At 52.1% G+C, this 57,671-nt stretch carries 38 protein-coding genes and 1 pseudogene (1 of these 39 running past the window's edge); 11 read left to right on the top strand and 28 right to left on the bottom strand.

Features of this window, described 5'->3' with window-relative positions:
* The 11 genes and pseudogenes from A8O25_RS10575 to A8O25_RS10520 form a co-directional block, all read right to left on the bottom strand.
* Nucleotides 1–808, bottom strand: the 5' portion of a protein-coding gene (locus tag A8O25_RS10575) for an efflux RND transporter periplasmic adaptor subunit (protein ID WP_066834531.1). Its footprint begins 299 nt before the window's first position; 808 of the gene's 1,107 nt are visible here — the first part of the coding sequence; the start codon lies at nucleotides 806–808; its stop codon lies beyond the left edge, outside the window.
* A gap of 289 nt (nucleotides 809–1,097) precedes the next feature.
* Complete coding sequence (locus A8O25_RS10570) at nucleotides 1,098–2,348, bottom strand: ABC transporter permease (RefSeq protein ID WP_066834529.1); 1,251 nt, start codon at nucleotides 2,346–2,348, stop codon at nucleotides 1,098–1,100.
* Between the two features lie 197 nt (nucleotides 2,349–2,545).
* On the bottom strand, nucleotides 2,546–3,790 hold the full coding sequence (locus A8O25_RS10565) for an ABC transporter permease (protein ID WP_066834527.1): 1,245 nt from the start codon (nucleotides 3,788–3,790) through the stop codon (nucleotides 2,546–2,548).
* Between the two features lie 11 nt (nucleotides 3,791–3,801).
* Nucleotides 3,802–4,521, bottom strand: a pseudogene (locus tag A8O25_RS10560) (ABC transporter ATP-binding protein).
* Between the two features lie 1,467 nt (nucleotides 4,522–5,988).
* A complete protein-coding gene (locus A8O25_RS10555) occupies nucleotides 5,989–7,308 on the bottom strand; it encodes a sensor histidine kinase (RefSeq protein WP_066834521.1) in 1,320 nt (439 codons plus the stop codon).
* A 177-nt stretch (nucleotides 7,309–7,485) separates the two neighbouring features.
* Nucleotides 7,486–8,160: a response regulator transcription factor gene (locus A8O25_RS10550; RefSeq protein ID WP_066834520.1), complete on the bottom strand. Its 675-nt coding sequence runs from the start codon at nucleotides 8,158–8,160 to the stop codon at nucleotides 7,486–7,488.
* A 24-nt stretch (nucleotides 8,161–8,184) separates the two neighbouring features.
* Nucleotides 8,185–9,057: a hypothetical protein gene (locus A8O25_RS10545; RefSeq protein WP_153042701.1), complete on the bottom strand. Its 873-nt coding sequence runs from the start codon at nucleotides 9,055–9,057 to the stop codon at nucleotides 8,185–8,187.
* Between the two features lie 130 nt (nucleotides 9,058–9,187).
* Nucleotides 9,188–9,943 (bottom strand): hypothetical protein, encoded by a 756-nt coding sequence (locus tag A8O25_RS10540; RefSeq protein ID WP_066834518.1) that lies wholly within the window; start codon nucleotides 9,941–9,943, stop codon nucleotides 9,188–9,190.
* Between the two features lie 303 nt (nucleotides 9,944–10,246).
* Nucleotides 10,247–10,552, bottom strand: coding sequence for a hypothetical protein (locus A8O25_RS10530; RefSeq protein WP_066834515.1), 306 nt, complete (start codon nucleotides 10,550–10,552; stop codon nucleotides 10,247–10,249).
* Entirely contained in the window at nucleotides 10,537–10,857 is a 321-nt protein-coding gene (locus A8O25_RS10525; RefSeq protein WP_153042700.1) for a hypothetical protein, read from the bottom strand. The genes A8O25_RS10530 and A8O25_RS10525 overlap by 16 nt, the downstream gene beginning before the upstream one ends.
* Before the next feature lie 281 nt (nucleotides 10,858–11,138).
* Complete coding sequence (locus A8O25_RS10520) at nucleotides 11,139–13,016, bottom strand: CocE/NonD family hydrolase (protein ID WP_066834511.1); 1,878 nt, start codon at nucleotides 13,014–13,016, stop codon at nucleotides 11,139–11,141.
* Between the two features lie 326 nt (nucleotides 13,017–13,342).
* Between A8O25_RS10520 and A8O25_RS10515 the strand changes: the two genes are divergently transcribed.
* The 3 genes from A8O25_RS10515 (at nucleotide 13,343) to A8O25_RS10505 (ending at nucleotide 18,099) form a co-directional block, all read left to right on the top strand.
* Nucleotides 13,343–15,886 (top strand): M14 family metallopeptidase, encoded by a 2,544-nt coding sequence (locus A8O25_RS10515; protein ID WP_241498995.1) that lies wholly within the window; start codon nucleotides 13,343–13,345, stop codon nucleotides 15,884–15,886.
* A gap of 120 nt (nucleotides 15,887–16,006) precedes the next feature.
* Nucleotides 16,007–16,546, top strand: coding sequence for a hypothetical protein (locus A8O25_RS10510; RefSeq protein WP_153042699.1), 540 nt, complete (start codon nucleotides 16,007–16,009; stop codon nucleotides 16,544–16,546).
* Between the two features lie 134 nt (nucleotides 16,547–16,680).
* The gene (locus tag A8O25_RS10505) at nucleotides 16,681–18,099 is read left to right on the top strand and encodes a PQQ-dependent sugar dehydrogenase (RefSeq protein ID WP_241498994.1); all 1,419 of its coding nucleotides are present in this window, start codon (nucleotides 16,681–16,683) and stop codon (nucleotides 18,097–18,099) included.
* Nucleotides 18,100–18,257: 158 nt separating this feature from the next.
* Here A8O25_RS10505 and A8O25_RS10500 read toward each other — a convergent pair whose 3' ends face one another.
* The 6 genes from A8O25_RS10500 to A8O25_RS10475 form a co-directional block, all read right to left on the bottom strand.
* Nucleotides 18,258–18,503 carry a Rieske (2Fe-2S) protein gene (locus tag A8O25_RS10500; RefSeq protein ID WP_241498993.1) on the bottom strand — a complete coding sequence of 82 codons (246 nt, stop codon included), beginning with the start codon at nucleotides 18,501–18,503 and terminating at the stop codon, nucleotides 18,258–18,260.
* 144 nt (nucleotides 18,504–18,647) lie between these two features.
* Nucleotides 18,648–18,938, bottom strand: a complete 291-nt coding sequence (locus A8O25_RS10495; protein WP_066834505.1) for a hypothetical protein — start codon at nucleotides 18,936–18,938, stop codon at nucleotides 18,648–18,650.
* 492 nt (nucleotides 18,939–19,430) lie between these two features.
* Nucleotides 19,431–19,853, bottom strand: a complete 423-nt coding sequence (locus A8O25_RS10490) for a hypothetical protein (RefSeq protein ID WP_066834503.1) — start codon at nucleotides 19,851–19,853, stop codon at nucleotides 19,431–19,433.
* Nucleotides 19,854–21,549: 1,696 nt separating this feature from the next.
* Nucleotides 21,550–22,188: a magnesium transporter CorA family protein gene (locus A8O25_RS10485; RefSeq protein ID WP_153042698.1), complete on the bottom strand. Its 639-nt coding sequence runs from the start codon at nucleotides 22,186–22,188 to the stop codon at nucleotides 21,550–21,552.
* On the bottom strand, nucleotides 22,172–22,690 hold the full coding sequence (locus tag A8O25_RS10480; RefSeq protein ID WP_066834499.1) for an RNA polymerase sigma factor: 519 nt from the start codon (nucleotides 22,688–22,690) through the stop codon (nucleotides 22,172–22,174). Before A8O25_RS10480 ends, A8O25_RS10485 begins: the two co-directional genes overlap by 17 nt.
* A 1,893-nt stretch (nucleotides 22,691–24,583) precedes the next feature.
* Nucleotides 24,584–26,008, bottom strand: coding sequence for a Glu/Leu/Phe/Val family dehydrogenase (locus tag A8O25_RS10475; protein ID WP_066834498.1), 1,425 nt, complete (start codon nucleotides 26,006–26,008; stop codon nucleotides 24,584–24,586).
* Nucleotides 26,009–26,229: 221 nt separating this feature from the next.
* Between A8O25_RS10475 and A8O25_RS10470 the strand changes: the two genes are divergently transcribed.
* The 4 genes from A8O25_RS10470 to A8O25_RS10450 all read left to right on the top strand — a co-directional run bounded on the left by A8O25_RS10470 (nucleotide 26,230) and on the right by A8O25_RS10450 (nucleotide 34,974).
* Nucleotides 26,230–27,603, top strand: coding sequence for a M20/M25/M40 family metallo-hydrolase (locus A8O25_RS10470; protein WP_082893571.1), 1,374 nt, complete (start codon nucleotides 26,230–26,232; stop codon nucleotides 27,601–27,603).
* Between the two features lie 209 nt (nucleotides 27,604–27,812).
* The gene (locus A8O25_RS10465; protein WP_066834496.1) at nucleotides 27,813–30,971 is read left to right on the top strand and encodes an Eco57I restriction-modification methylase domain-containing protein; all 3,159 of its coding nucleotides are present in this window, start codon (nucleotides 27,813–27,815) and stop codon (nucleotides 30,969–30,971) included.
* Between the two features lie 60 nt (nucleotides 30,972–31,031).
* Nucleotides 31,032–32,384 (top strand): HTTM domain-containing protein, encoded by a 1,353-nt coding sequence (locus A8O25_RS10460; RefSeq protein WP_241498992.1) that lies wholly within the window; start codon nucleotides 31,032–31,034, stop codon nucleotides 32,382–32,384.
* A 271-nt stretch (nucleotides 32,385–32,655) separates the two neighbouring features.
* Nucleotides 32,656–34,974, top strand: a complete 2,319-nt coding sequence (locus A8O25_RS10450; RefSeq protein WP_066834491.1) for a patatin-like phospholipase family protein — start codon at nucleotides 32,656–32,658, stop codon at nucleotides 34,972–34,974.
* A gap of 519 nt (nucleotides 34,975–35,493) precedes the next feature.
* On the opposite strand, the gene A8O25_RS10445 is transcribed toward A8O25_RS10450, so the two are convergent.
* From A8O25_RS10445 to A8O25_RS10415, 7 genes are all read right to left on the bottom strand, one after another.
* Nucleotides 35,494–36,210: a head GIN domain-containing protein gene (locus tag A8O25_RS10445; protein WP_066834489.1), complete on the bottom strand. Its 717-nt coding sequence runs from the start codon at nucleotides 36,208–36,210 to the stop codon at nucleotides 35,494–35,496.
* 194 nt (nucleotides 36,211–36,404) lie between these two features.
* Nucleotides 36,405–36,890, bottom strand: coding sequence for a fasciclin domain-containing protein (locus A8O25_RS10440; protein ID WP_066834487.1), 486 nt, complete (start codon nucleotides 36,888–36,890; stop codon nucleotides 36,405–36,407).
* Nucleotides 36,891–37,001: 111 nt separating this feature from the next.
* A complete protein-coding gene (locus A8O25_RS10435) occupies nucleotides 37,002–37,637 on the bottom strand; it encodes a rhomboid family intramembrane serine protease (RefSeq protein WP_066834485.1) in 636 nt (211 codons plus the stop codon).
* 168 nt (nucleotides 37,638–37,805) lie between these two features.
* A complete protein-coding gene (locus A8O25_RS10430) occupies nucleotides 37,806–38,774 on the bottom strand; it encodes a polyprenyl synthetase family protein (RefSeq protein WP_066834480.1) in 969 nt (322 codons plus the stop codon).
* Nucleotides 38,775–39,084: 310 nt separating this feature from the next.
* Complete coding sequence (gene rnr / locus A8O25_RS10425; protein WP_082893569.1) at nucleotides 39,085–41,448, bottom strand: ribonuclease R; 2,364 nt, start codon at nucleotides 41,446–41,448, stop codon at nucleotides 39,085–39,087.
* A 538-nt stretch (nucleotides 41,449–41,986) separates the two neighbouring features.
* A complete protein-coding gene (locus A8O25_RS10420; protein WP_066834478.1) occupies nucleotides 41,987–43,807 on the bottom strand; it encodes an ABC transporter ATP-binding protein in 1,821 nt (606 codons plus the stop codon).
* A gap of 58 nt (nucleotides 43,808–43,865) precedes the next feature.
* Entirely contained in the window at nucleotides 43,866–44,276 is a 411-nt protein-coding gene (locus tag A8O25_RS10415; protein WP_241498991.1) for a lysozyme inhibitor LprI family protein, read from the bottom strand.
* Nucleotides 44,277–44,523: 247 nt separating this feature from the next.
* Between A8O25_RS10415 and A8O25_RS10405 the strand changes: the two genes are divergently transcribed.
* The gene (locus A8O25_RS10405; protein WP_153042697.1) at nucleotides 44,524–45,132 is read left to right on the top strand and encodes a hypothetical protein; all 609 of its coding nucleotides are present in this window, start codon (nucleotides 44,524–44,526) and stop codon (nucleotides 45,130–45,132) included.
* Between the two features lie 127 nt (nucleotides 45,133–45,259).
* Here A8O25_RS10405 and A8O25_RS10400 read toward each other — a convergent pair whose 3' ends face one another.
* On the bottom strand, nucleotides 45,260–45,895 hold the full coding sequence (locus tag A8O25_RS10400) for a lipoprotein signal peptidase (protein ID WP_066834472.1): 636 nt from the start codon (nucleotides 45,893–45,895) through the stop codon (nucleotides 45,260–45,262).
* 87 nt (nucleotides 45,896–45,982) lie between these two features.
* A complete protein-coding gene (gene ileS, locus A8O25_RS22485) occupies nucleotides 45,983–49,528 on the bottom strand; it encodes an isoleucine--tRNA ligase (RefSeq protein ID WP_074987969.1) in 3,546 nt (1,181 codons plus the stop codon).
* A gap of 606 nt (nucleotides 49,529–50,134) precedes the next feature.
* On the opposite strand from ileS, the gene A8O25_RS10385 reads away from it, so the two are divergent.
* Nucleotides 50,135–51,226: a dipeptide epimerase gene (locus A8O25_RS10385; protein WP_066834573.1), complete on the top strand. Its 1,092-nt coding sequence runs from the start codon at nucleotides 50,135–50,137 to the stop codon at nucleotides 51,224–51,226.
* 539 nt (nucleotides 51,227–51,765) lie between these two features.
* On the opposite strand, the gene A8O25_RS10380 is transcribed toward A8O25_RS10385, so the two are convergent.
* Complete coding sequence (locus tag A8O25_RS10380; protein ID WP_066834469.1) at nucleotides 51,766–53,262, bottom strand: glycine--tRNA ligase; 1,497 nt, start codon at nucleotides 53,260–53,262, stop codon at nucleotides 51,766–51,768.
* 216 nt (nucleotides 53,263–53,478) lie between these two features.
* On the opposite strand from A8O25_RS10380, the gene A8O25_RS10375 reads away from it, so the two are divergent.
* Nucleotides 53,479–54,885 (top strand): inorganic phosphate transporter, encoded by a 1,407-nt coding sequence (locus A8O25_RS10375; RefSeq protein WP_066834467.1) that lies wholly within the window; start codon nucleotides 53,479–53,481, stop codon nucleotides 54,883–54,885.
* A gap of 401 nt (nucleotides 54,886–55,286) precedes the next feature.
* Nucleotides 55,287–56,423 (top strand): hypothetical protein, encoded by a 1,137-nt coding sequence (locus tag A8O25_RS10370; protein ID WP_066834465.1) that lies wholly within the window; start codon nucleotides 55,287–55,289, stop codon nucleotides 56,421–56,423.
* Nucleotides 56,424–56,535: 112 nt separating this feature from the next.
* Here the strand turns inward: A8O25_RS10370 and A8O25_RS10365 are convergent, their stop codons facing one another.
* Nucleotides 56,536–57,024, bottom strand: a complete 489-nt coding sequence (locus A8O25_RS10365; RefSeq protein WP_066834460.1) for a hypothetical protein — start codon at nucleotides 57,022–57,024, stop codon at nucleotides 56,536–56,538.
* Between the last annotated feature and the right edge of the window lie 647 nt (nucleotides 57,025–57,671).

Here is a 57,671-nt window from a genome sequence, read left to right as displayed (position 1 = left end):
CCTGAAACTTCACGGCACCTTCCTCCAGCACGCCCTTCGGGGCGATGTACTCCAGCTTGGCCTTGAAGACTTTGTTCTCAATGGCGCCAATGGTGAGGTTCAGGTCCATGCCTTCACGCAGTTTGCCCACCTCAGACTCATCAATCTTGCCTTCAAAGATCAGGCTCTTCATGTCGGCCACGGCCGCGATGGTGGTGCCCTCATTGAAGTTGTTGCGTTCAATCACCGAGGCGCCCACTTTCACAGGCACGTCCAGAATCATACCGTCTACGGTAGAGAAAATTACGTTAGAACCGCCGGTGCGCTTAGAGGTGCCTGACTTCACCAGCTGGCGGTTGTTCTCAGCAGAGGTCAGGTCTTCTTTGCGCAGGTTATAGTCCAGCACGAAGCGGTTGTATTCCTGCTCTGCGATCACTTTCTGCTCAAACAGTTGCCGCTGGCGCTCCATTTCACGCTTGGCCTGCTCAAAAGCGATCTTGGCCGTCTGAACGGCGGTCTCAGCCTGGTTCACGCTCACCATGTTGGGTACAATCCTGATTTTGGCAATCTTCTGCCCCGCCTTCACGGTCTGGCCCGCCTCCACATACAGTTCCTCCACAATACCCGACACCTGCGGCTTGATCTGAATCTCCTTGCGCGGCACAATAGAACCCGTGGCCACGGTTTTCTTCACAATATTGGTGACGAATGGTTTTTCAGTCTGGTATACCACCGGGTCAGTGGTAGATTTCTTGTAGAAGTAGTTTCCAATCCAGACGCTGCCGGCCAGGAACAGGACAATGAACAAACCAAGAATTACTTTTTTCATGACAGAATGGGTGTGATATTGACTTTGCTTTTTATGTTTTGCGTTTTTTCGGCCTGTTTTCCTGAAAATAGGCCGAAAACAGCTTTTCTATTTGTTTGAACCTTTTCTGCCGCAAGTTTAGCGCTAGCGTAACTTGTGGCTTAACATGAGGCCAGTTTGTAACTGGCGTGGTACCTCTGCTAACCTTAGCAAGGTGAATACTTGCTTTCTAAATGCTCCAAGTTACCGCTGCACTCAAACTTGAAGCAGAGTCAGTTCCTTACAGGAGGCCAGCGCCTGAGGCTAAATTCTATTCGTCCTTCAGGGCCACCACCGGGTTCACGCGGGCAGCTTTGGTGGCAGGAATTAATCCGGCAATTGCGCCCATCACCACCAGCAGGGCCACGGCCATAAAACCTACTTTGGGGTCTACTTCGGGGTTGGAGAACATGGCACCTTCGGCGTTAAACTTCACCATGAGGTAATCAATCAAGGCAATGAGTCCCGTGCCGGCCAGCAGACCCAGATACCCGGCCAGTGCGGTGATCACCACAGACTCCTGCAGAATCAGGCTGATCACCGACCAAGGCGTGGCGCCCAACGCTTTTCTGATGCCAATCTCTTTGGTGCGCTCTTTCACCACAATGAGCATGATGTTGCCCACGCCAATGACCCCGGCTATGATGGTGCCAATGCTCACGAGCCAGCTGAAACCTGCAATGCCCGCAAAGAGCCCCTGTACCTCTTCAAACTCCTTCTCCACGTTGGCAGACCCGAAGGCTTTCAGATCATTGGGCGCCACCTGGTGCCGCTGCGCCAGCAGCGCTTTCACTTTGTCTTCCACCACCACAGAGGCCACACCCGGCGCCGGAATCAATTTGTAGTGCCCTACGCGGTTCTGCTGGTTGAACGTCTGCTGCAGCGTGGAGTGCGGAATGTAAATGGTCTGCGCGCTCTGCACAATGTCTTCGCCTTTGCCTACCGGCTGAAAAATGCCCACCACCTGAAAATGGCTGCCTTTGATGTTGATGTACTTGCCCAGCGGGTCTTCGTCTTTCTTGAATAGCACCTCCTGCGCCCTAGGGCCGATGATGCAGATCTTGCGTTTTTCCTCAATATCCAGCTTGTTCAGAAACCTGCCTTTGGCAATGGTGAGCGGCTCTACGTAGGGCAGTTCGGGGTATTCGCCGTTCACCGTGAAAGACGAGTTTTTGTCTAGTCGGCTCACCGTGAAGGTGCCCCACAGTTGGCTGCTGGGGGAGATGATGCCCACCTCGGGGATCTGGTTCCGGATGGCCTCTGTGTCTTCATTGGTGAGGTAAATGTAGCGCCCAGGCTGCATGCCCATGTACGGCACGCTGGTACGCTGCGTCCAGACGAAGATGGCGTTCTTGGCCACGTTGAAATCTTTCATCACGCCGTTTTCCAGCCCTTTGCCCGCGCCCAGCAGGAGCACCAGCATGAAGATGCCCCAGAACACACCAAACGCCGTGAGGCCCGTGCGCAGCTTGTGCTTCTTCACGGTAGCGTAAATCTCTGACCATTTGTCAATGTCAATCATGTATTGTTAGTCTTGAGTTCTGAGTCCAGAGTCCTGAGTCACTTATTTCTTTTTTTCGGCTATGGCCGATATTCTGTTTTTGCCTTGTTTTTAGAAAAACAGGCCAAAAACAGAAGCTGTTTTTCCAGGCTTTAGCCAGGGTTGTTCTCCCTTTCTTACCCAATTCATAATTCCTAATTCCCCATTCCTAATTAACATCAGTCTGCCCTGAGGGCTTCAATGGGTTTGATGCGGGCGGCTTTCATGGCGGGGAACAACCCGGCAATGGCCCCCGCCAATACCAATAGAACAGTGGCCGAAACCGCCACCCCCAAATGCACCTCGGGATTGGAAAAAAACGGAAGCTCTGCGCCAGAAGCCTCCAACCCATACCGCATGAGGTCCAGCAGCCCAACCCCGGCCAGCAGACCTAAATAGCCTGAAAGAGCAGTAATTAAAATGGATTCCTGTAAGATGAGGCTGATGATGGAGAAGGGGGTGGCGCCCAGTGCTTTTCTGACCCCGATTTCGCGGGTGCGCTCCTTTACAATGATGAGCATGATGTTGCTGACACCCACAATACCGGCAATCAAGGTGCCAATGCCCACCACCCACACAAACAGGCTGATGCCGTTGAACAGCCCCATTAACTGATCATATTCCTTCTCATTGTTGTTGATATCCAGTGCCTGGGCGTCTTCTGGCGAGAACTTGTGGCGCTGCGCCAGAATAGTCTTTACTTTCTCCTCAATGACTTCGGCTTTAACGCCAGGCTTGGCCACCATGCCCATGAGCTGGACCTGGTTGGGCTGGTTGTAGGCTACCTGCAACGTATTGAAAGGAATGTATGCTCTTTCTTCGCGGCGGCCGCTGTTGTTGCCTTTCACGGTGAACACCCCCACCACTTTGAAGTGAATGCCTCTGATATTGACATATTCGCCAATGCCGGGGGCGTCTTTGAACAGTACCTTGCGCACAGCCTCGCCAATGATGACCACCTTGCGTTTGTCAGTGATGTCTTTCTCGTTCAGGAGCCGACCAGTTTTCACGTTCTCGCCGTTCATCTCCAGAAAGTCTGGCGTAGTCCCGAAGACCTGGTAAGAGCCGTTCTCTGTCTTGTAGTTGATGGTGTATTCGCCCCACAGGCGGTTACGCGGGGAGATGATCTGCACCTGCGGCACCTCGCGGGCAATGGTGGCCAGGTCTTCATTGGTCAACTGAATCTGTCGGCCGGGGCCGAGGCCTTGGTGAGCGACCGCTGTTTTAGCGCCAGAGAAGAAAATGCTGTTCTTGGCGCCGTCTCCAAACCGGTTGAACACCCCGTTTTGCAGCCCTTGCCCGGCCCCCAGCAGCAGCACCAGCATGAATATACCCCAGAACACCCCAAAGGCGGTCAGGAAGGTGCGGAGCTTGTTCTTCCGGATGGTGCCCAGGATCTCCTGCCATTTGTCTACATCAAACATAGCGGCGCGGGTTAAATTTGAGAATAGGCTACAGGTGTGAGAAAATCATCTACTTTGTTGCCTTGGCCGTCATCTACCACCACGCCGTCTTTGAGCCTGATCAGGCGCTGGGTCTGCTCGGCAATGTCGTTTTCATGTGTCACAATCACCACAGTCATGCCTTCGCGGTTCACTTCCTTGAAGATCTCCATGACCTCTGCCGTAGTTTTGGTATCCAGGGCGCCGGTGGGTTCATCGGCTAGGATCAGTTTGGGTTTGCTGATCAAGGCGCGGGCAATGGCCACCCGCTGCCGCTGCCCCCCTGACATTTCATTGGGCGAATGCTCGGCCTATTCCTTCAGCCCCACGCGGTCCAGGTATTCCATGGCCAGTTTGTTGCGTTCTTTGCGGCCCACTTTCTGGTAGTACAAGGGCAAGGCCACGTTTTCCATGGCGTTCTTGAAGGTGAGCAGGTTAAAGCTCTGGAACACGAAGCCCAGAAACTTGTTGCGGTAGTAGGCGGCCTTGGCCTGAGATAAGTTGTGGATGGGCGTTCCGGCCAAGGTATAAAGGCCCTTGTCATAGTCGTCCAGAATACCCAGAATGTTGAGCAGCGTAGACTTGCCGGAGCCCGAGGAACCCATGATGGACACCAGTTCACCCTCCTGAATTTGCAGGTTAATGCCCTTGAGCACGTGGAGCTTGTTGTGCGCCACCGCGTAGTATTTGTGGATGTCCTGGAGCTGTATCATATGTGTATAAACGATCATGGGGCAGCGCCTACTGCTTCGGTTCCCCTTGAAAGATGCGTCTTCCTTGCCTTTGGTTGCTTGGCCATGACGGCAAGTATAAGTTTTTTATAAATGCGAATTCGTTGTATGTCAGGGGAATATATAACCTCTGCCTCACATGGCGTGCTTCTCTGTTAAAATTTGTCGATGCTTTTCTGTTTTTCTTACAACTAAAAGCGGCAGTAAGCGTAAAGGCTGTCCTTTCTGGGTTAGGAGGAAGTTTTGATAGGAGGAGGAAGGGGGCGTTGGGTGCTTTGGGATAATAAGGTTGGTGCTACAGCGTAATTTTTGTTTTGTTCACTGTTGCCTTGGCTGCTGCAGGAAGCGGGGTCTGCTGCTGCAGTGGAAAAGTGTAGTTTGCTGTTCCCTTGGCTGCGGCGGGAAGGTGTAGTCTGTTGCTCCCCTGGCTCTCCCGCTTGCTCCAGTGCGAAATCCCATTGCTGTTGCATTGCCTCCGGTAAGCGCTCACGGCCGCGGGGCCCCGTCCTGGGGGTGAGCACTGCTGTTAAAACTAGGCCCTCCGGCCTTGCCGCTGAAGCGGCACCGTATTAACAGAGGCGCTCACCCCCAGGACTGGTTTAGGTTCCATTGCTGCTATTGCTTTTCTTGATGTAGATTGTTTGCAGGTTAGTGCTGTAGTTCCGCTAGCCTGTGGCGAGCCCGTGCTGCGCACATCAGCCGGTGGAATGGTTGATTGGCTGTTGCTTGCTGATTCGAATGGTTTCCCCTATCCCGCGCTGGCGTGAGTCTCCGGACTCGTGCCTACTGATGACGGGCGGTCTCCGGCTGCCCTCGCGGCGCGGCAGCGAGACCAGGCATAGCTGCTTCATTCGTGCTGAAGTACCTGAGATGAAAGAAAGGATTCAGAACTCAAGACTCAGAACTCAAGACTCACTTCGATACTCCCCCTTTGAAGGGGGCGAAGGGGGATGTTGACACAGGAGGACACGCATTCCTGATGTGCGTTCCCTTGGTGCCACATATAGTTGAGCCCTGCCTAGCATCGCGCTCTTCCAGATTTGCAATCCGGAAGCTGGTACACGGGGATTTGCAATCCCGCGGCGGCACGTATGATCTGCAGGCGCCGCGGATTGCACATCCCGGACAGCTGAGGGACTCGCATGGCAGAGGTACGGTCACCCGCCACTTGCCCCGCGCATGCCAGATACTCCCCTCCCGGGAGGGGGAGGGGTGGGTTCCACAGATGGCAGATCTCCTTGCAGCTCCCGGCGAGTCTGGAGACTCGCCCCATCCCGTGGCACGAGACAGGAGTCTCGCGCCAGTACGTTGTTTCAACCATCAGCAATTAACAATTGGCCATTAACCATCTGCAGTTCTTAAAAGACCTCGTAACGTCCAGAGGACCTGCGAGCGTCTGGTTCAAAAGCTGTTTTCGGGCTGTTTTTCCAAAAACAGGTCCAAAACAGCTTAGATTCGCTGGGGAAAGGTAAAGCAGAAGGTGGTGCCCTTGTCTAATTCTGACTGTACCGTTAAAGCTACCCCATGGAAACGGGCAATGGTCTGCACAATGGGAAGGCCCAAGCCGTGGCTTTCCCCGTCTGGGGCATGGAAACGTTTGAACCGGCTGAAGATGTGGGGGAGTTGGTCCTGGGCAATGCCAACACCGGTATCTGAAATGCAGAGCTGGTAACCTTTGGCAACGGCATTTCCGGCAACAGTAATGGTGCCAGAGGGTTTGTTGTATTTGATGGCGTTGTTGACCACGTTGAACAGCATGGTGAACAGAAGGGAGTGGTTGGCGGGGATGAACACAAAGTCGCCGGTGAGTTGTACCGAAAGGGAAATATCCTTCGCCTCCGCGCGCTCCTGAATTTCCTCTGCCACCTCATTTACCAGCTGCGGCACGTCTACCCGTTCGTTTTTCAGGTACTGCTCGTTCTCAATGCGGGAGATCAAAAGCAAAGCCTGTATGATGCTTTTTAGCCGGTGCAGGGTGCGCAGGTTGTCTACCAGTTTCACCAGCAAGGGCTCAGGCGTGTCCGGGTCAGCCAGCAGGTTTTCTAAACGGGTCTGTAGAATGGAAACCGGGGTAAGCAGCTCATGGCTCACATTGCCAATAAATTCCTTCTCCTTCTGGAACGCCTCCTGAATCTGCCCCATCATGTCATTGATGGTGTTGTTCAGGTACAGGAAGTCGTCTGTAGAAGTCTTCAGTTTCTTAGGTGTGAAGGTGGTGGGGTGTTCAATGCGCTGCAGCCGCTTGATGATGGTGGTGAGGGGCTGCAGCAGGATTTTGGAGAAGGCCAGGTCTACAAACACTGTGAGCAGGACCACGGCGAGCAAAAAATAGAGCGCGTAGTGCTGCAGGGCCTGGCTGTTGTCGCCAATGGTGGCCAGGGACCGGCCAATTTCCAGCAGGTACCGTTTTCCGCCCAGGTCAAAGGTGGAGGAAAGCACGCGGTACTCCACAATGTCATTCTCTACCTTTCGCAGGCTGTTCTCAATGGTGTTGTGCACCCTGCCTGAAGAGATCTCCTCCAAAGAAATAAACTCTTCCTTCAGGAGGTTGTAGGAGCCGTAGGCATCACCGGTTTCTTCAGTGATAAAAGAGTCAATGCCTTGTTCCTCTATAATCTGGTACATGCGGGCCTCTTTGTCCTGCAGGCGTACATCTGCGTTGTGCAGCGCCACCTGGTTGACCAAGGTGGGCAGCACCAGAATGAGCACCAGCAGGATAATGATTTTGGAGACCGCGCTGAAAACAGTCAGTTTGGCTTGTAACCGCATGGATCAATTAGAATAGGCGAGCAGGGAGCCGTGAAAGATATAGAATCTAAATTGAAAATCTGTTTTCGGGCTGTTTTTCAGAAAACAGCCCGAAAACAGAAATGGGGAGAAATGCGCCCTCTCTCTTCCAACGCACCTTTCCGGCAGATCTCCCCACTTCAGGCTTTTGTGACGTGGTTAGGTGGTGAGCCGGTAGCCTACCCCGCGCACGGTTTCCAGAAAATCAGTGGGCTCATAAACAGACAGCTTCTTTCGCAGGTTCTTCATGTGCACATCAATGTAGTTGGAGTCATAGTCATCTTCCAGGATATTGCCCCAGATGTGCTCTGTCAACTGTAGCCGGGTCAGGATGCGGTTCTTGTGCAGGAGGAGGTAGTGCAGCAGGTCAAATTCTTTTTTCGTGAGCAGTAGCTCGCTGCCGTGGTGGTGCACCCGTCTGGTGCTGCTGTCCAGCTCAAACCCGTGAAACTGCACAGTAGACGACTTCATCTTAAATTTACGGCGCACTACCGCCTGCATGCGGGCCTGCAGTTCCAGCAGGGAGAAGGGCTTGGGCAGGTAATCGTCGGCGCCTAAGCCCAGCCCCCTGATCCGGTCTTCCAGAGAACCGCGGGCGGTCAGCACAATCACCGCCGGGTCATGCTCCAGGCCTTTGGTTTCGGCCAGAAGGTCAAGGCCGTCATAGTCTGGTAAACCCAGGTCCAGCAGAATGAAATCATACAGGTTGACGGCAATTTTTTCTGAGGCTTCACGGCCGTTGGAGGCCCAGTCGCACTTGTAATGCTCCTTTGAGAGAAAGTGCACCAGCTCAGTGGCAAGGCCGGTCTCGTCTTCTACAATCAATACATGCATAGGGGGCGTGTTAAGTGAGGTAGGTTAAAAGGTGTAGCTCACATTCAGGGAGTAGAACGACTGCGGTTGAGACTCATCGCCCTCCAGTTTGTTCACGGGGTAGGAGTACCGGTACGTAGGCTCGAAATCAAAATTACCCAGGCTGAACACCACGGGTACGCTCACGGTATAGTTGAGTACCGTGAATCTGCGTTTGTTCTCAGTGGTGGTGGTGGTAGAGCCGTTGCCGGAGCCCGAGCCATTTTTCCCGTTTCCATTCCCTTTCCCGTTTCCGTTGGGCAAATTCCCCAAAATACCGTCTAAGGCGTCTTTCTTGTTTTGGGTGACCACGGTATAGGTTTCTGAGAATTGCTGGGTGCCGGCAATTACGCTGATTTTTGGGTCAAGCCCTACGGCCTTCTTCCCCTTCCAGAGCGGTTCCAGCGGAATGTAGCGGGAATTGTCCAGTACGGTGAAGAGGTCACTGCTGCCCCCAAACGTATAACTCACGGTAAGGCCAGAATACAGGTAGACCCAGTCATACTGGCCGGTGGCCGAAACCGCATTCTCAGTGACAGCCTGGATCAGGGGCGTGTTGGGCCCGAAGAAAAAACGGGTGTAGCTCAGGGTGCCGTCAAACCGCTCGCCTATCTTAAAGCTGTACCCGGCAGAGACATCTGTCTCATCAAACACATCTTCTGTTTTGAACAGCTGGTAAGACATGGCAGAGAGCCACAGCCCTGATGTATGGGTATACGTGAGGGACTGCGCCACATAAGGATAGTGGGTAGCGGTGTTTCGGCCATAAAAAGAAGCGTTGTTGGCCGTTTCCAGGCCTATGGTCCACCAGCCTTTCCTGGCGGGATCATCAGCTTTGGGGGCAGGCAACGTATTGTTTTGGGCTACGCTAACAGACACCCAAAAACAGCTTAGGAAAAAACAGAATCCAAGTACTTTCTTCATCTGCTGCGCGAATTACGTGGTACAATATGATGAATCCAGCCGTTTCACGGGGAGAAACGGCTGGAGGCTATGCTTCCTTTTAAGACTAATTTTTGCCAGCTTTCACGCCTACGCCTACTTTTAGCGGCTTAGCGGCTTTGACCGCTTTCACGGCGCCGCCGGTGGTTTTGGTAACCGTAGTGTTGGCTCCCTGCACGGCCCCGCGGGCAGCACCCCGCCCGGGGCGGGCAGCCGATCTGGGCACTTTTGCGGCGGCCTCAACGGGTACCTCGCCAGAGGCATCTACTTTCTCAGGTTTGCGCTGGCGCCTGGCACTGGCCACTTCTTTTACTTCCTGCCCTTTGTCTGCGCCTGTTTCTGCTACCTCTCTGGATACCGTGTTCACTGCTTTGCCATGGTTGTCCCCTTTCTCTTTAGAGGGTTCTTGTTCCGTGCGTGAAGATTTATCTTTCTTGCTTTTTCTGGGCCTTTCCTGATCCTGCGGCAGAACGTTCTCGGGTGTCTCAGTCAGGGCTGTGGCAGAAGCCTCCATCTCCGTCAGCGCCTCTTTCTGTTCTTTTCTTACCTGTTTCCCGTGCTCTTTCTTCTCTTTGGCCTCTTCTCTGAAGGCTTCACGTTCTGCTTTCCGTTCCTTTTGCCGGGCAAGGGCAATCTCCTGCGCATAAATGTGTTGCTTCTCTGGCTCAGCGGCGGCAGATGATGGGGTATGGGAGCGCCCTTGCGTGCCCGGCTGGTGGGCCAGGGTGGCTGGAGAGGCAAACGTAAGTAGGCCACTTGACGTCTGGGCGAAGGTGGCGGCGGCGGCTAAAAGGGCGGCGGCTAGTAAAGGTACCTTTTTCATAAGGCTAAACAATAAATGGGCGTGCTGGGAGTAAAGGTATGGAGGCAAGATGAAGACAAGATGAAGAAGCACTTCATTTGGCCTTTTTTTCTGACTTTTTTGGATTGTCTTCTTCTACCGGTGACAAGTGGTCATAGGCTGGCAGAAATTCTGTTTTCCCAATCCATACGCAGGATACGATACAGCGCAGAGGGTGTTCAGAAACAGACAGAGTAGCAGGTAGAATTTCATTGTTGGTAGGGGGAAAGTAAGGCATAAGATCAGCCGGTGCCCGCTGGGGGGGCCAGCTGATCTTAAGCCTGCTTAGTTTTTGCCTACTTTGAGGCCGGCTCCGGTACGCACTCCGGCTTTGGCTTTCACGGGTGCTGACCCCACATTGGTTTTTCTGGCAGTGGTTGGGGTCTGGCGTCTGGCCGACGATTTCACTTTCACGGTGGCGCCTGTCGCGGTTTCTGCTCTGGCCCCTCTTGCCGGTTTGTTTTCAGTAGCGACTTGTTTCACTGCCAGGCCTTTTTCCTTTCCGGTTGCAGTAGTGGTTTGGGCAGTGGTGCTCACCTGCTGGCCATGGGTATCTTTCTGTTCCCGTACCTGCTCTAGGCCGTCTTCCACGTTGGTTTTAGTCTCAGCCCGTTGTCTGGCAGCGGCTTCCTTGGCCTCTCTTTTCTCCGCTTTGTTTTTTTCCTGTTGTTCCTTGGCCGCCGCTCTTTTTGCCTGAGCGCGTTTTTAATTTCCTGTCCTTTTACTGAGCCGTCTTCAGAAGCCTGGCCAGCGACATTGGTTTTGGCGGTAGCGCTAACTGTCTGGCCGTGGGTGGCTTTGGCACTGGTTTCCTGTGAAACAGCAGTAGAGGTGGTTTGGGCGAAGGAGGTAGCGGCGGCAAAAAGGGCGGCAGCTAAAAAGGTCATCTTTTTCATATGTGTGAGGTGTTAATGATTGATTACTGAGCCAAAACTATGATGTCAAGATGAAGGGAAGATGAAGAACTGCTTTTGTTTAACTTTTTTTTAATTTTTCTCCGGAAGGCTGGAATACGGGCTTTTTGTTGCTGCCCCAGTTGATAGGTAGCCGGTTGGGAAAGCTAAATTCAGATGCTTGCTTTTCTGTTTTGGGGCTGGTTTCTGAAAAACAGCCCCAAAACAGAAAAGCCGCTCCTCAACTAGAGCGGCTTTTCTGCAGCAAGAAAACCGGAATGCCTTTAAAGCACCTTCACCTTTAAATAACTTGGCTGCTGCGGGGTGAAGTACACGCGGTGCGTGGCCTTCTGAAAATCTTCGGCCTTGGCCTGGTAAATATTGGGAACAAACTTCTGCGGGTTGCGGTCAACCAGCGGGAACCACGTGCTCTGCACCTGCACCATAATGCGGTGGCCTTTCTTAAAAGTGTGCAGCACATCTTGCAGCGGCACGTTCACGGCGGTTACCTGGTTAGGCGTGAACGCTTCTGGTTTTTCATAGCTGTTCCTGAAACGGCCGCGCAATACCTCACTGCGCACCATTTGCTGGAAACCGCCCATTTTCACCGAGGCAGGGTTGTGTGGGTTCTGCGCCGCGGTGTCTGGATACACGTCTATCAGTTTCACCACCCAGTCGGCGTCTGAGCCAGTGGTAGAGACGTTCAGGGCAGATAAGATTTCGCCCGCCAGGGTCACGTCTTCCCTGAGAACGTCTGTCTGGTACACCAGCACATCTGGGCGGCGGCTGGCAAACCGCTGGTCATCGGTCATGTATTCGCGGGTCATGCCCACCGTGGTCTCCTCTGAGAACGGTACCGGTTTGTTGGGGTCACTGATGAACTCGTCATAAGAAGGTCCGCCCGCGGCGGATGGTTTCTCAAAGCTCAGCTTCCCATTCGGCCCAAAATACAGCAGGCGCTCCTGGGTGTTTTTAGGTGGCCAGGCGGCAAATTCTCGCCACTGGTTTGCGCCGGTATTGAACATGTACGCCTCTGGCAGGGCTAATTGCCCTTTACCGTCTCCTTTCAGGAAATGGCGGAAAAATCTTGCCTCAATCTGCGGCTGGTAAAACTCTGAGGTTTTCTGCGAGAAGGAAACTTTGCCCAGGGTCTGGCCATTGGAGCGCGCCCAGCCGCCGTGGTACCACGGACCCATCACCAGAGTGTTGTAGGCCTTGGGGTTGTTCTTCTCTATAGTCTTGTAGGTCTCCAGCGCCCCAAACAGGTTTTCAGCGTCAAACCAGCCGCCTACCACCATTACCGCGGGTTTGATGTTGGTCAGGTGCGGCCGTATGTTCATGGCCTGCCAGAAGGCATCATAGTTGGGGTGCTCCATCATCTGGTTCCAGAACGCCACGTTGTTGTGCAGGTATTGGGCATTGGCGTTGGTCAACGGCCCCATTCTCAGAAAGAAATCATAGCCGTCTGGGGTGCCGTGGTTAAAACGTGGGGCACCGGTAGGCGATGGCTGCGGTCTTGGCTGCCCAAAACTGGTTAAGAAATTGAACGCGTGCGGCAGAAAGAAGGCGCCGTGGTGGTGAAAGTCATCCCAGAACCAGTCGGTTACGGGCGCCTGCGGCGAGGCGGCTTTCAACGCCGGGTGGTTGCTCAATAAGCCCACGGTGGTATAGTAGCCGGGGTAGGAGATGCCCCACTGGCCCACGCGGCCGTTGTTGTTGGGCACGTTCTTCACCAGCCACGCAATGGCGTCATAGCTGTCAGTACTTTCGTCTACGTCTTTCTTGCCTTTCTTCGCTTTGATGGGTTTCATGTTGATGAACTCCCCTTCGCTCATGTACTTGCCGCGCACGTCCTGGTAGGCAAATATGTAGCCTTCGCGCAGCATCTCAGAAGAAGGGCCCAGGCTGGTTTTATACTTGGCTTCGCCGTACGGTGCCACTGAATACGGCGTACGGTTGAGCATGATGGGGTATTTCTGAGTCTTGTCTTTTGGGGCGTAGACAACCGTAAACAGCTTCACCCCGTCGCGCATGGGGATCTGGTGCTCGGTTTTAGTGTAGTGCTGTCTGATATAAGCTGAGTCTGAGAGGGCTTGCCCTGACACCTGTGTGGCGGTAAAAAAAAGCAGCAACAGCAGGCTGGGCCAACGTAAGTTTTTCATACGGTTTTGTTAAGAATGGTGGGTGAGCCGGTTTACAGTTTGTCTTTTGGGCGGCAAAGGGGCGTGGTCAGCACCCGCCTTCACCCCTTGATAGGGCTGGTGAAAGGCTTCAAGGCCGCCCTGGCAAAACGCTACGCTGCCCTGGTCGCTTGCAACTTCAAAAGGTAAACATGCTCTGAGGGGCGGAAATTAAACAATTCAGAGGCAGGGGGCAAATTCTGTTTTTGACCTGTTTTTCAGAAAACAGCCCGAAAACGCAGGTTGGGGTTCTGCGTATTTTTTCCCACTTTGTAGCTTGGTTTAAACATTTGCACCCATACCCTGTCATGATGAACTTCTGTAACAAGCGCTGGTACTGCCTGGCCTTGTTTTTCTGCTGGTCTTTCACGGCCTCCGCCCAAAGCACGCTGCAAACCCCTGCCCAGTTCTTGGGCTACCAGCTGGGGGACCAGTTCACGTATCACAGCCGTCTGGTAGAGTACGTGAAGTACCTTGCGGCCCAGAACCCGCAGAAGATGCAGTTGCAGACTTACGGCCATACGTATGAGAACCGTCCGTTGCTGCTGGCTACGCTTTCAAGCCCGGCCAACCTGCAGCGGCTGGACGAGATCAAAAGCAACAACCTGAAGAACACCGGCCTTTTGGGCGGCCAGACCACGGGCGGCAAGCAGCCGGCCATTGTCTGGCTCAGCTACAACATTCACGGCAATGAGGCGGTAAGCTCAGAGGCGGTGCTGCAGGTGCTGTATGATCTGCTGGACCCCTCTAACGCGCAGGCCCAGAAATGGCTGGAGAACACGGTGGTGCTGGTAGACCCGTGCGTGAACCCAGACGGCCGGGAGCGTTACACCCAGTGGTACAACCGAGTTAGAAACCAGCAGCCTAATGCCTCGCCCTGGGCGTGGGAGCACCAGGAGCCGTGGCCCGGCGGCAGGCCCAACCACTATTACTTTGACCTGAACCGCGACTGGGCGTGGCAGACGCAGGTGGAGTCAAAGCAGCGGGCGGTGGTCTACAACCAATGGATGCCCCAGCTGCATGCAGACTTCCATGAGCAGGCGGTAGACAACCCGTATTACTTTGCGCCTTCGGCGAAGCCGTACCATGATGCCATCACGCCCTGGCAGCGCGAGGCCCAGAACTTTATAGGTGAATACAACCGAAAATACTTTGACAGGAACAACTGGCTGTACTTCACCCGCGAGAATTTTGACCTTTTCTACCCCAGCTACGGCGACACCTGGCCCACTTACCAGGGCGCCATTGCCATGACCTATGAGCAGGGCGGCAGCGGCAGAGCGGGGGTGGTGATCCAGAAATCTGACGGCGATAGCCTTACCCTGGCGCAACGCATTGCCCACCACCACGCCGCCAGTTTGGCTACCGTTGAAGCCATGTCAGACAAGGCAGACCAGGTGGTGAAGGAGTTTAAGAAATTCTATGCAGACGCCCAGAGCAGACCCTTTGGCACCTACCGCAGCTATGTGTTTGCCATGAAAGGGCAGGAAGGCCGCCTCAGGGAGCTCACTGAATACCTGGACCGGCAACAGATCAGGTACGGGTACGCCGGCAGCGCAGGCACCGCGAAGGGGTTTCTCTACCAGACCGGCAAAAATGAAACCGTGAAGTATGCCGCCGGAGATTTGGTGATCAGTGCGTACCAGCCCAAGTCAACGCTGCTGAACGTGTTGTTTGAGCCCAATGCTCGCCTGGAAGACTCTGTGACCTATGACATTACCGCGTGGTCTCTGCCCTATGCGTACGGTCTCAAAGGGGCGGCGCTCACCTCTAAGGTGGCCATGAAAGAGCCCAAACCCGCGGCGGGTGTTGCCAATGCGGCGGTGCCGGAAGCCTATGCCTACCTGGTCAAGTGGACCGGGGTGCAGGACATCAAATTTCTGGCAACCTTACTCAAAGCCAAGGTGCGGGTGCGGTATTCTGAAGTTCCGTTTGAGCAGAACAAGGAAACGTTTGCCGCGGGCTCGCTGGTCATTACCCGGGCCGGAAATGAGAGCTTAGGCACCCGCTTTGACCAGTTGGTGACCCGGGCGGCAGATTCTCTGGGTATTCAGTTGGCCACAGCCACAACAGGGTTTGTCACCTCCGGCTCAGACTTCGGGTCCAGGAATATCAGGCACATCAAGGCGCCGCGGGTGGCGCTGCTGACCGGTGAAGGGGTCTCAGCGTACGGTTTTGGGGAGGTGTGGCATTACTTTGAGCAGCAGATAGGCTACCCCGTGACGGTGCTGGGCGCTGACTATTTTGCCAGTGTTCCGCTGAGCGAGTTTGATGTGCTCATTCTGCCCACCGGCTCTTACAGCAGAATACTGGATGAGAAAACGCTGGGCAAGGTGAAAGACTGGGTACGGGCCGGCGGCCGATTGATTGCGATGGAGAGTGCGGTGAGCTTCTTAGCTGACAAGCCTGATTTTGCGGTGAAAAAAAAGGCGGCTGAACCGGCTTCCTCCGGCAAGAAAGAAGCAACAGAAGAAGACCTGAAGCGCTATGCAGACCGGGAGCGGGAGTCTATCTCAGAAGAAGTGCAGGGAAGCGTTTTCAGGGTGACGTTAGACAACACGCACCCGCTGGCCTTTGGCTACGGCAACTCGTACGCGGCCCTGATCAGAACCGCCAGCCTGCCGCAGTATTTGAAAGACGGCTGGAACGTGGGCGTGGTGAAGCAGGAAGGCCCCGCCACCGGTTTTGTAGGCTCCAAAGTGGGGGCGAAGCTGGAAAACGGACTGGTGCTGGGGGTGCAGGGGCTTGGCCGCGGGCAAGTGGTGTACCTGGTAGACAACCCGCTGTTCAGGGCGTTCTGGCAGGGCGGGAAACTGCTCTTCGGAAATGCGGTTTTCATGGTGGGGCAGTAAATAGCCAGCGGCCACTTACGCCTGATTTGATGTAGGGCGTCTGTTTTTGGCATATTTTTCAGATAGTAGGCCAAAAACAGACGCTAACAGTTTGGGTTACCTTTACCTTCTTTCATAAGAATGATGAAAAGAACCTCTTTCAAGATTACTTTATTTTTAGGCATTTGCTGTAGTCTGATACAATTCAGGTCTATAAAGCCTAATCTTTGGCTGGAAGAGGTACTCTTTACTATTCCGTTTTTAATTCTCTGCATTCTGGCGGTTGCCTATCTTATAAATGACACCCGCAGATATGATGACGGCGATGGCGTTGTTTCTTATCTTCCCTCCTGCACAGCTATCTTGTTTATCAGTGTCATTTTTATCCATATCTATCACCGGTCAAGTAAAGGATTTGGAAAAACGTCTTTTATTGCTACCAATGAACAATTTAGCCATGGTCTTGAGATAGATTTCAAGGCCAACCAAAATTTGAAAATTACCCAGTACCACAAGTTTGGAGAAACTGAGTATTTTGGAGGATATTCCATATCTGGCGATACGGTTTTCTTAGATATAAATACTGATTTTCAGTTGGGAGATAAGGCGATACTAACTGATGATACTTTATACTTTAAAAAACAAAAGCTGGCATTTAGCATAAGGAAGCCTGCAAAATAGTATTGATTTCAGTACAGAGAATGTCTGTAGACGGGCCAAAACCTTTTTCTCCGGTTGCTCATCAACAAAGCTTTTCAATTCACAGATGCACTTTTATGGTTTCCTACGCTAGAATTTTTGCTTTCATACAAGTTGTGTTGTTCACTTTCACCAGTTGCACCCGGTCTACCTCTACAGCGGGCAATGACGCTGCTGCCCCACAGGAACAAGCACTTTCTGAGGCAGATTTAGACAAAGCGCGTACCAACTACGTGAACTACTGCGGCGGCTGCCACGGCAGAGAACTGCAGACGTTTGTGAACCGAAAATGGCTGCACGGGGCTTCTGCTAAAGATCTGTTCAAGTCTATCAAGTTTGGCCACCCCCAGGAGGGAATGCCCGCCTATGATACCACGTTCACCGACCAGGAAATCAACCTGCTGGTGGCCTACCTCAGAAACGGGATCAATTCTCAGAAAAGCCTGGGCAACACGCCAGACCTCAGCAAAGGTGCCGTTTACCAATCTGAGGAATTCAGATTTAGGCTGGACACGGTGGTCACCGGGCTGGAGGTTCCCTGGGCCATGGCTTTTCTGCCCAACGGTGACATGCTGATCACTGAGCGCAGCGGCACTCTGTACCGCTTCACCCAGGCAAAGCAGTTGCAGAAGGTGGCGGGAACGCCTGAAGTGCTGGCGCAGGGGCAGGGCGGCCTGCTGGATATCCAACTCCACCCTGACTTCAGCAAGAACCAGACGCTTTTCCTGTCTTACTCTGCGGTGAAACGGGAGGGCGGGCAAACCCTTTCTACCACGGCGGTGATGCGGGCCCGGCTGCAAGGGAACACACTTCAGGATCAGAAGGTAATCTTTGAAGCCCAGCCCTATGACCGTACCCGCCACCACTACGGCAGCCGGCTTGCTTTTGGCCGCGATGGTTTTCTCTACCTCACCATGGGGGACCGGGGCGGCACCAAGACCAATCCGCAGAATTTGAGCGTGCACGCGGGCAAGACCCACCGCATCAAAGAAGACGGCTCCATACCCGCAGACAACCCGTTTGTGGACCAGAAAGATGCCATGCCCTCTATTTTCACCTATGGCAACCGGAACGCCCAGGGCATGGCCAGAAATCCGGAGACGGGTGAGATCTGGCTGCACGAGCACGGCCCCAAAGGCGGGGATGAGGTCAACATCATCCGGAAAGGCGCCAACTACGGCTGGGCAGAGGTCACGTATGGCATCAACTACAACGGGTTCAAAATCTCAGACCTTCAGCAGAAGGCGGGCGTGACAGACCCCATCAAAGTGTGGGTGCCCTCCATTGCCCCGTCAGGCATGGCCTTTGTTACCGGTAACCGATATAAAGGCTGGAAGGGCGATCTGCTGGTGGGGTCACTGAGCTTCAGGTTTCTGAGCCGGTTAAAAGTGAACGGAAACAACATTGAAGGGGAGGAGCGGCTGCTGCAGGATATTGGCCGGGTGCGGGATGTGCGCATGGCCCCAGACGGCTATGTGTACGTGGCGGTAGAAAGCCCCGGCAGAATCTTCCGGCTGGTGCCCGTACAGGAGTAATCTTTCTGCCCGCGGCGGAGCTGTAGAAGCTGGCTTTCTGTTTTGGGGCTGTTTCCGGAAAACTGCCCCAAAACAGAAAACTAGTCCAGTCCCACATATAGCCCGTCTTCCCGGCTTTCCAGCGGGTAGCGCTTCAGGGGCGTGGTGCGGCCCCGGCATTATTCGCCAGAGGCCAGGTTGAACCGGTAGCTGTGCCACGGGCAGATAATCTCATTGAGGTAATTGGTGGTGCCGCGGCTGAGGCTGTCGCCCAGGTGCGGACACGCGTTGTTCACCGCGAAGAGCCCGGCGCGGGTATGGGCCAGGCAGAGCTCTTGCCCCGCCACCACCACGGTGACGGCCTTGGTCAAAGGGATTTCGGCTTTCGCCGATGCCTCACTCTCATAAAGTTTTATCCACTGCATAAAGGGAAGATACGCAGGAAGTTTCTGTTTTGGGGCTACTTTTTGAAAAACAGCCCCAAAACAGGTTCGGGGCAGCCTACCCGCCTGAAAATGAAAAAGCCCGGATTGATCCGGGCCCCTTACACCAAACTAACAAACAAAACTTTAAACTAAACCTAAATAATGAAGACCAGGCAAAGCGGTGGGGAAGAAGCCAGCTGAGAAAGACCCAGGGGCTTTTGCCTTGCTTGGTGATACAAAGATGCAGGGTTCCTGCCCGCGCGGCAACGCAATTAAGAAGAAGCGGCCCTTTTCCTGTCTGAAACCAGAAAAACCCGGAGCGAAACGGACAACCGTTAGGTGAAACGGGTAAGCAGGCTGCCCAAGCAGAAGCAAACGAGGAATCTTTCTTCCTTTGAAGGCAAAGGCGCTTCTGGCGCGCCCGCTGGTTGTCATGGGGGGCTTATATTGGGGAGGCAGAAGTCTGAACGGTAATCAATACCAGTTTTCCTTGCCCCCTGGAAATGAAAAAGCCCAGAATCTTCCGGGCCCCTTACACCAAACTAACAAACAAAACTTTTAAACTTCTAAATCTATAGGAACCTGAACGCGGTCAGGAGATTCTCTTAGTGAAACAGCTGCTCTGGAGGTCTCCAGGTGCCGTTGTCCTTTATTGTGATACAAAGATGCAGTGTTTTGCAGGCGCTACCAATCTAAAAGGGAGGAAGCAGGTCTTTTTGTGACTGAAGTGCGACTTTCACGGAGTGAAGTGGCCTGGGGGGAGATGAAACCAACCAGACTGGTGACAGGAATAGGCGCTCCCGTAAAAAAGGGAAGGGCATAAAAAAAGCTTAAAAGCAGTCAATCCCCAGAGCGCAAGCGGATAGTTGAGACTACTTTTAAGCTGAAATAGAGTGTGAATGTAATAGCTTTTACGCCACTAAACACTTAAGGTTTAAGAGTATAGAAAAAATTGTTTAAAAAAATCTTCTCATTCTTCTCAGACTGCTCCAGAAGCACAATTTTTAAGGTTTGGGAGCCGGTGTTCCAATTGTGAAACCGGGTCAGGTCCAGGAACAGACGGTCACCGGCTTTTACCTGGATTTCTTTTTCGGTGCCATCTGGGGTCATCATGCGCAGGGTGCCTTCTGAGGCGGCATAGGCGGCCTGGTCTGGCGTGGCGTGGTAATCTAAGAATTCACCGGGGGCCAGCTCTAAAGAAAGAATACGCAGGTTGTCTGTCTTCAGCACCTGCTGGAAGACTTTGGTGGTGCGGGACGCAGGGCCGTTGCTGTTGCCACCCGCAAACGCTGGGGCCAGGCCAAGGGCGAAACAAACGGTAAGGAGGGCGGAGGTGAAACGTGTTTTCATAATTTTTAAGGTGAGGTTACAGTTATCTTATTTTTGGAGGGGGCCAACTTTGGTGGTGCCCCTTTTGATTTTATAGATGCAAATTTGAGAAAAACGTTGCTTATCAAGGTGTTAATGATTTGTTAAAGGCCCGTATTTCTAGATGAAGCCGAACAATCTGTAGATGAGGCGGTTTTTTTTGCTGATGAAACGGAAGCCCGCTTTCAGGCAATTTTCTAGGAATCAGACCAGTAGGGAAATGCCGACTATCCGGCTGGTCCAGACGCTCGCAGTAACTGCGCATACCATCTGGTTGTGGGAGCGTGAGGTGATGCGGTGCCTCTCAGAAGTGTGCGTTTCTGGCCTGTTTTCAGAAAAACAGGTCAGAAACACAAAAAGCAGATTCTTCTAGGTTCATGGAGAAGGTGAAGCTGAGCAAGGGCTGTTCTGTTGGCAGTGCAGAGTTCTCTGCCACAGACGCTCGCAGGTCCTCCGGACGCTACGAGGTCTTTTGAGCAGGCGGTACAGCGGGGGCAGGCGTATGGAACCCACCTCTGCCCCTCCCGGGAGGGGAGTATCAGAAATGCCTGGTGCAAGTGATGGGTGGCCGTACGTCTGGCATGTGTGGACCGGCAGGTGTCAACATCCCCCTTCGCCCCCTTCAAAGGGGGAGTATCGGAGTGAGTTCTGAGACTTGAGTTCTAAGTCCTTTCTTTTCATCTTAGGGAATTCAGCATGGATGAAGCAGCAATGCCTGGTTTCGCTACCGTGCCGCGGGGGCAGCCAGAGACCGCCCGTCATCTGTAGGCACGAGTCTGGGGACCCGTGCCAGCGCGGGAGTATCTGGTGGCGTTAGAAGGCACGGAAGTAACTTCCGCGCCATAGAGGAGCTATAGAGGGCAGAGGTAATGTGAGGCTTTGCCTCCTGGCCGCTGCAGACTGCCGCCACCATAGGTCCAAGTTGGAAACTTGAACCAGAGAAAGCGGCAAAAAAGCAGCAATAAGTAAGCAAACAAACAACAATCAACACTTCTGCTAGTGGTACTCCTTTTTAGCACTTCTGCTCTGACTGATGTGCGCAGCACGGGATCGCCTCAGGCTAGCGGAACAGCTGTGATTACCTACTGGAACAGATATAATCAGTGAGGCTGATCAGGAGAGGAACCTAAACCAGTCCTAGGGGTGAGCGCCTCTGTTAATACGGTGCCGAAGGCAAGGCCGGAGGGCCTAGTTTTAACAGCAGTGCTCACCCCCAGGACGGGGCCCCGCGGCCGTGAGCGCTTACCGGTAAAGATGAAACAATACCGCCAGTAAGCACTGCAGCAAACAGCCCAGCCAAGGGAGCAGCAAACTAGGCATTGCCGTGGCAGTGGCAACTGGCAGTCACCAAACTCAGCATCAAAAAACTCAGCCTATGCAACAGCACACCATGCTCCCCAACAACAAAGGCGGCCTCAATTGGCCCCGTCAAGGGAACCACCACCCCGTATTCCAGCTAGAAGCAGCCGCAGCAACTGAAAAGCCAGCACGTGCGGCACTGCCGTTGCAGCAGTAAGATGAAGACAATGCCGTACTTTCCTGAATTCCATACTACTGCCTACAGCCGCAGCAACAGGAACTACCTAAGGGTCTGTTACTGAAAAAGAAAAACCTGTTTTGGTGTTTTCCAGAAAACAGCCCCAAAACAGGTTCTAAAAGCGCAGAAGAATTCCTCTGGTTACGCTGCTATCTCCAAACTCTCCAATTCACAGTAGGCCCCCTTCAAGGTTTTCAGGTGGTTCCCAAACATCTTCCGGATGTACCACTTCAGGAACAGATACCCTACCACGGCCCCAATCACAAAGCCCACCATCAGGCGAAGGTACATCTGCTCCCACGGCAGATGGGAAATATTGATGCCGTAGGCGAGCTTCAGAATCACCAACTGCCCTGCCACCAGCCCCAGGGGCGCTAAGAGCATGTTGGTCCAGAAATACAGTTTGATGAGCCCGGTGAGCATCTCTGTCAAGTTGCGCAGGGTGGCGCGCAGGTTGGCAGTGGTCACGTTCAACTGCCGAAGATGCTGCAGGCGCGCCCAGAAATACCCTAAAAACGGCAGACAGATCACCATGATCATCACGCACAGGGCTTTCATCACCTCATCTCCCTGCACCACCACCGCCCCAATGCCAAAGAGCACAACCGTGAGCAGTTGCACGCCCAGTTCAAAATAAATGTTCTTCTTGAGTTTGGTCACCGCATTTTCTGTACGGGCTTTCATCAAGCCTGAGATCTGATCCTCAGTAACCTGGTGTACGGCGGCGGCTTGGGCGGCGTACTGCTTCCATGCGTCTTTGAGGTTATCTAATTTCATCATACACCGGGGTTAGGATTTTCTCTAGCTTCGCTTTGATGCGGTTCAACTTCACGCCTACGTTTGATTTGGTAATACCAATGATCTCGGCCATCTCATCATATGATTTGTCCTCCAAGTACAGCATTACAATAGCCTTCTCCACCTGGCTCAGCTGGTCAATGGCAGCGTAGAGGTACTTGATTTTCAACTCGTATTCGGCAGAGGTGTCTGGTGCAGCCGGAATCTGCAGGTCTGTATCTGAGAGGGAACCGTAATGCGGACGGCGGCTTTCCTTTCTAAAACTAGATACGGCGGTATTCAGGGCCACCCGGTACATCCAGGTGCTCACCTTAGACTCGTGCTTAAACGTAGGATAGGACCGCCAGAGTTGCAGTACAATCTCCTGAAACAGGTCCTTCCGCTCCTCCGGGTCCCGGCAGTACATGCTGCACACCTTATGGATCAGCGCCTGGTCCTGGGCAATGAGCTTGACAAATTCTGCACGTAAGGCCGGATTTTCCACCGTATTGGGTAAAGGTTTCAGTATTAGTAGCCACCGCCTCCGGTAAATTACACTTTCTCCCAATGAAATCTCACCTCTCCTTTCTGTTTTCGGGCTGTTTTGGGAAAAGTAGCCCAAAACAGAAGTTGGCGCAGACGCCCGCAGGAGCTGCGCGCATTATCAGGTCTTTGGAGCAGGTGGCACTGTGGGGGCAGACCGCCCTGGAACCCACCCCACCCCTCCCGGGAGGGGAATGATCTGGTATGCGTGAGGGCATATGCGATAGGCCCTGCCTCTGAAATCTCGGCTGTCCGGGATTTGCCATCCCGGGCCTATTTACTTGCGAATTTGCAATCCGCGGCCCCTGCAGATCAAACGTGCCGCCGCGGGGATTGCAAATCCCCGTGTACCAGCTTCCGGATTGCAAATCCGGAAGAGCGTGATACTGGGCAGGAGTCAACTATATGTGGTAACAAGGGAATTGATCAGGAATGCGTGTCTTCCTGTGTAAACATCCCCCTTCGCCCCCTTCAAAGGGGGAGTATCGAGGTGAGTTCTGAGTCCTGAGTCCTGAGTCTTGAGTCCTGAGTCCTTTCTTTTCATCTTAGGGAATTCAGCCGGAATGAAGCCGCAATGCCTGGTCTCGCAGCCGCGCCGCGAGGGCAGCCAGAGACCGGCCGTCATCAGTAGGCACGATTCTGGGGACTCGCGCCAGCGCGGGAGTATCAGCTGGAGTTAGAAGGCACGGAAGTAACTTCCGCGCCATATAGGGCCATAGAGAAGCTATAGAGGCAGAGGTAATGTGAGGCGGCAGCCTCCTGGCCGCTGCAGACTGCCGCCATGGCAGATACAGGTTCCTAAGATTGGATTAGGGGAACGGAGGTGTAAGAAAACCGCCTTTGCGTTTCTGGCCTGTTTCGAATCAAGCCTGAAAACGCCACTCCTCTAACTGAAGGTGCACCTGCCCTGGCTGATGTGCGTAGCACGGGCTCGACTCAGGCTAGCGGAACAGCAGTAGTTACCTACTGAAACAGACAGAGCAAGTAAGAAAGTAGCAGGAGAGGAACCCAAACCAGTCCTGGGGGTGAGCGCCTCTGTTACTACGGTGCCGCACCAGCGGCAAGGCCGGAGGGCCTAGTTTTAACAGCAGTGCGAACCGACAGGACGGGGCCCCGCGGCCGTGAGCGCTTACCGGGAAAGATGAAACAATACAGCTCGTGAGGCACTGTCAACAGCAGACCAGCCAAGGGAACAGCAGACTACACCTTTCTGCAGCAGCAAGTGCCACCGCCAAGGGGAACAACAGACTACCGCACAGCAGCCCAGCCAAGGGAACAGCAGATTACGCATTGCTACAGGCTGCAGCGGCAAAAATGAAACATTCGCCCCAGTGAGGCCCTGCATCCAACAGCACTGACCAGGAAACTACGCATTCCACCAGCAAAGGCAGCCTCAGCCAACCCAGCCTCAAGGGGAAACCAAGACCACGTATGCCAACAGCAGCAAAGAGAAGCTTCAATCAGTGAGGCACTGCATTCAGCCGTCCAGCCAGAAGAACAGCAGATTACGCACTACCACTGCAGCGGCAGCCAAGGCAACCCCTGACCACACATTCCCACCGCAGCTGCCAAAGTAAATTCTGTGACTAGTGGCTATCTCTAACCTGCCCTATTCAAACTTAGCATTCTGCGCGAAAAGGCGTTCCCTCTGTTTTTGGCCTGTCTTCGAAGAAAGCGCAAAAACAGAACAGATCTTTCTAGCCTTTAATGCAGGAGAAAGCCGCTAGTTCCCCTCCTACCCCCAGGACAGCCTGAGTAGGTGCTGTGACCTCAAAAAAGAATACCCGTTTTGGGCCTGTTTTCTGAAAAACAGGCAAAAACGGGTTCTAAGCAAATGCTGAACAAAGTGACCAGATCACGGAAAAATACCCAACGACTGGTAACTCACGCCAATCTTCTCAATGGCACTGTAGAAACCGGCGGTACGCAGGTCCTTGATGTTAGGGACTTGCTTCATCACCTCGCGTATCTGGTGATAGGCGGTGATCATGGTGTCTTCCAGGCCGGAGTACACCAGGTCGCGCTCATCAGCGCCGTGAATGATCAGCAGTTTCTCCTCAGCAGAGAGGGTTTTGCCAGTGGTTTTCTCAATAGTGTTCACCAACCGCTTCAGGCTGGCCTCTTCGGCACGTTTGCCCATACGCCCAAAACGGACGTTAGACAGGTTCTTCAGCCACTCAAAATATGAAACGGTCACCCCGCCTGCGTTCAGGTACAAGTCTGGGATAATGATAATGCCGCGCTCCAGCAGAATACGCTCCGCCTCCTGCGTCACAGGTCCGTTGGCCCCTTCGGCAATGATCTTGGCTTTGATGCGGGCGGCATTTTCGCCGTGAATCTGGTTCTCCAGGGCGGCGGGCAGCAGTACATCACACTCATGCTCCAGCAGTTCAGCAGAGCTTTCCAGGAACACGCAGCCTTCATAGCCTTTCAGGGTGCCGTTCTGCTGCCGGAACTTGAACACCGCCTCCACATCCATACCGTCTGGGTTGAAAAGACCGCCTTCGCGCTCGGCAATACCGGTAATGATGGCCCCGGCGGCCTGGCAGTAGTGGGCGGCGTGGTAGCCCACGTTACCCAGCCCCTGCACAATGAAGCGTTTGCCTTCAATACCAGAGGAAAGGCCCAGCGGCTTGATCAACTCTGTATCTTCCAAGGTCTCCCTGATGCCGTAGAACACCCCCAGACCGGTAGCCTCGGTCCGGCCTCTGATCCCGCCTTGGCCCACCGGTTTACCGGTTACGCAGCCCAGCGCGTTGGTTTCGCCATATTTAAAAGTATGGTAGGTATCTGCAATCCAGGCCATTTCACGGGAGCCGGTTCCGTAGTCGGGCGCGGGCACGTCCATGGCGGGGCCAATCAGGTTCTTCTTGATCAGCTCACTTGCGAAGCGGCGGGTCACTTTCTCCAGCATCTCGTCTGAAGAGGTGCGGGGGTTGATCTTCACCCCGCCTTTGGCACCGCCGAAGGGCACATCTACCACGGCGCATTTAAAGGTCATGAGCGTAGCCAGGGCCACTACCTCGTCTTCGTCTACGTGCATACTGTAGCGTATACCGCCCTTGGTGGGCAGCTTGTGGTGGCTGTGCTGCGCCCTGATCCCTTCAAACACATGGATCTGGCCGTCCACTTCCACCGGGAAATTCACTTTGTACACGCTGTTGCAAATCTTGATCTGCGCCAGAATGCCCGGGTGGAGCTGAGAATGTTGGGCAGCCTGGTCATAGTAGTAGTGCACACTATCTAAGAACTCCCGGCCCCCTGAGATTGGTTGACTCATAGTTTCTGCGGTTGGTGGTTTGTGTAAAACGTACTAACCCCTGAGCGCGTTGCTTCTGCTGAAATTGTTCCACGGAGAACATTTTCCCGTTTTTGGCCTGTTTTCAGAAAAACAGCCCCAAAACGGCCCGCTGCCCAAGTTGCGGCAAAGGTAGTATGGATTTCTGCGGAATAATACGGAAATTACCGAATAGAAGACCACCCTTACCACACAACCCAGACATGACCAGTATCTCCTCTTTCGCCCGGGCCGGCGTGGCCGCTTTGGGCATTTTCTTCTTTACGCCCTCCTTGCACGCCCAGGTACTTGTAAAGGCTGACCCCACCATCCAGAACCTTACCCGGCAGGTGAGCGCGCAGGAACTGGAGCGGCTGGTGCGCGGCCTGGTCAGCTTTGAGACCCGCCACTCGCTCAGCAGCACCAAAGACAAAAAGAAAGGCATTGGGGCCGCCCGCAACTGGGCGCAGGCAGAGCTGGAGAAAGCCGCCGCCACCGCTAACGGCCGCATGACCGTGACCCAGGACAGGTATACCGTGAAAGCAGATGGCCGCCGCATTCCGCAGGACGTGGAGATGGCCAACGTGATGGCCACCCTCAAAGGCACTGACCCCAATGATGACCGCGTGTTTATAGTGAGCGGCCACATAGACAGCCGCAACACAGACGTGATGGATGCCACCGGCAAAGCCCCCGGCGCCAATGATGACGGCTCTGGCACCGCCGCCGTGATTGAGCTGGCGCGCGTTATGGCCAGACAGCCATTTCCCGCCACCATCATCTTTGTCTGCGTGCAGGGCGAGGAACAGGGGCTTTACGGGGCCAAGCATTTGGCCGAACGCGCCAGGAAAGAGAACTGGAACCTGGTGGCCATGCTCAACAATGACATGATTGGCAATTCGTACTCAGATGAGACCAGGCTCCATGACAACACCCGTGTGCGCATCTTCTCTGAAGGCGTACCCGCCCTGGAAACCCCAGAAATGGCGGCATGGCGCAAAAGCACCGGCGGCGAAAACGACAGCCGCAGCCGCCAACTGGCCCGCTACATGAAAGAAATGGGCACCCGGTACGTGCCGCAGCTAGACGTGGTGCTGAACTACCGCACAGACCGTTTCCTGCGCGGCGGCGACCATACCCCGTTCAGCCAGGCCGGTTTTACTGCCGTGCGCGTCTGCGAGATGAATGAAAATTACCAGTACCAGCACCAGAACGTACGCACTGAGAACGGCATCGCCTACGGCGATTTCCCCGAGCACGTAGATTTTGAGTACCTGCGCAAGAACACCACCCTGAACCTGGCCACCTTGGCCAACCTGGCCCTGGCCCCAGCCTCGCCAGAGGAAGTAGGCGTTGTCACCAGCAACCTCACCAACCAGACCGAACTGCGCTGGAAAGCCCCCACCAAAGGCGAAAAACCTGCGGGTTACTACATCCTGATGCGGGAAACGGCTTCACCCATGTGGGAAAAGAAAATCTACGTGGAAGGCACCACCACTACCCTGCCCTACTCCAAAGACAACTACTTCTTTGCCGTGCAGGCCGTTGACGCAGAAGGCCACGAGAGCCTTCCTGTTATGCCAAAGCCCATCAGGTAGATAAAACCTCACCCCAACCCCTCTCCCACTAAGAGGGGCTTTTTCTCTTGCGTTTTAGGACAGTTTTGGAAAAATAAGCCTAAAACAGACCAGTAGTTGCATCTATTGGGCTGCCTTATGTTATAGCATGTTTATTCTGGTCTGAAGTCTATACCTTTAAACTTGTAAACACTTCTACCTTTAACCGCTGCTTCTGCTAATTACCTCACATGGCTGAACTCTACACCCCTATCTTCTCTAAAAAATACTTAGAAACCAAAACCCGCCATTTTCAGCTGAGCCAATACCCAGACCTGACGCACAAACTAGACCTTATTCTTAAATGGCAGGCAGGCATAAAGAGCGGCAAGATTGTAAAGCAGAAAGAAGAAGAACTGCAGAGCGAGTTTCTGAACACCTTCTTTGGCGAGGTGCTGGAGTATGTGTACAGCCCTGAAGCGCCCAAGTGGAACCTAAGTAAAGAGCATAAATCTGGCACAGACAGCACCAAGGCAGATGGCGCGCTAGGTTATTTCTGGCTGTTTGGCAAAGAGCGCAAGGCAGACGTACGGGCGGTCATAGAACTCAAAGACGCAAGGGCAGACCTGGACAAACCACAGAACCGCTTAAATGACAAGCGCAGCCCCATAGAGCAGGCGTTTAGTTACGTGCCCAAAGCCGGGGGCAACTGCAAATGGGTGCTGGTAAGTAATTTTCTGGAGATTAGACTGTACCACCACGCTGACCAGAGCCGCTATGAGCGCTTTGACGTGCTGCGCCTGCACGAAGAGAAAGAACTGCTGCGCTTTCTGTTTCTGCTGCACAAGGACCGCCTGCTGCTGGAGCACGGCGAGGCCGCCACAGAACAGCTTTTCAGAGAGCGGCAGGCCGAGGAGCAGAACATCACCAAGCACTTTTACAAAGACTACAAGACTTCCAGGCTAGACCTGTTCCAGCATTTACGCAGCCAAAACCCAGACGTGCCGGAGCTGGTCATCTTCCAGAAAACGCAGAAACTGCTGGACCGCGTGGTGTTTGTGTGCTTCTGCGAGGATTTGACCATTATTCCGCCGTACACGTTCAGGGGTTTGCTCAAGACCGTGAAAGAAGACCGCTTTAACCGGCAAGACACCAAAATCTATGAACGGGTGAAGGGCTTGTTCATGGCCATTGACGAGGGTTACCCAGACGCGGGCATCAACAAGTTCAACGGGGGGTTGTTTGCGCCAGACACGGTGCTGGACAACCTCCAGATCAAAGACAGCACGCTGGAACACATCATTGCGCTGGAGAAATATGATTTTGCCAGTGATTTGAACGTGAACATTCTGGGGCACATCTTTGAGCAGAGCATCTCAGACATTGAAGAGATAAAAGCCGAAATTGCCGGCGAAGCTTTTGACGTGAAAAAGGGCAAGCGCAAGAAAGACGGCGTTTTCTACACCCCTGAATACATTACCCGCTACATAGTGAAAGAGGCCGTGGGCGGCTGGCTGCAAGACCGGCAGCAGGAACTGGGCTTTGCGCAACTGCCAGAGCTTACGGAGGCAGATTACGCCAGCATACGCTTTGACGCCAGGAAAAAGCTGGTGACCAACAAGGCCGTAGAAAAGCATTTAACCGCCTGGACGGCCTACCGGGACGTGCTGCAAGGCGTAAAGGTGCTGGACCCGGCCTGCGGCTCTGGCGCATTTCTGAACCAGGTCTTCGATTTTCTTTTCCAGGAGGGACAGCGGGTGAACAAAGAAGTGGCCCGATTGCGGGGCGGCCAGTTTGAAGCCTTTGACCTGGACCGGCACATTCTCACCAACAACATTTTTGGCGTAGACCTGAACGAGGAGAGCGTGGAGATTACCAAGCTCAGCCTCTGGCTCAAGACCGCCAACAAAAGCAAGGAACTCACCACGCTAGATGCCAACATTAAATGCGGAAACTCTCTGATTGCAGACCCCGCCGTAGCCGGTGACAAAGCCTTTGACTGGCCTACGGAGTTTCCGGAAGTTTTTGCCAGCGGTGGGTTTGATGTGGTGGTGGGCAACCCGCCGTATGTTGATATAAAAGCTTTGTCTAAGGATATTGTTAATTACCTCTTCAAAGCTTTCGAAACAGCAGAAAACAGAATCAATCTCTACTCCATTTTTATAGAGCAAGGCCTGAAAGTATTAGGAAAAAATGGCCATATATCGTTTGTCATTCCTAATTCCTTACTCATAAATTCATCTTATAAGAAAATCAGAAATCTTTTAGTTGATGGTCTTGCAAGAATAGTTAAGCTTCCCGATGGAGTATTTGAAGAAGCGCAGGTTGAAACAATTATATTCCAAGCTGCCAAAGAGCGTAAAATTAAAAGTGTGAAGATTATCTCTTATTTAAGCAAAGAGAATATTCTCAACATTGACAATACTTTAGAAAGAGATGAATCAAAAGAAGCTTGGATTAAAGACGCAGACAAAAATTTCAGTATCTATTCATCAACCAATGAACAGCAAGTTTTAAGTAAATGCGAATTAGGTTCTGTTCTCTTAGAAGATATAGCTGAATTTGCATTAGGAATTACTCCTTATGACAAATACAAAGGACATTCAGAAGAACTCATCAAAAGCAGAACGTTTCATTCAGAACAAAAGCTGGATGATTCATATAAGCCTTTGATTGGAGGCGAAAACATAACTAGATTTTATATTCAGTCTACGATTAAGGAATACATTAAATATGGTTCTTGGCTCGGCGCACCACGGGAAGAGAAATTCTTTACATCACCTAGAATCATCATTAGACAGATTGTATCTGGAAATCCACCAAGAATTTATGCTGGTTATACTGAAGAACCTTTATATTTCACGCAAATTGGTTTTGCCATCATTCCAAACAGAAATGACGTTTTACCAAAGTATCTTTTATCACTTCTAAACTCAAGCTTAATCACTTACTATCACAAATATAGATTTCTAGATATTCATAAAGACTTATTTCAAAAAATCTTAATTGCTAATTGTAAACGGTTTCCCATTAAATTAATCTCTCCAGAAGCACAGCAGCCTTTTATTGACCGCGCAGACCGCATGCTACAAAAGAATCAGGAGTTGCAGGCGCTCAGCCAGAAGTTCTTGACGCTGCTGCAGTCTGAGTTGGGCGTGGGCAAACTGAGCCAGAAGCTGGAGAAATGGTACACCCTCACTTGGGATGACTTCGCCAAAGAACTGGTAAAAGCCAAGATAAAGCTCACGCTGGCACAAAAGTCCGAGTGGCTGTCTTTTTTTACCCAGCAGCACCAGGCGGCAAATCAGTTAGTTGACCAACTTCGTACAACAGATAAAGAGATAGACCTGCTGGTTTACCAATTGTATGGGCTAACACCAGAAGAAATAAAGCTGGTTGAAGGTGATTAACTTCCCATCTCTACGTAAAAGTGCTGTTCAGATTTCATAGTATTCTAGCATTTAATTCCTTTGGCCGCTACTGCCCTACCTAAAGCATCTTTCCTGAACTGGCTCTGGCAGCCGGTAGAAAATGCGCCGCTGGTGGTGTTCAGGTGGTGCTTCGGGCTGTTGCTGTTTCTGGAGACGGCAGGGGCCATTGCCACGGGCTGGGTGCGCCAGAACCTGGTGGAGCCTAAGTGGCATTTTCCGTTCATTGGTTTTGAGTGGCTCACGCCGCTGCCGGGCAGTGGCATGTACTACTATTATGCGGTGATGGCGGCGCTGGGGCTGCTGGTGATGGTGGGCTTTTACTACCGCGCCAGCCTGACGCTTTTCACCCTGATGTGGTGGGCCAGCTACCTCATGCAGAAAATCAGCTACAACAACCACTACTACCTGCTGTTGCTGCTGTGCTTTCTGATGCTGCTGGTGCCCGCCCATGCCTACGCCTCTTTAGACGCCAGACGGAAACCCGTTTTAAAAGCGTACACCTGCCCCCGCTGGTGCCTGCTTATTTTTGTGGCGCAGATGGGCATGGTGTACACCTATGCGGGGGTGGCCAAGTTAGATGCCGACTGGCTGGCGGGCATTCCCATCAAGATCTGGTTTTCGGGCAAAGCCCATTTCTGGCTGATTGGCCCGCTCTTGCAGGAGCCATGGTTTCAACAACTGGTGGTGTATGGTGGCCTGGCGTTTGACCTGTTGATCACGCCGCTCCTGCTCTGGCGCCGCACCCGTGTGTTTGCCTTTGCGGTGGCCGTCTTCTTTCATGGGTTTAACGAGGCGGTTTTCCACATTGGCATTTTCCCGTTTCTGGCGCTGGCCCTTTGCCTTTTCTTCTTTGAGCCGGAAAGCGTTCGGCGCATGTTCCTCCGGAGGAAACCGGCCGTTACGCCTGAAGAGTTTACCCCTCGGCTACCTGTCTCTTGGCGGGAAAAGGCGCTGCTGGTGCTCTTGGGGGTCTACTTCGTTTTCCAGGTTCTGCTCCCGCTGCGCCATTTCTGGTTTCCGGGCAACCCTAACTGGACCGAAGAAGGGCACCGCATGGCCTGGCACATGATGCTCCGGAGCAAATCTGGTGAGGCCAACTTCAAGGTGGTGGCAGACGGCCACACGTTTTGGGTAGAACCCGCTGCACACCTAACCCCCAAGCAGGCCCGTAAACTTGCCGCCTACCCAGACCTGCTCTGGCAGTTCAGCCAGTACCTGGCCCGTGACTTCAAAGCCAGAGGATATCAACAGGTAGAGGTATACGTGCATGCGCAGGCCAGCCTGAACCTAAGACCCTCCCAGCCTTTGGTAGACTCTACCGTAAACCTGGCGGCCGTGCCGTGGCGGCCCTTCACCCCTGCTTCCTGGATTGTACCGCTCCAGGGAAAATAGCCGCAACGCCAACGTTCTGTTTTAGAGCTGTTTTTTGGAAAACAGCCCTAAAACGTTCCCTTTTATTGGCCGCTATCCTGCTCAGCAGAATATTCTTCCTTCTTTCCCCCAGAAGACCCTGAAAAGCAAAACTTTTCTGGAGCAGATGGGTAATGCAGGTAAAGTATGTTCAATCTTCTATATTCGGCCGCACGTACACCTTCCTTGGGAAGGCGTCATGGGGTGAAGCGGCGCACTGCTTTTCTTACCTGAAGTTCAAATTGCTACCTATATGCGTCTCAACCGTTCTTTCTTCTGGTTCCCTCTGGCCCTGGTGCTCCTGTGTACCGGCATGGCCCCTGCCCAAAAAGTAGGCCTGGTCTTAAGCGGAGGGGGCGCCAAAGGGCTGGCTCACGTGGGGGTGCTCAAGGTGCTGGAGAAAAACCAGATTCCCATTGATTACATTGTGGGGACCAGTATGGGGGCCGTGGTGGGAGCTCTGTACTCAGCGGGCTACTCCCCAGAAGACATTGAAGAACTGGTGCTGTCGCCCAGGTTCCAGTACTGGGTGTCTGGCCGGCAGCTGGAAGACCATGCGTTCAACTACTTCAGCCTGGACCCCTCCCCGGCAGCCCTGAGGTTACCGCTTGTGCTTAAGTCAAAAGTTAAGGTGCAGACCAGCCGGGGCCTGATCAATGACGTGAACCTGAACTATGCCCTGGCCTCTACCCTGTCTGCCGGCAGTGCCATTGCCCGATATAATTTTGACAACCTGTTTGTGCCGTTCAGAGCGCTTACCGCCGAAATCTTTACCCGCCAGCAGATTGTGCAGCGCAGCGGCTCCCTGGCAGACGCCGTCAGAAACTCCATGGCGGTTCCGCTGGCGTTCCGGCCCATCAGGCAGGCAGACGGGCGTTACCTTTTTGACGGCGGCCTTTTCAACAACTTCCCCACAGACGTGATGCGGAAGGAGTTCAAACCAGATGTGATCATTGGCGTGAACGTGGGCGATGTCTCTTTTAAGAAATACCCGCATGAGAAAGATGATGAGATTCTGGGCTCCTCGCTCATATTCCTGAGTTTTGACGTGGCAGACACCACCGCCGTTGGCCCTGGCGGCGTTTTGATCCAACCTGACCTGGAAGGCTATGCCACCACTGACTTTGCCCGGGTAAAAGAGCTGATAGACATTGGCGTGAAGACCACAGAAGAAAAACTCCCCCAGCTGCAACAGCGCATCGCCAGAAAAGCAGACTCAGTGCAGCTGGAGAAACGGCGGCATAATTTTAGGGAGAAGGCCCCTACCCCCAAATTTGTACGCGTGCAGGTGCAGGGGCTCAAAGAAAGTCAGAATGACTATGTAAGCAAATTTTTTCTCAAGCAGGGGAAAAACTACACCATTGATGAGATTGAAGAGGGCTACTACCGGCTGGCCGCCAATGACTTTTTCAGGAGTATTTACCCGCGCATCAACTATGACAGTGCTGCCGGGGGCTACGTGTTGAGCGTTGATGCCCGCCAAAGCAACAATGCCACCGCAGAGGTGGGTGCCGTGTTCAGCACCCGCCCGGTAGACAACCTCTACCTGGGGCTGGAGTACCGTTACCTCAACCGGCTTCTGTACACCGTGGGTGCCAATGCCAACATAGGCCGGTTTTATTCTGCAGGCCAGTTTGGCCTGCGGGTAAACGTGCCGGCACGGCTGCCTTTCTATGTGGAGCCTTCTGTGATGTACCAGAGCCTGAACTACCAGGACACCAATGATTTTCTAGACCGCGGGGTGGCCGCCAGCACGCAGGTGCGCCTCAGGGACTTCAAGGTGGGCTTGCAAGCGGGCATTAGCCATAACTTCAGGAGCCGGTTTGTGCTGGATGGGGCGTGGTTCTCCAATGAAGACCAGTATGCCAACATGGAGAATGTTTCATCAGCTGACCGGCTGGATGAGACAGATTTAAGTGGCCTCACAGCAGCCGTCCGGTTTGAGCGCAACTCCCTCAACCGGAAGATGTATTCCACCAAGGGGCACCGGGCCGTGCTGGGCCTTAGAGGGGTAAAGGGGTCTGAACTGTACCGCCCCGGCTCTACCGCCCTCGCCACAGACACCAGAGAGGCAGACCACCAGTGGCTCCAGTTTTCGGCCACGTATGAAGGCTATTTCCCGTCTGGGAATGACAAGAGAAGCTGGGGCTACTTCTTTGAAGGAATGGTCAGCACCCAGGGCAAGTTTTCCAATTATAGGTCTTCCCTCACCACGGCCCCCACTTTTCTGCCGCTGCCAGACTCCAGAACGCTTTTCTTAGACAATTACCGCGCCCCCCGTTACGCCGCCGCCGGTCTGCGGTACTCTAACACCTTCTGGACAAGGTTTGAATGGCGCACTGAGGTGTTCACCCACGTTCTGCACCAGCCCTGGAAAGAAGGCGAGCTGCAGCAAGCGGTTAGAAGTTCTACGTTCAGCCGGCCCTACCTCACTGCCAGCTCTGGCATCATCATGCAGCTCCCCATTGGCCCCGCCGCCCTTCATGTCATTCATTATGACAACAGAGTACACCGCTGGTCTGTCTTTGGCCACGTAGGCTTTCTGCTGTTCAGAGGCCGTACGCTGCAATAGAAATAGCCCCTGTGGATAAATGCTCCCGTGTTTTTGGCCTGTTTTTCTGAAAACAGGCCAAAAACGTCTTTAGCGGCTCAGAATTCCAGTATTTACGTTTTATAAACAGACGCAGCGGAAAGCATTAATTGCAGGTTATCCACACTATTGCATCTGCTGTTTTTCTTTTTTCCTGAAATGCACGGGCAAGAGGACAGTAGCGTTTTCAGCTTGTTTTTCTGAAAACAGGCCAGAAACAGAAGGTCCCTGTTCGGCTAGGGTTGCACCATACCGGGCAGAGAGTTAGCTTAGGGAAGGCACTTGGGCGAGAAACGGTACTAGAGATGGTGGTGGCTACTTAAAAGAAGCGCCGAAAGAAAAAAAAGAACAGCAGGCATCTGCGGTAAACCGCAGAGTGGGGCTGCCTGCTGTCCGGCTATATCTTTGGCTTAGGGAATAAAACCAAAGGAAGAAAGCTCAAAAGGGGGAAATGTACTTTTTTGCAAAAGTACAGGAAATAACCTGAAACCAGGTAAGAAGTTAGCTCCGGCGCTTTACAGAACCGCTACCGCTCACCCGGCTGTCTACACTGGGGGAACCGTCATAGTACACGTTGCCGCTCCCGCTAATGCTGGATTTAAGGGTAGACTTGGCATTTATTTCGCACTTGCCAGAGCCGCTGATGCTCACCTGGGCCTGGTCAGTCTCAAAGGCATACCCACGCAACGCACCAGACCCGCTGATAGACACTTTGCTCTCTTTGCCTTCGCCTTTCAGCACAATACTACCGGAGCCTGCAATGCGACTGGAAACTTCGTTTACCCTGGCAGACAGCTTAATGCTACCAGAACCACTCACGGCCAGGTCCAGATTATCTGCCTTGAACGTATCTTCGCTGGTGATTTTACCGGAACCGGCCACTGCAATGGCTTCTACCCGGGGCATAGTGATGTAGATGTTCACGCGCTCCTTGTTGTTCCAGCTCATGTTCCAGTGGCGTTCTTTGGTTCTGATGTTCAGCTTCCCGTCTTTTACCTCGGTTACCAGATCTTTTAACTGGTCAGCGTCGCCTTCTACCTTCACGCTGTGGGTATTGCCCTGGCGCAGAACAACGTTGGCCGGATAACTCAACCCTATTTTGGTGAAAGCGCCCACGTTCCGGCTCTGCTCCTCCACCAGACGGGCAAAGGTGAAAGAAGACAGGGTAACCACCAAGGCTACAAAGGCAAGCAACGGGAGAAGGTTCAGCTTTTTCATGACAGATTTGGGTTTTGTTACATGCTAAAGATGAAAGAGAAGGCCTGAGGGTTGCTTCTGCAGGCAAAAATTTCTAAGAAAATTTCTGCGGTTCTGTTTTTAGCCTGTTTTTCTGAAAATGGCCCTAAAACAGAAGACATAAAAAAGGCTGCCCAACTGGGGCAGCCTTTTAACATTCACTATACAATAGTCTTCTAGAAATTTGAAGCCGTGGCGGCAGGCTGAAAAGCTCCTTTCAACTGGTGCATCACCCCGTTGGCAAATACCTGGTCAGTGGCCTGCAGCCTAACCCCGTCTACAATGACAGCTCCTTTCTTTTTGCAGATGCGCAGTTTGCCGCCGTTAATGGTTTGCACATCAGCCCCGTCTCTCAGGTCTGCGGCCGTATAAGCCCCTTTGACAATGTGCTTAGACAGAAATGATCTCAACGTTTCTGGTGCTTCGCTCTGATATTTGGCCAGTGCCTGCGGCGAAGGGGCAAAAAACGTATACGCCTCCCCGTTAGAAAGCAAGGGCATGAGCCCGGCTTTGGTCACCAGTTCCAGTAACTCCTGTTGGTTGTTCGCTGCCAGCCCCTCGCCCACGCTCATGCGGGCTGTTTTAGCAGACGCTGAGGTTCCCGTGGCCAGAAACGCCTGCGCCTGGCCGCTGGTCTGAATGGCTACCCATAAGAATAGCAATAACAATATCTTTATAGAATGTAATTTCCGCTCCATCTGTTCCTCCTCTCCTTTAGCCGTTTCTACTTGATTATACGGCCATTCAGAAAAAAAAGATGGAAAACGCTATTTTTAGAAAAGTCCAATTGAACTCCTAATCATACCCAGGAAGGCAGAAAGGTGGCCAGGCACCAGGATCAGGCTCAGGATAAACCCGAAGGCGGCCCCGTAAAAGTGAGCGCTGTGGTTAATGCCGTCATTGCCTTTCTTGCTAAGGTAGTAGGAGTAAAACAGGTACAGCGCCCCAAAGATGTAGCCCTTGATGGGCAACGGGATAGGGAAAATAATCAGCTCTGTGAGGGGGTTAAAATAGATGCTGGCAAAGATAATGGCCGCCACCCCACCTGAGGCACCCAATGAATAGTACCGGCTGTCATTCTTATGCTTGAAGTAGGAAGGCAAATCTGACACAATAATAGCCACCAGGTACAGCCCCACATAGATGATGGCCCCTGTGGTCACCCCAAAAATGCCCATAAACTGCTGCTCTACCACGTTGCCAAAGATGTACAGGGAGAACATGTTGAAGAACAGGTGCATGAAATCTGCGTGCAGGAACCCAGAGGTCAACAACCGCCACCACTCGTTCTGCTGCGCCACACTCTGCGGGTGGTGCACCCAGTTTTCCATCAGGTTCTGGTTCCTCCAGGCATACAGCGAGGCAACTACCGTAATGGCAATGATGATAAAGGTGATACTAAGGGGCATGGAACAGAGAATAGAGATGATACCAAAAGTAAGCTTCTGCCCTTCAAGAACAAAAACCGTGCTGAAGCCTTCATGCGAGGGGAATGAACTTTGTTGAAAATTCTATACCCCTGTTTTCGGCCTAATTTAATAAAAACAGGCCAAAAACAGGAGGCACCACTCCGTTTGTCAACTCTCCCGCTCAATGAGTTGAATAGCCAGAAGACGCAGCAGTTCCTTTTTACTGTTCAAGGCGTTTACCTCATTCAAATGATGCAACCCCTTTTGGAAATAGTGGTTAATCTGGTTCTGGGTCACTTTCTGGATTTCAAGCCCGTCATAAATCTCCTTTACCGCCTGTACCTTCTCCTGCTCATTGGCCGTTTGCCCCTGCCATTGCAACAGCTCCTGCTTTTGCGTGGCAGATGCCCGCTCCAGGGCAGTCAGCAACAGATATGTTTTCTTGTCAGAGACAATGTCGCCGCCTACGCGCTTGCCAAATTTGGCCTGGTCACCGTACACGTCCAGCAGGTCATCGCGTAGCTGGAACGCCAGGCCCATGTTAATCCCGAACTCTTTCAGATGCCGGGCATCTTCTGGGGCGGCGTTGTTGATAAGTGCGCCCACTTCTAAGGCAAAACCCAGCAGAACGGCTGTTTTCAGCTTGATCATGTGCAGGTACTCGTCAATCTGCACATCTTGGCGGGCTTCAAACTCCATGTCCAGCTGTTGGCCTTCACAGACCTGGGCGGCGCAGGTAGAGAAAAGTTGCAGCGCCGTGGCCAGTTTCTCCGGCTCAATGCCTAAGAAGAACTCATAGGCGCGCACCAGCATCACGTCTCCGCTCAAAATGGCGGTGTTGGTGTTCCATTTCTCGTGCACGGTCTCTTTTCCGCGGCGCAGCGGGGCCTGGTCCATGATGTCATCATGCATGAGCGTGAAGTTGTGGAAAACCTCTACCCCAATGGCGGGCATCAAAGCTTTATCCACATCATCATGGAAAAGATACGCCCCCAGTAACGTCAGCACCGGACGCACCCGTTTCCCACCCAGTTCCATCATATACCGGATGGGCGCATATAGTTCATCTGGCTGCTGCCCGTACGTGAGCGTGGACAGCGTCTGGTTTATTCGTTCAGAGAAATGTGAAATATCCACAGAAGAAATCTTTAATGTTCAAGCCGATTAGCGGCTGAGGTAATCAAATTAGTAATAACGTGGCCATTCCCTAAGTTCTTCCCCTTCTCTCTTGTCATCCTGAAAGGATCTTGGTGGCAAGCTAGAAAGACAACTCCTACTACAGTTCGTCTACAAGATCCTTTCAGAAGACATAAGGGGGAGTGACACACACCCAAAACTACTGTAAAATCAGGAAACAGGCGGTTTTGTTTTCTGGGAAAGAAGAAAAAAGCGTTTTCAGCCTGTTTGTCTCAAAACAGGCCAAAAACGCCTTTACCTTATTAGCCAACTACTTTTTGGCCACGGTATCAATGAGTTCCAGGTCAATGGTGCGCTCCAGCACATTGGCGGCTTTCACCTCCACAATCACCTCATCTCCAAAAGAAATGATGCGCTTGTTGTTCTGGCCAATGATACGGTAGTTGGCGGAGTCCAGTTCATAGAAATCATCCTGCAAATCGGCGAGCCGAACCATGCCTTCGCACTTGTTCTCCTCAATCTCCACGTACATGCCCCAATCCGTCAAGCCAGAGACAATGCCTTTGAACTGCTGACCAATAAACCCGGAGATATATTCTACCTGCTTGAACTTAATGGAAGCCCGTTCAGCGTCTGCGGCGCGTTTCTCCATGTCTGACGAATGCAGGCAGCGCTCTTCGTACTCCTCTTTCTCGGCGGTGTACTGCGCGTGGTTGTACTGGTCAATGAGGCGGTGCGCCATCATGTCTGGGTAACGCCTAATGGGCGAAGTAAAGTGCGAATAATGCGCAAATGCCAACCCAAAGTGACCTTCCTCCTCGGTGCTGTACTTGGCCTTGGCCATGGTTCTGATGGCCAGGTTCTGCAGCACGCTCTGCTCCGGTTTGCCCTCCGTAGCATCGGCCAGCTTGTTCAGCTCTTTAGAGATGTCTTTGCCTTCCTCCAGGTCTACCTTATAGCCAAACTTACGCGCGAACAAGGAGAAGTTCATCAGTTTCTCTGGGTCTGGCGCGCCGTGGGTACGGTACACCATGGTGAGCTTGTTCTTGCCTTTGCGCATCTTGTACACATGTTCGGCCACGTATTTGTTGGCCAACAGCATGAATTCCTCAATGAGTTTGTGGGCGTCTTTGCGCTCTTTCACATAAAGAGAAAGCGGTTTGCCGTTCTCATCCAGCTTGAATTTCACCTCAATGGTTTCAAAGTTCACCGCGCCGTTCTTGAAGCGCTTGTCTTTGAATTTCTTGGCCAGTTCGTTCAGCTTCAGGATTTCCTCTTTGTAATCGCCTTCACCGGTTTCAATCACCTCCTGCGCCTCTTCATAGGCGAAGCGGCGGTCTGAATGAATGATGGTGCGGCCAATCCAGTACTCATGTACTTTGGCATTCTCATCAATTTCAAAGACGACAGAGAAGGTCAGCTTATCTTCATTTGGTCTTAAAGAACAAAGGCCGTTAGACAGGCGCTCAGGCAGCATGGGAATGGTACGGTCTACCAGATACACCGAGGTGGCGCGCCGGTAGGCTTCCTTCTCCAAGCGGGTGCCCGGCTGCACATAATGCGTTACGTCTGCTATGTGCACACCAATCTCCCAGTTGCCGTTCTCTAGCTGACGCACACTCAAGGCATCATCAAAGTCTTTGGCATCGGCGGGGTCAATGGTGAACGTGGTTACGTCCCTAAAGTCGCGGCGCTTGGCAATTTCCTCTTTGGTGATGACGTCTGGAATGGCGTTGGCTTCCTGCTCTACTTTCTCGGGGAACTCAAACGGCAACCCGAACTCGGCCATGATGGCGTGAATCTCGGCGTTGTGTTCCCCGGCAGGGCCGAAGGTCCGGATGATTTCGCCCGTGGGGCTTTTATTGGGGTCTTCGGGCCACTCGGTAATCTTCACCAGCACCTTGTCGCCGTGTTGGGCATCGGCGAGGCCGCGCTCGCCTACGAACACGTCAAAGTACATGCGCTTCATGTCTGCCACCACAAACCCGAAGCCTTTTGACATCTCCAGCCGCCCTACAATCTCTTCGCGCTCGCGGTGCAGTACCTCTACTACTTCGCCTTCTGGGCGCTCATTGGGTCTTCTGCTCTTGCGCAGCTGCACGCGCACGGTGTCACCGGCCATGGCGAACATGAGCCGCTCCACGGGCACGCGTATATCTTGCTCTGAGTCTTCGCTAATCACATAGGCATGGCGGCCGTTGGCCAAATCTACTTTACCCACCATGGTAGGCCCGCCCCGGCGCGAAGCGCCACCAAAACGGTCACTATCTCTACGGCTGCTGCCGCGCTCTCCGCGCCCATCTCTATCAAAACCACGTTCAGAAGAACTGCTGCCTTTAAACTCTGGGTTAAAGATATACGCGTCTTCCTGCAGATGAATGAGCTCGCCGTTTTTGCGCATCTTCTTCAAGAGCCCAAACACTTCTTCGCGTCCTTCTTTGTCATTGACGCCCAGGCGGCGGTGCAGCTGGCGGTAGGTGAATACTTTCTTAGGCTCCTGGCTGAAAATGTTCAGTAATACTTCCCTGGAGACGGTGCCCGCGTTTTGACCACGGCCACCGCGGCCGCGCGAACCGCCTCTCTCGCCTTTGGGGGCGCGGCTGTCTTTTCTTCTACTATCAGACCGTGGGGCGGCATCTTTGCCAGCGCCTGGGCCTCTTCTTTTTCTTTCCATTAATTCTTTTCAAAAGTACTTGGCGCATTCTTATTCGGTTTGCCAAGGGTGGCAGTTCATTTTTCTGCCTTATCAATTTATTTCTTTTTTGCTTTCCGCCGCGGCGGAAAACGTTTTTCTGTTTCTGGCCTGTTTTTGGGAAAATAGGTTAAAAACGTCCCTAGATTCAGAGGCAACCTATTGCGCCTTCACTACTTTATATCCCACCCACATACATCTATATTCCCCATTTTATCATTCTGGAAGAATCTTGTGGGCAAGCTAGAAAAGCGTTTACTCAACAGTAATTACCGTTCTTCACCTGTTCCTTTCAGGAAGACAAAAAGAGAGAAAGCTTTTGAATTCCATCTTATCAAGTTCCTGAATTTCTGCGCAGGCTACTTTTCCGTTTTTAGCCTGTTTTGGCGAAAACAGATCAAAAACGCCGGCACAAGCGGACGCTTGCGCCATGGCTAAGTAAATGCAACTGCTGTTTTGGGCCTGTCTTCAGGAAAATGAGCCGAAAACGTAGGCTTACCTTAGCGTTTCGCAAATATATTCATTCGTCTATACTTGCTTTATATGCTTTTCGTTTCTCTTGCGCCGCTAAAATATCTGCTAATTCTCCGGTGGGCACAGCTTGTAGCAACGTTTTGGTGTACGCGTGCTGCGGATTACTGAAAATTTGCGGCGCGGGGCCCTGCTCCACTACCTGGCCTTTGTCCATGACCAACAGGCGGTCTGCCATAAACTTGGCTACTGCCAAATCATGCGTGATGAACAAGATGGTAAGGTGGAACTCGCGTTTGAGGCGGTTGAGCAAGTTAAGTACCTGTGCTTGCACAGATACGTCTAACGACGAAACTACTTCGTCACAGATGATACACGTGGGTTCCAGCGCCAGGGCGCGCGCAATACAGATGCGCTGCTGCTGTCCGCCGGAGAATTCATGGGGATAACGTTCAAAATGTTCAGGGAGCAGCCCTACGGTTTCCAGTAGTTCCAGGGCGCGTTGCTTTCTCTCTCTGCTACTTTTTAACACCTGATGCACCTGCATGGGTTCCATGATAGCCTCCCCAATTTTCATGTGCGGGTTGAGCGATGCGTACGGGTCCTGGAATATCATCTGGAAGTCTTTCCGGCTGCGGCGCAGCTCTTCTTTGGGCAGATTGCCCCAGTCTTTGCCGTTGAAAAGTATCTTGCCCGAACTTGGTTCTATCAACCGTACTAACGCGCGGCCCAACGTAGTTTTTCCACAGCCAGACTCCCCTACAATGGCCATGGTTTCTCCGGGGAAAACCTCAAAGGAAACGCCATTTACCGCTGAAATTCGCTCTTTCTGCTTCAAAAGAAAGCCGCTACTCACAGAGAAGCCTACGTGTACATCTTCTACCTGCAACAGCGGCTGCTCCGGCTCCTTTCCTGGCTGTAGATTGTGTGATTCTGCCGTGATAGGTGCTGCTTTGTCCACAGCAAAAGATGGTTCTTGAGAAAAGGTTTCCTCCCTTGCTACAACTTGTTTATCGGCCTTGGCCGAAAGGAAATCTGCAATGGTGGGCAGCACCCTTACCTGCGTCTTGAGCGTAGGCCGGCAGGCCAGCAGGGCTTTGGTGTACGGGTGCTGCGGTTGGGTGAAAATGTCAAGGGTGGTGCCTTGTTCCACTATTTGGCCTTGGAACATGACCAGAATCCTGTCGGCCATTTGAGCCACTACGCCTAAGTCATGGGAAATAAAGAGGACCGAGGTGCCGTTTTTCAAGCGCAGCTCGTTCAGCAAGTCCAGAATGGCGGCCTGTACGGTGACATCAAGGGCGGTGGTAGGCTCATCGGCAATCAAGATAGACGGTTCACAGGCCATGGCCATGGCAATCATCACCCGCTGCTTCTGCCCCCCTGACAACTGGTGTGGAAAACTCCTGTAAATCTTCTCCGGCTGCGGCAGCTGTACCATCTCCAGAAGCCGCAGGGTACGCTGGTACGCCTCTTCTTTGGAAATAGGCAAGTGGATTTGCAAGACCTCCATCACCTGTTTTCCACAGGAGATAACGGGGTTCAGAGAAGACATGGGGTCCTGGAAAACAATGGAGATATCATTGCCCCTTATTTTCTGCATCTGCTTCTCGGGCAGAGAAAATAAGTCTATCTCCCCTAACTTGGGAGAATTGAAAAGCGCATTTCCTGCTACTGTGGCTGACTGCGTCTCCAGCAGCTGCATCAATGACAACGCCGTAACCGTTTTGCCGGAGCCGGATTCCCCCACTATGGCCAACGTCTCCCCTTTCTGCAGTTGAAAAGACACATTCTGCACCGCCTGCACCAGCCCCTGCCGCGTTTGGAACTGTATGCTTAACTGGTCAACTTGTAGAAACGGTTTTTTCAAGGAGGAGATGTTGAGGGCACTTTTCTTTAGGAGCTATTCTAAAATAAGGAATTGGGGCTTATTCTTTCTCTTTCACAGAGCCGGTACAGGCATCCGTTTCTTTGACACCTGTGAGCCATACCCGCAACTTTTTAATTCTTTCACTGGTGAGTTCTTCCAGAAAGGCTGCCCTGCAGATGGCATGAATGGAGCCATAGTGCCCTGGCTCCCGCTCTGGGTACTTCATTTTGAGTTCAGCATCTCTAAAGGAAACCCAGATTCTCTGTGAGGCTTTGAGATTAGAAATAAAGGCGGTATCTGATTTGTAGTAAGTGAGAATCTTCTGGTACACCTCATTCAATTCTTTATCAGCTTTCTGGTAGTCAGCGTACGCCTGGCGGTTCATTTCGGCCTGCGTCTGCCCAAAGCAGTAACCTGTAAGAAACAAGAAGAAGATGAGGAACAGATTTTTCACACTATGCTTCGTCAAAAGTTTTATGATTCCTGTTTTGGGGCTGTTTTTATGAAAACAGCTCCAAAACACCTTTTTAAATACCCACTAATAAGCCAGGCGGTGTACACCAAAGATAGCCAAATACCCTTACAACCAGAATCTCGTATAGAGGCAAAAGCGAAGCAAATTTGGCATTGGGCACAACTAAAATAGAGATTCTTAAGTAATGGTCTTTACCGCATGATAGGCTTCTGCTTTCAGATCTTCAATACCACACCTTTTTATGAAACACATTCACTACTACGCATCCTTTTTATTCAAGTCATTCTTAGCCGGTATCTTCTGCCTTTTAGTGGCTCAAAGTGCTTCTGCCCAGCATATCTATAAAAACAACTTTAGAACGGGTGTGGGCTTCGCCTATATTGTGGAAGGCGACAACAGCGGCGCCATCTTTACCCAACAGTATACCCGCGAGTTGAGTGACCGGTTGAACTTTTCTATCTCTGGGGAGTACCTGAGCTCGTCCCGCTATGACCAGAGCAAGGAGATTTTTACCTCCCGCAAGGCCTTTGTGATGTTTGATGCCTCGCTTTTCTTTGATTTAATTGAAAGTGAGAAATATTCCATTAGAATTGGCGCGGGTCCGGCGGTGCGGAGACGTTCTGAGGTAGACCTGGTACAGGGCGCCCTGGGAAATAATACCACGCCGGGAACTACCGCCGGTGAAAACTTTATTCATAGCCGGGAGAAGGACTTTGGCGGAAAGGTAGTGCTGGAAAACGACTTCTTCAGTGACAACCGCCTATTCTTTGGCTGGAGGGCCTCTGGCTACTTCTACAATGCCGGTACGTCTATCTTCTCTGCCGGCCTGACCATGGGCTACTCGTTTTAGTTGTTAGTTCTTGGTTATTTGTTATTCGTAACCTTAAGATTTTGCGTTTTCGGGCTGTTTTTCTGAAAATAGGCGAAAACAGATGTACCATAAAAAGAAAGGCCGCTTCTGGGAGCGGCCTTTCTTTTTATGCTTCTACTATGTTTATCTCCTGCGGATTGCTGTTCTCCAGGTTCTGCTTTTGCGGCTGGTGGTTCAGAAACTTGTTCTGGTTGAGAATGATAATGGCTACTCCCACAAAGATAGCGGCATCTGCAATGTTGAAAATAGGCCAAAGCGACATAGGCGTACCGCCGATGATGGGAATCCAGTGCGGCAGAATGCCTTCCCAGATATCAATGTAGAACATATCTATTACCTGTCCGTGCAGCCAAGGCGTAGGCGCATCATAAGGAGCATTGTCTAAAAACACACCATAGAAAATACTGTCAATCAAATTACCAATGGCACCGCCTAAAATGAGGCCCACACACCAAATCAACCCTTTGGGGTAACGGTGCTGCACCAGGTAGTAAATAAGGTAGCCAATGGCCACGGCCGCCCCCATTCTGAACACGGTCAATATAATTTTCCCGTACTCAGACCCCAACTCCACACCAAAGGCCATACCGGGGTTCAGCGTGTAGTGCAGTTTAAACCAGTCACCAAACACCGGAATCTGGCCGGGCAAGCCCATTTCCATGTTGAAATGCACCAACAGCTTCACGGCGTGGTCAATCAAAATCACCAGCAAGGTGACCAGGTAATATTTTGCGTACTTCATGTGTTGTATTTAGCTTTCTGTTTTTGGCCTGTTTTTCTGAAAACAGGCCGAAAACAGAAAGCGGTTCATGCTCTTTCTCAGATGTGGTTAGTGGGCTACTTCCAAATGTACTGGCAGGTTGAATTCGTCTAATTCCAGCACGGTGGCGTCAGAAATTTCCGGCACCAGCTTCAGTTCTACGGCCTGCACTTCCTCAGAAATATAGGCTCCGTAGGCTCTTAAAGCTGCGGCTACTTCTTCCTGACCTTCCTGCAGGAACACCCTGATTTTGTCCTGCACGTCCAGGCCGCTGTCTTTGCGCAGGTTCTGCAGACGGTTCACCAGTTCGCGGGCCATGCCTTCCAACTTCAGGTCCTCGGTGATGGTGATGTCCAGCGCTACCGTCAACGAACCTTCAGAAGCCACGAGCCAACCCGGGATATCCTCACTCAAAATTTCCACGTCTTCGCGGCTCAGCACGGTGGTGTCATCTTCGCCCAGCGGAATCTCAAAGAAGCCTTCGCGCTCCATCTTGGCGATGTCTTCCTGCCCCATCTGCTGGATTTGCGCGGTCACCAGCTTCAACTTCGGCCCGAATACCTGCCCCAGACGCTTGAAATTTGGTTTGATTTTCTTCACCAGAATGCCGGTAGTGTCTTCCAGGTACTCCAGCGTTTTCACGTTCACCTCAGAGAGAATCAAATCCTCAACCGCTTGCAGCTGGTTCTTCGTTTTCTCGTCTAAGATTGGCACCAAAATACGGCTCAACGGCTGACGCACTTTAATCATCTGCTTCTTGCGCAGCGAGTGCACCAGCGAAGAAACCGTTTGCGCCAAGTGCATACGCTGCTCCAAATCTACGTCAATCAGGTCTTGCTGCACGTCTGGGAAGAACTCCAGGTGAATAGATTCGGCTTGGCTGCGGCCACTCACGCGGTTCAAATCCAGGAACAGACGGTCCATGTAGAATGGCGCAATGGGTGACGCCAGTTTAGCCACGGTCTCCAGACACGTGTAGAGTGTTTGGTAAGCGGCGCGCTTGTCCTGGTTCAGTTCGCCTTTCCAGAAGCGTTTGCGGTTCAGGCGCACGTACCAGTTACTTAGGTCATCGGTCACGAAATCCTGAATGGCGCGGGCGGCTTTGGTAGGGTCATAGTCGTCAAAGAAAGCGGCTACTTCCTGCACCAGCGTGTTCAGGCGGGAGATAATCCAGCGGTCACTTTCGGTACGCTGCGCCACCGGCACTTCGGCCTCCTGGAACGTGAACCCGTCAAGATTGGCGTACAGCGCGAAGAACGAGTACGTGTTCTGCAACGTGCCGAAGAAACGGCGCTGAATCTCAGTGATGCCGTCAATATTAAACTTGAGGTTATCCCAAGGCGGAGCGTTCACAATCATGTACCAGCGGGTGGCATCCGGACCAAACCGACCGATGGTCTCAAACGGGTCAATGGCATTGCCGAGGCGCTTGCTCATTTTGTTGCCGTTCTTGTCCAGCACCAGACCGTTGGCAATCACGTTTTTGAACGCCACGCTGTCTTCCAGCATTACGGCCAGCGCGTGCAGCGTGAAGAACCAGCCGCGGGTTTGGTCTACGCCTTCAGCGATGAAGTCTGCCGGGAAGTTTTGCTCAAAAATCTCTTTGTTTTCAAACGGATAATGCCACTGCGCGTACGGCATGGCGCCCGAGTCAAACCACACGTCAATGAGGTCGGTTTCCCGTTTCATGGGTTTGCCGCTTGGGCTTACCAACACAATGTTATCCACATACGGGCGGTGCAGGTCAAAGCTGTAGTAGTCAAAGTCTCCCATCTGGAACTGGGCATTTTCGTCCTCAGCGCCAATGGCCTTTTTCAACAGTTCCTCGGCCTTGTCCAGCAGAGATTCTTTCTCACTAGCCTCTGCGGTTGCGCCCGTCCCTCCTGCTTTGCGTAGCGGGTTTTCGGTCATCACGCCGGCGGCAACACTGCGTTCAATCTCGCGGTCCAGTTCTACTACTGAGCCAATACAGATTTCCTCGTCGCCGTCTTCGGTGCGCCAGATAGGCAGCGGCGTTCCCCAATAGCGGGACCGCGACAGGTTCCAGTCTACCAGGTTCTCCAGCCAGTTACCAAAGCGGCCACTTCCGGTTGATTCTGGTTTCCAGTTGATGGTTTTGTTCAGCTCAATTAACCGTGATTTAACCGCGGTGGTCTTGATGAACCAGGCATCCAGCGGGTAATAGAGAATCGGTTTATCCGTCCGCCACGAGTGTGGATACGTGTGCTCGTATTTCTCAACCTTGAAGGCCTTGTTCTCTTCTTTCAGGATGATGGAGATGATGACATCGGTGTTTTTGTAATCCGGATGGCTTTCATCTTCATTGGTGTAGTTCTTCACGTAGAAGTCATCAGGCCCCAGCGGTTTGTGGGTTTTGATGTTGTACTTCTGTACGCCTTCCTGCAGCCTCAGCCCAATCTCGTTGATGAATTTTCCCCGTTTATCAACAGTGGGTAACTCATTGCCCAGCTCATCTTTAACGGTAAGCGCCGGAATGCCGTGTTGCTTGGCTACCCTAAAGTCATCGGCCCCGAAGGTGGGCGACGTATGCACTACGCCGGTTCCGTCTTCGGTGGTCACAAAGTCACCGGCAATTACCTGGAAGGCTTTGTCGGCGTCATAGAACGGCTGCAGATACGGCATCAGTTGCTCATACCTTAGACCTACTAATTCCCGGCCAGTGAACTCCTGCACCATCTCGTACGGAATAGCTTTGTCTCCGGGTTTGTAATCTGTGAGAGCTAAGTCTTTGTTCTTCTCTGAGAAATATTTTCCTACCAGCGCCTTCGCCAGAACTACGCTCACGGGTTGGTGCGTGTACGGGTTGAAGGTGTTGATTTGTACGTAGCTAATTTTCTCACCCACGGCCAGTGCGGTGTTAGACGGCAAGGTCCAGGGCGTGGTGGTCCAGGCCAGGATAAAGACATCGCCCGTAGGGCGCGTGAACAGAAAATCTGATTGCGCGTCTCTAGTGACTTTGAACTGCGCCACAATAGAGGTGTCTTTTACTTCTTTGTAGCAGCCCGGCTGGTTCAACTCATGCGAGCTAAGCCCCGTTCCGTCTGAAGGCGAGTACGGCTGAATGGTATAGCCTTTATACAGGTAACCTTTATCATAGAGTTTCTTGAGCAGCGCCCAGTTTGACTCTATGTATTGGTTGTCAAAGGTGATGTACGGGTTGTTCAGGTCCACCCAATAGCCCATGCGCTCGGTAAGGTCGTCCCACTGGTGCTTGAAGCGCATCACGGTTTCGCGGCAGCGGGCATTGTATTCTTCTACCGAGATGGTCTTCCCGATGTCGTCTTTGATGATGCCCAACTCTTTCTCTACCTGCAGCTCAATGGGCAGACCGTGGGTGTCCCAGCCGCCTTTACGCACCACCTGAAATCCCTGCAAAGTTTTGTAGCGGCAGAAAATATCTTTCACGGCGCGGGCCATTACGTGGTGAATGCCCGGGGCACCGTTGGCCGAGGGTGGCCCTTCATAGAATACGAACGTGGGGTTGCCCTCGCGGGTCTCTACCGACTTCTCGAAAACGCGGTTCTGCTTCCAGTAGGCTCTCACCTCTTCGGCCAGACCGGCATAGTCTAATTGTTTATACTCGTTGTACTTCACCTTTTTGAATGTATGGTGGGTTCGCTGAAATTTACGTGGCTGGCGCTTCAGAACGTCTCTTGTCCTGAAGCAACGCTTGCTGAAACCGGCTGCCGCCGACATATTGGCGCACAGCTTCTTTGGCTCAACTTAGCAAAGTTAAGCAATAATTAACTTGTGCACGGGTTCTGCCCGTTTTTTCCGTTTCCGGGCTGTTTTCCAGAAAATAGCCCGGAAACGGAAAAGTCAGCTCAAAGTTCTTAGGTTTCTAAGAGAACATTCTTTCACTGATGCTGGCTAATTAATGCTGGCGCGAGTCTCTGACTCGTGCCTTTTAGTGGGTAGAGTCTCCAGACTCCCGGTTCCGGCTTATGGTTTCCGGCGAGTCTGGAGACTCGCATCACCTTTGTCACGAGTCAGAGACTCGCGCCAGAAATTGGTAGAACCAGTAAACTTCTTTTCCGTTTCTGGCCTGTTTTCTGAAAAATAGGCCAGAAACGCAAAGCCGTTTCATGTAGGCCTGACTGTTGATTCCCGCGAGAAAAGCCGCGGTAACTAAATCCTGAAAATTTTAAAGAATCCTGAAAATCCTGCTTTTCTTTGCTCCTCTACTTATTCACCTATTCTATGGCTCCCACCCAAATTGTCTCGGTACGTTTTCAACCGCTGAACCTCCCTTTGAAAGAACCTTTTGCCATTGCCACGGGCACACAATACAACGTGGAAAACGTGCTGGTGCAGGTGGAGTTATCCAGCGGAATAGTGGGTTTGGGAGAAGCTGCGCCGTTTCCGGCGGTGAGCGGCGAGACGCAGGAAAGCACACTTTCCACGTTGAAAGGCTTGGAGCCGATGCTGCTAGGGAAAGACGTGCGGGAATGGCGTACGCTGGCAAAAGAATTATCCACCCTCGCCTATGACGCACCCGCAGCTCGTTGCGGGGTGGAAATGGCCTTGTTGGATGCCCTTTGTCAACAGTACAACATGCCGCTCTATGTGTTCTTCGGAGGAGTGGGCACCGAGCTGAACACTGACTTGACCATTACCGCCGGAGATGAAGCCCATGCCGCCGCCTCGGCCAAATCTATTGTAGACCGCGGCTTCTCTGTGATTAAAGTCAAAACCGAAGGCGTAGATGTGGACTATGATGTGCGCCGCCTGCAAGCTATTCACACCGCCGCCCCCCAAGCCACGTTGATTGTTGACGGAAACTGCGGCTATGATTTGGCCCGCGCCCAAACGTTTGTCCACAAGGCCGAAGCGGCGCAACTCCCTATTATTCTGCTGGAACAGCCGCTTCCTCGGGAAAACTGGGAAGACCTGAATGTGTTGGCAACCTCCTGCCCTTTCCCCATTGCCGCTGATGAATCGGCGCGCAGCGCCGAAGATGTGGCCCGTCTGGCCCAAGACCGAAGCGGGGCGGTTGTCAACATTAAATTGATGAAGTGCGGCGTGCTGGAAGCGCTGCAGATGGCGGCGCTGGCGCAAGTGCATGGCTTGGGCCTCATGATTGGCGGCATGGTAGAAAGCCTGCTGGCTATGACTTTCTCCGCGCACTTTGCAGCGGGCATTGGCGGGTTTGACTTTGTAGATTTAGATACGCCCCTGTTCATTGCCGAGCACCCGTTCACCGGCGGCTTTGACCAAACCGGTCCTTCTTTAAGATTGCAGGCAGACGTGGCGGGGCATGGGGTGAAGATGGCTGCGCCGATGGTTGGGTAAAATTCCTGATAAAGCTTGTGAAAGCGTTTTTCGCTGTTTTCTGGAAAACAGGCCGAAAACGCTTTTTTTTTTAGCCTCTTATGTAGATACTCCCCCTTTGAAAACAGAACAGATTATATTCTAACTACAAGATGCTAAGGTTGCTCTTCCGGATTTGCAATCCGGAAGCAAGTACTGAGGAGATTTGTAATCCCCGTATCTGCACCTTTGAACGGCAAAAGCCGCGGATTGGAAATCCGTAGGATATTCAAGTTCGGGATTTGAAATCCCGAACAGCGGTGACATACGCGATAGCAATTATTGGGAACGCCATGACCGGCTGGTGTCAACATCCCCTACCCCCTTCAAAGGGGGAATATCTACTGGAGTTAGGGAATATCTCCTAGAGTGGAAGGATTATCATGTGGGAAACTTTATTTCTCTATTTCACCACTGTCTGCATCTTTCCACAACAAAAAAGGCGCTCCTGCGGTGGGAGCGCCTTTTTTGTCTTATCTGTTTCTGGCCTGTTTTGGTGAAAACAGGCCAGAAACGCACAATTACAATTTCTCGAAAATACGCTTGAAGCTCACGGCATCGCCAATGTATTGGCGCAGCTCAGAGATGTGCATGCGCTTCTGCTCACGGGTATCTCTTTCACGTACGGTGACGGTGTTGTTCTCCAGGGTCTCATAATCAACCGCAATACAGAATGGGGTTCCAATCAGGTCTTGGCGGGTGTAGCGCTTGCCAATGGCGTCGCGCTCTTCGTAAATCATGTTGAAGTCAAAGCGCAGGTCGTTGAAGATTTCCATGGCTTTTTCTGGTAGTCCGTCTTTTTTCACCAGCGGGAACACGGCGGCTTTCACCGGGGCAATGGCAGGGTGGAACTTCAGGAAAGTACGGGTCTTGGTGTTCTCGCCTTCGGTGATCTCCTCTTCCTGATAGGCGTTGCAGAGCGTCATCAGGAACAGACGGTCGGCGCCTACGGAGGTTTCCACTACGTATGGCACGTAGTTTCCATAGGGTTTGCCGTCTTCATTGAGGTCGTTGTCAAAGTACTGCTGTTTTTTGCGGCTTAGTTCCTGGTGCTGGGTCAAGTCAAAGTCAGTGCGGGAGTGGATTCCCTCCACTTCTTTGAAACCGAACGGGAATTCAAACTCAATGTCAACGGCGGCGTTGGCGTAGTGGGCCAGTTTCTCGTGGTCATGGTAGCGTAGTTTTTCGGCGGGCACGCCGAGGGCCTCGTGCCAGTTACGGCGCATGGTTTTCCAGTGCTGGTACCATTCCATCTCAGTGCCAGGCCGCACGAAGAACTGCATCTCCATCTGCTCAAACTCGCGCATTCTGAAGATGAACTGACGGGCCACAATTTCGTTCCGGAAGGCTTTTCCAATTTGGGCAATCCCGAAGGGTACTTTCATACGGCCCGATTTCTGCACGTTCAGGAAGTTCACAAAAATTCCCTGGGCAGTCTCGGGGCGTAGGTAAATGGTGCTGGACTCCTCGGCCACCGAACCTACTTGTGTGGAGAACATGAGGTTGAACTGGCGCACCTCGGTCCAGTTGGAAGTGCCTGACAAGGGGCACTTTATGCCTTCTGCGATAATGAGTTCCTGTACACCTTTCAGGTCTTCGGCCTCCAGCAGACGCGCCATTTGGTTGAGCAGGTTCTGCTTTCTTTCCACATCACCGGCTTTCTCATACTCGGCGGCTTTCTCCTCTATCAGGACATCGGCGCGGTAGCGCTTCTTGGAGTCTTTGTTGTCAATCATGGGGTCGTTGAACGAGTCAACGTGGCCCGAGGCTTTCCAGGTGAGCGGGTGCATGAAGATGGCGGCGTCAATGCCCACCACGTTCTGGTGCAGCTGGGTCATGCACTTCCACCAAAGTGTTTTGAGGTTGTTTTTCAACTCCACCCCGTTTTGGCCATAATCATACACGGCCTGCAGGCCGTCATAAATCTCGCTGGACGGGAACACGAAGCCGTATTCCTTGGCGTGCGAAATGATATCTTTTAACTGTGCGTTTTCTGTGGTTTTCTCAGTAGTGCTCATACGCGCAAATATAGGGGTTTTGGTGGCACATACGTTTTTCAATTTGAGAGAACTAGGGTAAAGGCGAAATAGAACCGCATCTTTCTGAGACATTTTACCGCTTTTTAGTAGCGGTTGGGCGTATGTTACCGCAATGTTATCTGATTTAACAATTCGGTAACATTCAAAGGAAATTAAACAGGTACTTTTGGCGTCTTTTTTTTACTCTTTAAATCTATGTTCGGCTTAGAAACTGACTTGTTGATCCTGCTGGTAATCTGTTTACTGGCAGCCTGCGCCTTTGAGTTTGTGAATGGTTTCCATGATACGGCAAACGCAGTGGCCACTGTTATCTACACCAACACACTGCGCCCCTGGGCGGCCGTGATCTGGTCTGGCTTCTGGAATTTCATTGGCGTGTTTGCCGGCGGTATTGGGGTAGCCATGGGGATTGTGTACCTCCTGCCCATTGAGACGCTCATTGACCAGGACGTCTGGCACGGCATTGCCATGATTGGGGCCCTGTTGATCAGCGCCATTCTCTGGAACCTGGGCACGTGGTACTACGGCTTACCTTCCTCCAGCTCCCACACGTTGATTGGCTCCATTCTGGGTCTGGGGATTGCGTACTCCCTGCTTCCGTCTACCAACGGCGCCACTTTTGCCTGGAGCGAGGCTACCAAAACCGGCATGTCTTTGATTGTGTCTCCGTTCCTGGGCTTCACCCTCACGGTATTCCTGATGTTCATCCTGAAGCGCTTTGTGAAGAACAAGACCATTTTCAAGGAGCCGCATAAACGCAAAGCCCCGCCGTTGTGGATCAGAATTATCCTGATCATCACGTGTACGCTGGTTTCTTTCTTCCATGGTTCTAATGACGGACAGAAAGGTGTGGGTCTGGTCATGCTGATTCTGATTGCCATTGTCCCTACCTATTTCGCCCTGGACCATACCAAGAACCCGTTTGAGCTGCAGACCTCGCTGGTAAAAGTAGAGCAGGTGTTGGGCAAAGTAGACAGCACGGTTCTTTCTGCCTCAGATGCAGAGGAACTGCGTAAGTTAAACGCCGAAGTGCTGGAGATGAAAGGGATTTTTGCCGCCAGCGCCGGTTTAAAAGAATTACCCAAAGATGACCGCTTTAAGCTCAGAAGAGACATTCTGCTCATCACCAAAGGCACTGATAAATTGATGGAGAGCAAAGACGTGAGCCTGAGCCCCCGTGACCGTGGTACCTTGAAAGAAGGCGTAACGGGTATGCGGGCTTTCACAGACTACGCGCCTAACTGGGTGATCATGATGATTGCCCTGTCACTGGGCATAGGGACCATGATTGGCTGGAAACGCATTGTAAAAACCATTGGCGAGAAGATTGGGAAAGAGCATCTCACCTACGCCCAGGGTGCCTCTGCTGAGTTTATGGCGGCCAGTGTGATTGGCTTCTCCACGTTTGTCTTCAAACTGCCCGTTAGTACTACCCACATTCTGTCTTCTGGTATTGCCGGTAGTATGGTGGCTAACCGCGGTATCAAAAACCTGAACCCCAGCACCATCAGGAACATTGCCATGGCCTGGGTGTTAACCCTCCCGGTTTCTATGTTTTTATCAGGCACGCTGTTTCTGCTCTTCCGGTGGATGTTCAGTTAACCTGTAATTTCCCATAAATTAAAAGGGGGTGCTGATATTTCAGCGCCCCCTTTTTTGTGCCCCGCACCTGCCGTTTTTCCACCTACGGTGTCTGTTGACAAGTTAGAGAAGGGGGCTCACTCTTTGACCTCTTCTTTCTCAAATTATGCCCTCTGTTGACGCGGAGCCGGTATTTTGTATAAAGGTCTCTGGTGGATAACCTTACTTCTACTTTTTCTGTTTTTGAGCTGTTTTCAGAAAAACAGCTCAAAAACGCACTAGGTGACAGAGGTTTCTCCTGCATTCAGGAACTGGCTTTGCTGGGATTGAATATGTACCTGGTAGTTTTTATCTCGTATGTATTTTGATAATTTCAGCTTCTCCTACTTTCAATATGCCTCAACTAACCCTCCCTAATTTTCATGGCTAAATCAAGAAAGAGTAAAGGTTCGCTGGTTCCTGCCCAACCTTACAAGTTCAGAAAGAGAACCGGTGTGCTGGACCTGCTAATCCGGAAGGAAAAGAACTTTCTTTACTTCATTGCCTTCTCCCTTATTCTGTGCGGGGCAGTTTATCCCTACACGCCGGTGGCCATGTGGGTGGGTTTTGCCTTTGCCGGGTATTCTGCCATTGCCAATGACAGCATCCAGACCATAGGCACGTTCATTGTTTCTAATGAAGACAAGAAATGGTACTGGCAGTGGCTTTTCATGGGCGGCATCTTTCTGGCTACTGTCTTCTACAGCTGGTACATGTTTAACGGTGACGTGACGTACCAGCGGTTGGCTTCTAAAGGCTTTAAAGACACGCCAGAGAATTTTGTGTTCCTGCAGCTGGCCTCCCCGGTGATTCTCCTGCTCCTGACGCGCTTTAGAATTCCGGTGTCTACCACGTTCATGCTGCTGAGCGTGTTCACCATTGACTCCTCCGCTATTTTCAGCATGGTGAACAAAAGCCTGCTAGGGTATGTGGCGGCCTTTCTGGCGGCGCTGCTGCTTTACCTGGGGCTGTCCCCTATCATCAAGCGTTTCATCAAAGGCGAAGCTCATGGCGCCTGGATTTGGGCCCAATGGATCATTAGTGGGTTTTTATGGCATACCTGGCTGGCGCAGGATCTGGCCAATGTGGCGGTTTACCTGCCCCGCCAGCTCAGTTGGGTGGAGTTCTCGGTGTTTGCAGGTTTCATCTTCTTTGGGTTGGCGTACCTTTTTTACAGGCGCGGTGAGAAGATCCAGCATATTATCAATGAGAAGTCTGAAGTACGGGATGTGCGCAGCGCCACCATTATTGACCTGATCTACTCTATTATCTTGTACTTCTTCAAAGAGGTGAACAATATTCCTATGAGTACCACCTGGGTGTTTGTGGGGCTGCTGGCGGGCCGTGAGCTGGGCATGCGCATCAGGGCCAAAGATTCTGGCAGCAAGTTCTCTAAAACCTTTAAACTCATTGGGAAGGACGTTTTCTCTGTAGCCATTGGCCTGGTGATCTCTGTGCTTCTGGCCATTGCCATCAATCCTGCCATCCAGGATGAAATCAAAGCTTTTTTCACACGATAAACCTCCACTCTCACCCAACAAAAAAGGCGATCCAGATTTGGACCGCCCTTTTTTGTTAGGTAGATGTTTCACGTTTTTGGCTGTTTTTCTAAAAACAGCCCAAAAACGGCTTTTAGCCTTCGTTGTTTTCAGCTGGCCATAGTACCTCCAGGTTGTCATCCATGTGCACCCCGAAGTTTACGGCCAATAGTTTGCCTTGCTCAAAGTACAGGTCAATCATCTCCTTGTCATAAGAGAGGCAGGTCACGTTGTCTTCTATTTTCTCTTTCTCAACGCTCTGTATTCCGTGTTGCTTGAAGAGGTCTTCTACCTCTTGCTGGCTTAGTTCAAATATCTTCTTACCCCAGAGGGTCACGTTGGGGTTGGCCGTCTCAATGCAGCTCAAACGGTAGTCGTCTTCCTGGTCAAAGTAGAAGGAGAAGCCGGTGTCCCAGTAGTTCCAGGCCTTGTGCTCAAACTCGTCTTCCTCATCTGACTCTTCTATTTCTTCGGGCTCGCCCATGATCTCTTCCACGTCGTCCATGGTCAAACCAAATCTTAAGTCGCCAATGCCGTAGCCCAGCTTTATCTCATGATCGAATTGCTCTTTGTCCTGTTCCATAGTTTTCTTACGGTTGTATGGTGCCGTTTCTGGCTTACTTTTTATAAAACTACTCAAAAAATACCGGGTATCCACATGTTCAGGCGGCAGAGGCCCTTATTTCTGAACCGGGCCGCGCCCCAGCTCCCCTTTCTCCTTTCCGGTCTGCGCGAGTTTCCCACTTTTCCACGGGTTCCACCTGATATCTATTATAAAATGAATTTTTAAATAAGAATTTTCTTCATCATTAGGGATGTGCAGAAGTGGACAACTGTGGAAAGCCCGGAGTTATCCTGATCAGTGTTAAGAAAGGAGTCTTCTGTTCACATTTTTACTTTCTGCTGTGGATTCTTTTGGGTTCTTCTTCAAGTACTTAAATGGTCTTTCCACTTTTTCACATTCATGGCCGTGGAAAGAGGGTTAAAGTTATTCGCAGGTGAATAACTTTTTGTTTCTGTAGATTTTATTCACCGTCTCCCACATTTTGCTCTTTGCGTGCTATGTTTCACGGTGGGCTACTCTCAATTATCAAGTTTATTGCGAGTTTATCCCGATTTTTGTCCACAGTTTTCCACGTTGTTTCCACCATTTGTGGAGGAAGGGTCTAATTTCAGAGATACGGCAAAAAAAAATTCCTGTTTTCGGGCTGTTTTTAGAAAAAAACAGCC

Source organism: Rufibacter ruber, assembly GCF_001647275.1.
In the GTDB taxonomy this organism is placed as follows: domain Bacteria; phylum Bacteroidota; class Bacteroidia; order Cytophagales; family Hymenobacteraceae; genus Nibribacter; species Nibribacter ruber_C.
Note: the sequence above shows the minus strand (reverse complement) of the source record. Positions and strands in the feature narration are given on the sequence as shown.

Bases quoted from the DNA above. Each gene is read 5' to 3' on its own strand.
- A8O25_RS10570 (WP_066834529.1), bottom strand. From the start codon at position 2,348: ATGATTGACATTGACAAATGGTCAGAGATTTACGCTACCGTGAAGAAG.
- A8O25_RS10565 (WP_066834527.1), bottom strand. From the start codon at position 3,790: ATGTTTGATGTAGACAAATGGCAGGAGATCCTGGGCACCATCCGGAAG.
- A8O25_RS10555 (WP_066834521.1), bottom strand. From the start codon at position 7,308: ATGCGGTTACAAGCCAAACTGACTGTTTTCAGCGCGGTCTCCAAAATC.
- A8O25_RS10550 (WP_066834520.1), bottom strand. From the start codon at position 8,160: ATGCATGTATTGATTGTAGAAGACGAGACCGGCCTTGCCACTGAGCTG.
- A8O25_RS10540 (WP_066834518.1), bottom strand. From the start codon at position 9,943: ATGAAAAAGGTACCTTTACTAGCCGCCGCCCTTTTAGCCGCCGCCGCC.
- A8O25_RS10525 (WP_153042700.1), bottom strand. From the start codon at position 10,857: ATGAAAAAGATGACCTTTTTAGCTGCCGCCCTTTTTGCCGCCGCTACC.
- A8O25_RS10520 (WP_066834511.1), bottom strand. From the start codon at position 13,016: ATGAAAAACTTACGTTGGCCCAGCCTGCTGTTGCTGCTTTTTTTTACC.
- A8O25_RS10515 (WP_241498995.1), top strand. From the start codon at position 13,343: ATGATGAACTTCTGTAACAAGCGCTGGTACTGCCTGGCCTTGTTTTTC.
- A8O25_RS10510 (WP_153042699.1), top strand. From the start codon at position 16,007: ATGATGAAAAGAACCTCTTTCAAGATTACTTTATTTTTAGGCATTTGC.
- A8O25_RS10500 (WP_241498993.1), bottom strand. From the start codon at position 18,503: ATGCAGTGGATAAAACTTTATGAGAGTGAGGCATCGGCGAAAGCCGAA.
- A8O25_RS10495 (WP_066834505.1), bottom strand. From the start codon at position 18,938: ATGACAACCAGCGGGCGCGCCAGAAGCGCCTTTGCCTTCAAAGGAAGA.
- A8O25_RS10490 (WP_066834503.1), bottom strand. From the start codon at position 19,853: ATGAAAACACGTTTCACCTCCGCCCTCCTTACCGTTTGTTTCGCCCTT.
- A8O25_RS10485 (WP_153042698.1), bottom strand. From the start codon at position 22,188: ATGATGAAATTAGATAACCTCAAAGACGCATGGAAGCAGTACGCCGCC.
- A8O25_RS10475 (WP_066834498.1), bottom strand. From the start codon at position 26,008: ATGAGTCAACCAATCTCAGGGGGCCGGGAGTTCTTAGATAGTGTGCAC.
- A8O25_RS10470 (WP_082893571.1), top strand. From the start codon at position 26,230: ATGACCAGTATCTCCTCTTTCGCCCGGGCCGGCGTGGCCGCTTTGGGC.
- A8O25_RS10465 (WP_066834496.1), top strand. From the start codon at position 27,813: ATGGCTGAACTCTACACCCCTATCTTCTCTAAAAAATACTTAGAAACC.
- A8O25_RS10450 (WP_066834491.1), top strand. From the start codon at position 32,656: ATGCGTCTCAACCGTTCTTTCTTCTGGTTCCCTCTGGCCCTGGTGCTC.
- A8O25_RS10445 (WP_066834489.1), bottom strand. From the start codon at position 36,210: ATGAAAAAGCTGAACCTTCTCCCGTTGCTTGCCTTTGTAGCCTTGGTG.
- A8O25_RS10435 (WP_066834485.1), bottom strand. From the start codon at position 37,637: ATGCCCCTTAGTATCACCTTTATCATCATTGCCATTACGGTAGTTGCC.
- rnr (WP_082893569.1), bottom strand. From the start codon at position 41,448: ATGGAAAGAAAAAGAAGAGGCCCAGGCGCTGGCAAAGATGCCGCCCCA.
- A8O25_RS10405 (WP_153042697.1), top strand. From the start codon at position 44,524: ATGAAACACATTCACTACTACGCATCCTTTTTATTCAAGTCATTCTTA.
- A8O25_RS10400 (WP_066834472.1), bottom strand. From the start codon at position 45,895: ATGAAGTACGCAAAATATTACCTGGTCACCTTGCTGGTGATTTTGATT.
- A8O25_RS10385 (WP_066834573.1), top strand. From the start codon at position 50,135: ATGGCTCCCACCCAAATTGTCTCGGTACGTTTTCAACCGCTGAACCTC.
- A8O25_RS10380 (WP_066834469.1), bottom strand. From the start codon at position 53,262: ATGAGCACTACTGAGAAAACCACAGAAAACGCACAGTTAAAAGATATC.
- A8O25_RS10375 (WP_066834467.1), top strand. From the start codon at position 53,479: ATGTTCGGCTTAGAAACTGACTTGTTGATCCTGCTGGTAATCTGTTTA.
- A8O25_RS10370 (WP_066834465.1), top strand. From the start codon at position 55,287: ATGGCTAAATCAAGAAAGAGTAAAGGTTCGCTGGTTCCTGCCCAACCT.
- A8O25_RS10365 (WP_066834460.1), bottom strand. From the start codon at position 57,024: ATGGAACAGGACAAAGAGCAATTCGATCATGAGATAAAGCTGGGCTAC.